General features: G+C 66.0%; 49 protein-coding genes and 1 pseudogene (1 of these 50 running past the window's edge). 24 read left to right on the forward strand and 26 right to left on the reverse strand.

Translation table 11 applies throughout. The features are described from left to right. Window positions 1-151 precede the first annotated feature (151 nt). The 7 genes from HWX00_RS10615 (at window position 152) to HWX00_RS10645 (ending at window position 8,515) form a co-directional block, all read left to right on the forward strand. Window positions 152-1,033, forward strand: a complete 882-nt coding sequence (locus HWX00_RS10615) for a branched-chain amino acid ABC transporter permease (protein WP_034190398.1) — start codon at window positions 152-154, stop codon at window positions 1,031-1,033. Window positions 1,034-1,043: 10 nt separating this feature from the next. Beyond that, a complete protein-coding gene (locus HWX00_RS10620) occupies window positions 1,044-2,084 on the forward strand; it encodes a branched-chain amino acid ABC transporter permease (RefSeq protein WP_124609935.1) in 1,041 nt (346 codons plus the stop codon). 53 nt (window positions 2,085-2,137) lie between these two features. Then, entirely contained in the window at window positions 2,138-3,502 is a 1,365-nt protein-coding gene (locus HWX00_RS10625; protein ID WP_080287912.1) for an ABC transporter substrate-binding protein, read from the forward strand. Window positions 3,503-3,504: 2 nt separating this feature from the next. Next, a complete protein-coding gene (locus tag HWX00_RS10630; protein WP_034190401.1) occupies window positions 3,505-4,302 on the forward strand; it encodes an ABC transporter ATP-binding protein in 798 nt (265 codons plus the stop codon). A 181-nt stretch (window positions 4,303-4,483) separates the two neighbouring features. Then, window positions 4,484-5,605 (forward strand): FMNH2-dependent alkanesulfonate monooxygenase, encoded by a 1,122-nt coding sequence (gene ssuD / locus HWX00_RS10635; protein ID WP_175027792.1) that lies wholly within the window; start codon window positions 4,484-4,486, stop codon window positions 5,603-5,605. A 214-nt stretch (window positions 5,606-5,819) separates the two neighbouring features. After that, window positions 5,820-7,187, forward strand: coding sequence for an MmgE/PrpD family protein (locus HWX00_RS10640; RefSeq protein WP_175027791.1), 1,368 nt, complete (start codon window positions 5,820-5,822; stop codon window positions 7,185-7,187). Further along, window positions 7,184-8,515: an LLM class flavin-dependent oxidoreductase gene (locus tag HWX00_RS10645; RefSeq protein ID WP_175027790.1), complete on the forward strand. Its 1,332-nt coding sequence runs from the start codon at window positions 7,184-7,186 to the stop codon at window positions 8,513-8,515. The genes HWX00_RS10640 and HWX00_RS10645 overlap by 4 nt, the downstream gene beginning before the upstream one ends. Before the next feature lies 1 nt (window position 8,516). On the opposite strand, the gene HWX00_RS10650 is transcribed toward HWX00_RS10645, so the two are convergent. From HWX00_RS10650 to HWX00_RS10675, 6 genes and pseudogenes are all read right to left on the reverse strand, one after another. Further along, window positions 8,517-9,356: an amino acid ABC transporter ATP-binding protein gene (locus tag HWX00_RS10650; RefSeq protein WP_175027789.1), complete on the reverse strand. Its 840-nt coding sequence runs from the start codon at window positions 9,354-9,356 to the stop codon at window positions 8,517-8,519. Next, window positions 9,343-10,128: an amino acid ABC transporter permease gene (locus HWX00_RS10655; protein ID WP_175027788.1), complete on the reverse strand. Its 786-nt coding sequence runs from the start codon at window positions 10,126-10,128 to the stop codon at window positions 9,343-9,345. The genes HWX00_RS10650 and HWX00_RS10655 overlap by 14 nt, the downstream gene beginning before the upstream one ends. Next, a complete protein-coding gene (locus HWX00_RS10660; protein WP_049036067.1) occupies window positions 10,118-10,852 on the reverse strand; it encodes an amino acid ABC transporter permease in 735 nt (244 codons plus the stop codon). The genes HWX00_RS10655 and HWX00_RS10660 overlap by 11 nt, the downstream gene beginning before the upstream one ends. Continuing rightward, the gene (locus HWX00_RS10665; RefSeq protein ID WP_049036066.1) at window positions 10,849-11,691 is read right to left on the reverse strand and encodes a transporter substrate-binding domain-containing protein; all 843 of its coding nucleotides are present in this window, start codon (window positions 11,689-11,691) and stop codon (window positions 10,849-10,851) included. Before HWX00_RS10665 ends, HWX00_RS10660 begins: the two co-directional genes overlap by 4 nt. Before the next feature lie 370 nt (window positions 11,692-12,061). Further along, window positions 12,062-12,307: pseudogene (locus HWX00_RS10670) on the reverse strand (NADP oxidoreductase coenzyme); the annotation flags it as partial. A 54-nt stretch (window positions 12,308-12,361) separates the two neighbouring features. Continuing rightward, window positions 12,362-13,417 (reverse strand): SDR family oxidoreductase, encoded by a 1,056-nt coding sequence (locus HWX00_RS10675; protein ID WP_175027786.1) that lies wholly within the window; start codon window positions 13,415-13,417, stop codon window positions 12,362-12,364. A 58-nt stretch (window positions 13,418-13,475) separates the two neighbouring features. Between HWX00_RS10675 and HWX00_RS10680 the strand changes: the two genes are divergently transcribed. Further along, window positions 13,476-14,477, forward strand: a complete 1,002-nt coding sequence (locus HWX00_RS10680) for an AraC family transcriptional regulator (protein WP_175027785.1) — start codon at window positions 13,476-13,478, stop codon at window positions 14,475-14,477. A gap of 60 nt (window positions 14,478-14,537) precedes the next feature. Here the strand turns inward: HWX00_RS10680 and HWX00_RS10685 are convergent, their stop codons facing one another. From HWX00_RS10685 to HWX00_RS10710, 6 genes are all read right to left on the reverse strand, one after another. Further along, the gene (locus tag HWX00_RS10685; RefSeq protein WP_175027784.1) at window positions 14,538-16,214 is read right to left on the reverse strand and encodes a dipeptide ABC transporter ATP-binding protein; all 1,677 of its coding nucleotides are present in this window, start codon (window positions 16,212-16,214) and stop codon (window positions 14,538-14,540) included. Continuing rightward, entirely contained in the window at window positions 16,211-17,080 is an 870-nt protein-coding gene (locus tag HWX00_RS10690; protein WP_175027783.1) for an ABC transporter permease, read from the reverse strand. Before HWX00_RS10690 ends, HWX00_RS10685 begins: the two co-directional genes overlap by 4 nt. A 13-nt stretch (window positions 17,081-17,093) precedes the next feature. Further along, entirely contained in the window at window positions 17,094-18,104 is a 1,011-nt protein-coding gene (locus tag HWX00_RS10695; protein ID WP_049030001.1) for an ABC transporter permease, read from the reverse strand. A gap of 59 nt (window positions 18,105-18,163) precedes the next feature. Then, a complete protein-coding gene (locus HWX00_RS10700; protein ID WP_175027782.1) occupies window positions 18,164-19,804 on the reverse strand; it encodes an ABC transporter substrate-binding protein in 1,641 nt (546 codons plus the stop codon). Window positions 19,805-19,869: 65 nt separating this feature from the next. Further along, window positions 19,870-20,445: a GNAT family N-acetyltransferase gene (locus tag HWX00_RS10705; RefSeq protein WP_049029999.1), complete on the reverse strand. Its 576-nt coding sequence runs from the start codon at window positions 20,443-20,445 to the stop codon at window positions 19,870-19,872. Continuing rightward, complete coding sequence (locus HWX00_RS10710; protein ID WP_175027781.1) at window positions 20,442-21,542, reverse strand: MsnO8 family LLM class oxidoreductase; 1,101 nt, start codon at window positions 21,540-21,542, stop codon at window positions 20,442-20,444. Before HWX00_RS10710 ends, HWX00_RS10705 begins: the two co-directional genes overlap by 4 nt. Before the next feature lie 339 nt (window positions 21,543-21,881). Here HWX00_RS10710 and HWX00_RS10715 point away from each other — a divergent pair, with 339 nt between their 5' ends. The 10 genes from HWX00_RS10715 to HWX00_RS10760 all read left to right on the forward strand — a co-directional run bounded on the left by HWX00_RS10715 (window position 21,882) and on the right by HWX00_RS10760 (window position 32,680). Further along, window positions 21,882-23,189 carry an NtaA/DmoA family FMN-dependent monooxygenase gene (locus HWX00_RS10715; protein WP_034190417.1) on the forward strand — a complete coding sequence of 436 codons (1,308 nt, stop codon included), beginning with the start codon at window positions 21,882-21,884 and terminating at the stop codon, window positions 23,187-23,189. Window positions 23,190-23,364: 175 nt separating this feature from the next. Then, window positions 23,365-24,168, forward strand: a complete 804-nt coding sequence (locus tag HWX00_RS10720; protein ID WP_049036649.1) for a transporter substrate-binding domain-containing protein — start codon at window positions 23,365-23,367, stop codon at window positions 24,166-24,168. A 4-nt stretch (window positions 24,169-24,172) separates the two neighbouring features. Then, window positions 24,173-24,907, forward strand: a complete 735-nt coding sequence (locus HWX00_RS10725) for an ABC transporter permease (RefSeq protein WP_059562182.1) — start codon at window positions 24,173-24,175, stop codon at window positions 24,905-24,907. Beyond that, entirely contained in the window at window positions 24,904-25,671 is a 768-nt protein-coding gene (locus tag HWX00_RS10730) for an ABC transporter permease subunit (RefSeq protein WP_124609947.1), read from the forward strand. The genes HWX00_RS10725 and HWX00_RS10730 overlap by 4 nt, the downstream gene beginning before the upstream one ends. A gap of 26 nt (window positions 25,672-25,697) precedes the next feature. Beyond that, on the forward strand, window positions 25,698-27,080 hold the full coding sequence (locus HWX00_RS10735; protein WP_059562179.1) for an LLM class flavin-dependent oxidoreductase: 1,383 nt from the start codon (window positions 25,698-25,700) through the stop codon (window positions 27,078-27,080). 102 nt (window positions 27,081-27,182) lie between these two features. Continuing rightward, window positions 27,183-28,733, forward strand: coding sequence for a sugar ABC transporter ATP-binding protein (locus tag HWX00_RS10740; protein WP_124609948.1), 1,551 nt, complete (start codon window positions 27,183-27,185; stop codon window positions 28,731-28,733). Beyond that, the gene (locus tag HWX00_RS10745; protein WP_124609949.1) at window positions 28,733-29,788 is read left to right on the forward strand and encodes an ABC transporter permease; all 1,056 of its coding nucleotides are present in this window, start codon (window positions 28,733-28,735) and stop codon (window positions 29,786-29,788) included. Before HWX00_RS10740 ends, HWX00_RS10745 begins: the two co-directional genes overlap by 1 nt. 166 nt (window positions 29,789-29,954) lie before the next feature. Further along, a complete protein-coding gene (locus tag HWX00_RS10750) occupies window positions 29,955-31,025 on the forward strand; it encodes a substrate-binding domain-containing protein (protein WP_034190422.1) in 1,071 nt (356 codons plus the stop codon). A 50-nt stretch (window positions 31,026-31,075) separates the two neighbouring features. After that, entirely contained in the window at window positions 31,076-31,606 is a 531-nt protein-coding gene (locus HWX00_RS10755; protein WP_049036658.1) for an OsmC family protein, read from the forward strand. 342 nt (window positions 31,607-31,948) lie between these two features. Then, window positions 31,949-32,680: a transporter substrate-binding domain-containing protein gene (locus HWX00_RS10760; protein WP_124609950.1), complete on the forward strand. Its 732-nt coding sequence runs from the start codon at window positions 31,949-31,951 to the stop codon at window positions 32,678-32,680. Between the two features lie 354 nt (window positions 32,681-33,034). Here the strand turns inward: HWX00_RS10760 and HWX00_RS10765 are convergent, their stop codons facing one another. The 6 genes from HWX00_RS10765 to HWX00_RS10790 all read right to left on the reverse strand — a co-directional run bounded on the left by HWX00_RS10765 (window position 33,035) and on the right by HWX00_RS10790 (window position 40,747). Then, entirely contained in the window at window positions 33,035-33,466 is a 432-nt protein-coding gene (locus HWX00_RS10765; protein WP_034190424.1) for a GNAT family N-acetyltransferase, read from the reverse strand. Window positions 33,467-33,683: 217 nt separating this feature from the next. Next, entirely contained in the window at window positions 33,684-33,917 is a 234-nt protein-coding gene (locus HWX00_RS10770; protein ID WP_011549124.1) for a hypothetical protein, read from the reverse strand. 231 nt (window positions 33,918-34,148) lie between these two features. Then, entirely contained in the window at window positions 34,149-34,553 is a 405-nt protein-coding gene (locus HWX00_RS10775) for a hypothetical protein (RefSeq protein ID WP_049036671.1), read from the reverse strand. A 315-nt stretch (window positions 34,554-34,868) separates the two neighbouring features. Continuing rightward, window positions 34,869-36,296 carry an efflux transporter outer membrane subunit gene (locus tag HWX00_RS10780; protein ID WP_059562142.1) on the reverse strand — a complete coding sequence of 476 codons (1,428 nt, stop codon included), beginning with the start codon at window positions 36,294-36,296 and terminating at the stop codon, window positions 34,869-34,871. Next, window positions 36,293-39,490, reverse strand: coding sequence for an efflux RND transporter permease subunit (locus HWX00_RS10785; protein WP_124609951.1), 3,198 nt, complete (start codon window positions 39,488-39,490; stop codon window positions 36,293-36,295). The genes HWX00_RS10780 and HWX00_RS10785 overlap by 4 nt, the downstream gene beginning before the upstream one ends. Window positions 39,491-39,502: 12 nt before the next feature. Then, complete coding sequence (locus HWX00_RS10790) at window positions 39,503-40,747, reverse strand: efflux RND transporter periplasmic adaptor subunit (RefSeq protein ID WP_175027780.1); 1,245 nt, start codon at window positions 40,745-40,747, stop codon at window positions 39,503-39,505. A 313-nt stretch (window positions 40,748-41,060) separates the two neighbouring features. On the opposite strand from HWX00_RS10790, the gene HWX00_RS10795 reads away from it, so the two are divergent. The 3 genes from HWX00_RS10795 to HWX00_RS10805 all read left to right on the forward strand — a co-directional run bounded on the left by HWX00_RS10795 (window position 41,061) and on the right by HWX00_RS10805 (window position 44,057). Beyond that, the gene (locus HWX00_RS10795) at window positions 41,061-41,810 is read left to right on the forward strand and encodes a response regulator (RefSeq protein ID WP_175027779.1); all 750 of its coding nucleotides are present in this window, start codon (window positions 41,061-41,063) and stop codon (window positions 41,808-41,810) included. Continuing rightward, a complete protein-coding gene (locus HWX00_RS10800) occupies window positions 41,794-43,071 on the forward strand; it encodes an ATP-binding protein (RefSeq protein WP_124609953.1) in 1,278 nt (425 codons plus the stop codon). The genes HWX00_RS10795 and HWX00_RS10800 overlap by 17 nt, the downstream gene beginning before the upstream one ends. A 635-nt stretch (window positions 43,072-43,706) precedes the next feature. Then, window positions 43,707-44,057, forward strand: a complete 351-nt coding sequence (locus HWX00_RS10805; RefSeq protein ID WP_049036377.1) for a VOC family protein — start codon at window positions 43,707-43,709, stop codon at window positions 44,055-44,057. 374 nt (window positions 44,058-44,431) lie between these two features. On the opposite strand, the gene HWX00_RS10810 is transcribed toward HWX00_RS10805, so the two are convergent. From HWX00_RS10810 to HWX00_RS10845, 8 genes are all read right to left on the reverse strand, one after another. After that, window positions 44,432-45,355, reverse strand: coding sequence for an MBL fold metallo-hydrolase (locus HWX00_RS10810; RefSeq protein WP_034190441.1), 924 nt, complete (start codon window positions 45,353-45,355; stop codon window positions 44,432-44,434). 38 nt (window positions 45,356-45,393) lie between these two features. Further along, on the reverse strand, window positions 45,394-45,930 hold the full coding sequence (locus HWX00_RS10815; protein ID WP_175027778.1) for a DUF3331 domain-containing protein: 537 nt from the start codon (window positions 45,928-45,930) through the stop codon (window positions 45,394-45,396). Between the two features lie 116 nt (window positions 45,931-46,046). Then, window positions 46,047-46,868 (reverse strand): alpha/beta fold hydrolase, encoded by an 822-nt coding sequence (locus HWX00_RS10820; protein WP_124609955.1) that lies wholly within the window; start codon window positions 46,866-46,868, stop codon window positions 46,047-46,049. A gap of 316 nt (window positions 46,869-47,184) precedes the next feature. Beyond that, on the reverse strand, window positions 47,185-47,931 hold the full coding sequence (locus tag HWX00_RS10825) for a glucose 1-dehydrogenase (protein WP_034190443.1): 747 nt from the start codon (window positions 47,929-47,931) through the stop codon (window positions 47,185-47,187). 159 nt (window positions 47,932-48,090) lie between these two features. Further along, window positions 48,091-48,732, reverse strand: a complete 642-nt coding sequence (locus HWX00_RS10830; RefSeq protein ID WP_034190444.1) for an HD domain-containing protein — start codon at window positions 48,730-48,732, stop codon at window positions 48,091-48,093. 66 nt (window positions 48,733-48,798) lie between these two features. Then, complete coding sequence (locus tag HWX00_RS10835; protein WP_124609956.1) at window positions 48,799-50,268, reverse strand: catalase; 1,470 nt, start codon at window positions 50,266-50,268, stop codon at window positions 48,799-48,801. Between the two features lie 376 nt (window positions 50,269-50,644). Beyond that, a complete protein-coding gene (locus tag HWX00_RS10840; RefSeq protein WP_124609957.1) occupies window positions 50,645-51,577 on the reverse strand; it encodes a helix-turn-helix domain-containing protein in 933 nt (310 codons plus the stop codon). A 236-nt stretch (window positions 51,578-51,813) separates the two neighbouring features. Beyond that, a complete protein-coding gene (locus HWX00_RS10845) occupies window positions 51,814-53,280 on the reverse strand; it encodes an efflux transporter outer membrane subunit (protein ID WP_175027777.1) in 1,467 nt (488 codons plus the stop codon). A gap of 97 nt (window positions 53,281-53,377) precedes the next feature. Between HWX00_RS10845 and HWX00_RS10850 the strand changes: the two genes are divergently transcribed. From HWX00_RS10850 to HWX00_RS10860, 3 genes are all read left to right on the forward strand, one after another. Then, window positions 53,378-53,995, forward strand: coding sequence for a TetR/AcrR family transcriptional regulator (locus HWX00_RS10850; RefSeq protein ID WP_049035844.1), 618 nt, complete (start codon window positions 53,378-53,380; stop codon window positions 53,993-53,995). 76 nt (window positions 53,996-54,071) lie between these two features. After that, window positions 54,072-55,193: an efflux RND transporter periplasmic adaptor subunit gene (locus HWX00_RS10855; protein ID WP_059562115.1), complete on the forward strand. Its 1,122-nt coding sequence runs from the start codon at window positions 54,072-54,074 to the stop codon at window positions 55,191-55,193. Beyond that, window positions 55,190-57,671 carry the 5' portion of an efflux RND transporter permease subunit gene (locus HWX00_RS10860; protein ID WP_175027776.1) on the forward strand. The gene runs 623 nt beyond the window's last position, so only the first 2,482 of its 3,105 coding nucleotides appear in the window; it begins with the start codon at window positions 55,190-55,192; the stop codon falls past the right edge of the window. Before HWX00_RS10855 ends, HWX00_RS10860 begins: the two co-directional genes overlap by 4 nt.

The raw sequence follows: 57,671 nt of genomic DNA on the forward strand, positions 1-57,671 counted from the left end.
CCCGGCCAAACCCCTATCAGCGATCACCAGCCACCCACCAGGCCCGGTGACAACACCCCCCGGATCATGACTGCGACTGGGGGCGAGAATCATGCCGGGCCTGGCTGGCCAAAGCCCCGACAATCGGGGCGTGAAGATAGTAACGGGGGTAATGGAGTTCTTCATCGAGGTGCTGACCGGCGGGTTGCTTGCGGGCGTGATGTACTCGCTTGTCGCGATCGGTTTCGTGCTGATTTACAAGGCGTCCGGCATTTTCAACTTTGCGCAGGGCGCGCTCGTGCTGTTCGGCGCGCTGACCTACGTGAGCCTTGTCGAGCGCGGCTGGAGCGGATGGCTCGCGTTTGTCGCCACGCTCGGCGCGCTGGTCGTGATTGCGATCCTGACGGGGAGGTTGGTGTTGCGTCCGCTCGTGAACCGGCCGCCCATCGTGCTGTTCATGGCGACGCTTGGCCTGAGCCTAGTGCTCGAGGGCGGGGCGCAACTGCTCTGGGGCGCGCAGGTGCACGGTCTCGAACTCGGCATCGACGACAAGCCGCTGCATCTGGCCGGCGTCATGGTCAGCCAGTTCGATCTGTTCGCGGCTGCGACGGCGGGCGCGCTGGTGCTTGGACTGTCGCTGTTCGCGCGAGGAACCCGCCTTGGCCTGTCGCTGCGTGCGGTGGCCGACGATCCGCTTGCCGCACTGGCGGTTGGCGTGCGTCTGCCGCGCGTATGGGCGGTCGTCTGGGCGCTGGCGGGGTTCACGAGTCTCGTCGCCGGGCTATTGTGGGGCGCTCGGCTCGGCGTGCAGTTTTCGCTTTCGCTGGTCGTGCTCAAGGCGCTGCCGGTGCTGATCATCGGCGGCTTTTCGTCGATCGGCGGCGCGATCGCGGGAGGGCTGCTGGTCGGTGCCACCGAGAAGCTGGCCGAGGTTTACGCGGGTGGGCTGATCGGCGACGGCATCGAGAACTGGTTCCCCTATCTGATGGCGATGCTGTTCCTGCTGGCGCGGCCGTACGGCCTGTTCGGCGAGCCGCCCGTCGAGCGTGTCTGAGGGAAGTCACATGGAATTGACGAATACCGCTTCGGTCCCCGTATCGCGTCGCGTGAACCCGCGCCGGTGGATCGCGCCGGGTGTGCTTGCGCTCGTCGCGTTCGTTGGCGTGCCGCTGTGGGCGAACGATTACTGGCTCAATGCGATTCTGGTGCCGTTTCTGATCCTGTCGATCGCGGGACTCGGCCTCAACCTCTTGACCGGCTATGCGGGGCAGCTTTCGCTGGGTTCGGCGGCATTCATGTCGATCGGGGCCTACGCGAGCTACAACCTGCTCGTGCGCGTGCCGGCGCTGCCGTTGCCGGCGAGTCTGCTGCTTGGCGGGGGCGTGAGTGCCGCGGTCGGCGTGCTATTCGGGTTGCCCAGCCTGCGCATCAAGGGTTTCTATCTGATCGTCTCCACGTTGGCCGCGCAATTTTTCGTGGTCTGGCTGTTTACCCGCGTGAGCTGGTTTTCGAACAACGATACGTCGGGTGTGCTGAGCGCGCCGCTGCTTGAGATCGGTCGCTGGCACATCGACAAGCCGGCGTCGCGCTATCTGTTGGTGCTCGGCGTCGCGACGGTGCTATTCGCACTGGGAGCGAGCGTCGTGAAAAGCGAGCTGGGGCGGCGCTGGATGGCGGTGCGCGACATGGATACGGCGGCGCGCGTGATCGGCATTCCGATCGGCCGGACCAAACTGCTCGCGTTTGCGCTGAGTTCCTTCGTGCTGGGGATTGCCGGCGCACTCTGGGCCTTCGCTTACCTCGGCACGATTGAACCGGACGGCTTCAGCCTCAACCTGTCGTTCCAGATCCTGTTCATCATCATCATCGGCGGCATGGGCAGCATCGGCGGAAACTTCCTCGGCGCCGCCTTCATCGTGCTGCTCCCGATCCTGCTGTCGAACGCGGGCGGCGAGCTCGCGCGAGTCGGAATCGGCGGCGAACAGTTGCAGAACCTGCAGAAGATCGTATTCGGCAGCCTCGTCATCGTGTTCCTGATCAAGGAACCGGACGGGCTCGTACGATTGGTCCAGGTGGCGTGGGAGCGATTCCTGCACAGGAAATGAAGCCGTGTCGACGGGGAATTTTTTTAGTCATATCAACAAGGAATGCTAAGCATATGAGAAATATTCGAAAACGATTTTCAGGGTTGGCGTGGAGAAAATGGGTTGGCGCCTTTGCCGCCGTGCTTGCGCTCTCTCCGGCGGTCGTGCCGCAGGCGCGCGCGGCGGGCGCGGAATACTTCCCGCTGCAAAGTTACCGCGTCGGTCCGTACGCGGCGGGCGGCAGCGGCTTCTTCGGCGGCTTTATCGACTACCTGCAGCTGATCAATGCGCGCGACGGCGGCGTCAATGGTGTCAAGCTGGTGTGGAAGGAGTGCGAGACCGAATACGTCGTGGAAAAGGGTGTCGAGTGCTACGAACGCCTGAAGAACAGCGGCCCCGACGGCGCGCCGGCCGCGGCCACCAATCCGCTGTCGGTCGGTATCGCGTATGCGACGCTTGACCGTTCGACGGCCGACAGGATCCCGCTCATTACGATCAACCACGGACGTACCGACTCCACGGACGGATCCGTGTTCCCGTACGTGTTTCCGCTGCAGCTGAATCCGTACAGCGAGGTGTCGGCGATCGTCAACTACGTCGGGCAGCGCTCGGGCGGACTGGCGAGCCTGAAGGGGAAGAAGATCGTCGTGCTCTATCACGGCTCGCCGTATGGCCGCGAGACGATTCCCGTGGTCGATCTGCTGGCGAAGAAATACGGCTTCATCGTGACCCAGATCGAGGTTCCGCACCCGGGTAACGAGCAGGGTTCGCAGTGGCTGAAGATTCACCAGATCAATCCCGACTGGGTGATCCTGCGCGGCTGGGGCGTGATGAACCCGGTGGCGATCAAGACCGCACAGAAGGTCGGGTATCCGGTCGACCACATCATCGGCAACATCTGGAGCAATTCGGAGGAGGACGTGCGCCCGGCCGGCGATGCGGCCAAGGGCTTCATCTCGATCACCACGCACCCGTCGGGAACGGATTACCCGGTGCTGCAGGCGATCAACCAGTTCGTGATCAAACCGGGTAACGGCAACCTCAAGGATCCCGCGCGCTTCGGCACCGTGTACTACAACCTCGGCGTGGTGAACGGCATCCTGAATGTCGAGGCGGTGCGCGTCGCGCAGCGCAAGTACGGCAACAAGCCGCTGACGGGCGAGCAGGTGCGCTGGGGCTTCGAGCATCTGAATCTCGACGACGCCCGGCTCAAGCAGCTCGGCGCGCTCGGTCTCGTGCAGCCGCTCAAGCTGTCCTGCGCGGACCACGAAGGGGGTGGCGCGGTGCGTTTTCAGCAATGGGATGGTGCCAAGTGGCACGTGATCAGCGATTGGGTGCAGGCCGATCGCGCGCTGCTGCGCCCGATCATCGAGAAGTCGGCGCTCGCCTATGCGAAGGAAAAGGGCATCACGCCGCGCGATTGCAGCAAGGAGCCGTGAGCATGAGCGCCCCGATCCTGCAGGTCGACGAGATTGCCGTAACCTACAGCCAGATCATTCCCGCGTTGCGCGGGGTGTCGCTGACGGTCCCCGAGGGCGCGATCGTTGCGCTGCTCGGCGGCAACGGGGCGGGCAAGACCACGACGCTCAAGGCACTGTCGAGCCTGGTGCATGCCGAGCGCGGCGAATTGACGAGCGGCCGCGTCGTCTATCGCGGCGAGGACGTCACGCGTGTCGAGCCGTGGACGCTGGTCGAGCGTGGTCTGGTCCAGGTACTCGAAGGGCGTCGCTGTTTCGGACACCTGTCGGTCGAGGAGAACCTGCGGATCGGTTCTTTCGCGCGGCGCTCGAAGCGGATCGGGATCGACACGGATCTGGAGCGGATCTACACGATCTTTCCACGCCTGAAGTTGAAGCGGAAAGCCTTGGCCGGCTATACGTCGGGCGGTGAACAGCAGATGCTCGCGATTGGCCGGGCGCTGATGGCGCACCCGTCACTCGTGTTGCTGGACGAGCCGTCGATGGGACTTGCGCCGCTGGTTGTCGAGGAGATTTTCGAGGTCGTCGCGACGCTCAACCGTGACGAGGGCGTGAGTTTCCTGCTCGCCGAGCAGAACGCGTCGATTGCGTTGCGCTTTGCCGGTTATGGCTACGTGCTGGAAAGCGGTCGAGTCGTCGCGCATGGCACGTCGGCGGAACTCAGGGAGCTCGATGCTTTACGGGATGCCTATCTTGGCGGTACGCCGGTCGAATATGCGGCCAGACGGGCACAACGGACGTTGGTGACGACTTCGGCATGACGGGGCCGCCGGTCGGAAGTCGGACAGGATGCGCAATCGACAGCATCGGGCCGAGCGATGTCCCGAGCTCGCCGTCGTCGCTCCTGCTTGCCGCGTTTCGACAGCCGTGGCGCCGATCGTGCGAGAACCCGGCATTGCATCGACCCGCGCGCGCTGCGGATGATGATTTCACGAATACATGATGAGTCTCGATATTTTCTGGTTTCTGCCCACTTCGGGCGATACGCGCTATCTCGGCAGATCGGATTTCGGCCGTCAGGCAACGAACGCTTACCTGCGCAGGATTGCGGTCACGGCCGACGAACTCGGTTACGACGGTCTGCTGATTCCGACGGGCGCTTCCTGTCTCGATCCGTGGGTGACGGCGGCCAGCCTCATTCCGGTCACGCAGCGTATCAAGCTGCTGGTGGCGCTGCGGACATCACTTGGCAATCCGACGGCATCCGCACGCCAGGCGGCCTCGCTGGACCAGGCCCTCGGCGCGGGGCGGCTGTTGCTGAATGTCGTGCCGGGCGGCGACGCAACCGAGCTTGCTGCCGATGGCGTGTTTTACAGCCACGACGAGCGATACGAGGCCAGCGACGAATTTCTCACGATCTGGCGTCGTCTGTTGCTGGGCGAGAAAGTCGATTTCGACGGCAAGCACCTGAAGGTGCAGGGCGCGCAGAACTTCTTCCCACCGGCAAGCCAGCCTTATCCGCCGCTGTATTTCGGCGGCTCCTCGCCAGCGGCGCACGAGTTGGCCGCGAAGCATGTCGATGCCTATTTGACCTGGGGTGAACCGCCCGATGCCGTGGCGGAGAAGATCGCCGACGTGCGTCGGCGCGCCCGGCAGTATGGTCGCGAGATTCGTTTTGGCGTGCGGCTGCATGTCATCGTGCGCGAAACCAGCGAGGAGGCATGGGCGGACGCAGATCGACTGATCAGTCACCTGACCGACGAGGAAATCGCGGCGGCACAGCGCAACTATGCGAGCATGGATTCAGTCGGGCAGAAACGGATGGCGGCGTTGCACGGCGGCAGCCGTGAAACACTGGTGGTCGGTCCCAATTTGTGGGCGGGCGTCGGCCTCGTGCGCGGAGGGGCGGGCACGGCGCTGGTCGGAAGCGCGGAAGAGGTGGTCGCGCGACTCAACGAGTATGCGGACCTCGGTGTGGACAGTTTCGTGTTGTCCGGCTATCCGCATCTGGAAGAGGCGATTCGTTTCGCGGAATTGGTGTTTCCGCTGCTGCCCGGCAAAACACCGGTCACGTTGCGCGATCGGACGCTCACCGGTGGCGCGTTCGATATCCGGGCCAACTGACCCGCTTGGGGAAGCCCGGACGGATGCGATCGCGCGTTTTGCGACAGCCTGCCTCCGTCCAGGCAACGCTGATTACGCGATATAGAAAGCTCGAATACTTGGTTGGGCGCGCACGGATGCTTCGCTAGTATCCAACGCTCCCATTCGAGCGGGAACCGGACGGTTCCCGGTTGCGCCGCCCGTTGCGGCGATTCGCGACTTTCCAACTGCCGACATGTCTTCCCACTTGATTCCCGACGGCACGGCCGGCGACATCACGCGCCGGCTGGCCGAGGCGATCGCGTGCGCCGAACCCGCGCGTGATCCGTCCGCGATCGCTGCCGCGCGGCGCGGCCTGCTCGACTTTCTTGCCGCCGCGTTCGCCGGCGCTCGCGACAACGGTTACCGCAAGCTGCTGGCGGTGTGCGCTCGAGAATCGACCGGCGCGGCAGCGGTGATCGGCAGTGCGATTCCGGCATCGTCGCAACATGCCGCGCTGCTCAACGGTTATGCAGGCCACGCGCTCGACTACGACGACGTGCACAGCAGCGTGCGCGGCCATCCAGGCACCGTGCTGCTGCCGGCGCTGCTCGCGCTCGCGCAGGTGCGCGCCCGCAGCGCGCTCGAACTGCTCGATGCATACGTCGTCGGCGTCGAGACGATGGCGCGAATCGGTCTCGCGCTCGGCAGCCGCCACTACGAACTCGGCTTCCACAACACCGCGACGCTCGGCACGCTCGGCGCGGCGGCGGCCGCCGCACGTCTGCTCGGGCTCGATGCGGCGGCCACCGAAAACGCGCTCGGCATCGCCGCGACGCAATCGGCCGGGCTGCGGCTGCAGTTCGGTAGCGAGGTCAAGCCGTTGCACGCGGGCCTGGCGGCACGCGCGGGGCTGCTCGCCGCGGAACTCGCCGAGGCCGGCCTGGCCGGCGCACCGGGCGCACTCGACGGCCCGGAGGGATTCTTCGCCGTGTTCGGCGGCGGTGCGTCGCAACCGGCGCGCGTGCTGGCCGACTGGGGCGCGCCGTGGCAGATCGTGGCGCCGGGGCTGTACTTCAAGCCGTGGCCGTGCTGCACGGCAACTCATTACGCCGTGCAGGCCGCGCTCGATTTGCGCGCCCGCCATCGCATCGTGCCGGCGGACATCGACGGCATCGCGGTCACGTTCCCGCCCGGCGGCGATACGCCGCTGTCGAACCGACTACCGGCCACCGGCCTCGAAGCGCGCTTCAGCGTGGAATACGCGGTGGCCGCCGCACTGACGGACGGGCCGCCGGGTGTCGCGACGTTCGCCGACGTGCCCGTGCGCGGCGACCTGACCGCGCTCGCCGCACGCGTGACGCGGCGCCACGATGCCGCGGCGCCGCGCGCGTCGACCGATCCCGCGACGCGTTTCTCGGTCGTCGAGATTGCGCTGCGCAACGGCGACACGCTGCGGCAACGCACCGAACGCCTCGTCGGTGCCGACGACCTTGCCGCGAAGTTCGCGGACGCGACCGCTCACGATCCCGCACTCGCGTTCGTCCCGGCACTGATCGACACGATGCGAAGCACGGCCGATCTCGCCCGGCTTTTCCACACCTTTACGCCGCTTCAATCATGAGCACCGATCGCAGCACACTTTCCCGCCGCCAGATGCGTCTCGGGTTGTTCCTCCAGGGCGCTGGACACCACGTCGCCGGTTGGCGCCACCCCGATGCCGAATCCGGCAGCGAGAACTTCGATCTCATGCGCCGCGTCGTGCAGACCGCCGAGCGCGCGAAGTTCGACATGGTCTTCCTGGCCGACGGCCTGACGAGCGGCCCCGACGCGCATCCGTCGATGGCCATGCGCTTCGAGCCGCTGAGCCTGCTGTCGGCGCTCGCGATGCATACGCGGCGCATCGGCCTGGCGGCGACCGCGTCGACGACGTACAGCGAGCCTTACCATATCGCGCGCGTGTTCGCCTCGCTCGACCACCTGAGCGGCGGGCGCGCGGCATGGAACGTCGTGACGACTTCATACGACCGCACCGCCGCGAATTTCACGCGCGGCAATCATCCGGATCACGCGCAGCGCTACGAGATGGCCGGCGAATTCGTCGATGTCGTGAAGGGGCTGTGGGACAGCTGGGACGATGACGCGGTCGTCAGGGACAAGGTGCGCGGTGTGTATTTCGACCCGGCGAAGGTGCACACGCTCGATCACGCCGGACACTTCTTCAACGTGAAGGGGCCGCTCAACGCGTCGCGTCCGCCACAGGGCCATCCGGTCGTGATCCAGGCCGGCTCGTCGGGCCCCGGCCAGGAGCTAGCCGCGCGCACCGCGGAAGTCGTGTTCACCGCGCAGCAGACGCTCGAGGAAGCGCAGGCTTTCTATCGCGACCTGAAGGGGCGGCTCGCGGCATACGGCCGCGCCCGGGACGCAATTGCCGTGATGCCGGGCGTATTCCCGGTGATCGGCCGCACCGAGCAGGAAGCCAAGGACAAATATGCGCAGCTCCAGCAATGGACCGATACGTCGGGTGCGCTGACGCTGCTGTCGGACCGTCTCGGCCACGACGTGTCGAAGTATCCGCTCGACGGCCCGCTGCCCGACCTGCCCGAATCCGACCAGTTGAAGAGCCGCGCGAAGCTGCTGACCGATCTCGCCCGCCGCGAGAACCTCACGCTGCGCGAACTCTATTATCTCGTCGCCGGCGCACGCGGGCATCGGATCGTGTGGGGCACGCCGACGCAGGTCGCGGACGCGCTCGAGGAGTGGTTCGATGGCGGCGCCGCAGACGGCTTCAACATCATGCCGCCCTATTTCCCGGGCGGACTCGACGATTTCGTCGAGCAGGTCGTGCCGGAACTGCAACGGCGCGGCCTGTTCCGCACCGAATACGAGGGCACGACGCTGCGCGACCATCTCGGGCTCGCGCGCCCGCCGAGCCGCTACGCCGCGCGTTGAGTCAGACCGCGAAGCGCGTCAGGTCCAGGGCGATCGGCGCGTCGTCGCGGCTTGCGTGGGCGCGGCCGGCCGGGCCGAGCGCATGGGCGAGGAAGGCCCGCGTGCGCGGGCTTTGCGGCGCGCGGAACAGTTGCGCGGCCGGCCCGTGCTCGACGATCACGCCCGCCTCGGTGAAGTAGACGACGTCGCTGATTTCCTCGGCGAACCGCATCTCGTGCGTGACGAGCACGCAGGTCATGCCGTCGCGCACGAGATCGCGAATCACCGCCAGCACGTCGCCGACGGTTTCCGGATCGAGCGCGGACGTCACCTCGTCGAACAGGATCAGGTCGGGCTGCGTCGCGAGTGCGCGGGCGATCGCGACGCGCTGCTGCTGGCCGCCCGACAGCTCGCCGGGGTAGGCATGCGCCTTGTCCGCGAGACGCACGCGTTCGAGCAGTGCGTGTGCGGTGCGCACCGCGTCGGTGCGATCGCGGCCGAGAATCCGTACCGGCGCGACGACGAGATTGTCGATCACGCTCAGGTGCGGAAACAGGTTGTATTGCTGGAACACGAAACCGACCCGCTTGCGCAGCGCGATTTCGTCGCGCTCCGATGCGAGCCGGTCGACGCGCGTGCCGTCGACGTCGATCAGGCCGCGCTGCGGCCGCAACAGCCCGGTGATGCAGCGCAGGATCGTGGATTTGCCGGAGCCGGACGGACCGATGATGGACACGGCCTGACCGCGGTGCACGTCGAGATCGATGCCGCGCAGCACGGGCGTCGTACCGTAGGACAGATGCACGTCGCGCAGGCGGACGAGCGGCTCGTCCGCGCCGCGCGGAGTTTCAGTGGAATGCATGACGTCGTTCGAGAAGGCGGGTGAAACGGGCGATCGGGTAGCAGTACGCGAAAAACAGGCCGAGTACCGTGAAATAGACGACGACGGTGAAGTCGGCACGCGCGACGGTGTTGCTCGCGACCTGCGCGGTGTCGAGGAGGTCGTGCACGCCGACCAGCGACGCGAGCGCGGTCGCCATCGCAATGCTCGCATACAGGTTCATCCACGGCGGCAGCATGCGGCGTACGCATTGCGGCAGGATGATCCAGCGGAACACCTGCACGCGGCTGAACGCGAGCGAGCGGGCGGCGTCCCACTGCGCATGCGGAATCGACTGGATCGCGCCGCGGAAGATTTCCGCGAAGTTCGCGCTCGCGGGCAGCGCGAGGCCGAGCGTCACCTTGAACCAGTCCGGAAACGGCAGCGCCGCATGGCCGAACCTGATCTCGAACGGGAATACGTAGGTCGAAAAATAGATCAGCACGAGAAGCGGCGCGTTGCGGAACACCTGCACGTACGCGCGCGCCATGACGCGTGCGATGCCGAGCCGCGACAGCGTCAGCGGGCCGAGCACGAGGCCGGCGAGCGTGCCGATCGCGATCGCGATCGCGCTGATGCCGATGTTGACCAGCATCGCCTTGCCGAGCGCCGGCAGCCACGTGGCGAGCGCGACGAGGGTCGGGTGATGGCGGGCCGCGACGGCCAGCGCGACGACGGCCAGTGCGGCCAGTGTCGCCGCGACGGCGGGCCATCGCACGACGCGCACGGGCTGTGCGCGCAAGTCAATGGCCATAGCCGGGTATCCTCAGGCGGTGTTCCAGCCAGCGTCCCGCGAGGTTGACCGCGAACGTGAGCGCGCCGAAGAAGAGCAGGATCAGAATCATCAGCTCGAGCACGTTGTCGCGCTGCGTCCAGATCATGATCGACGCATAGGTGACGTCGCCGACGGCGATCGCCGAGGCGACCGTCGTCATCTTCACGAGGTCGACCAGGTTGTTGACGAGCGCGGGCAGCGCGAAGCGCACCGCGAGCGGCAGTTGCACGTGCCAGAGCCGCTGGCGGCGGCTGTAGCCGAGCGATTGCGCTGCCTCGAGCGTTGCGCGCGGGACCGCGTCGAGGCCGGCGCGCAGCGCTTCAGCATGGAACGCGCCCTTGTGCAGCGAGATCACGATGACGCTCCAGAGGAACGGCGTCAGCGGATTGCCGCCCAGATCGCGCAGTGCGGCGCTGATCAGCATGTTGACGACGAGGAATGCGCAGAACAATTGCACGAGCGTCGGTGTGTTGCGGGTGACCTCGACGAAGGCACGCGCAGGGCGCGCGAGCGCCGCGCTCGGCGACACCAGCAGCGCGGCGAGCACGATGCCGCAGGCGAGGCTGCCGAACGCGGTCGCGATCGACAGTTCGAGCGTCACGCCCATCCCGTGCACGAACGACGCGCGTTCGTCCGGGGCGAGCACGAAGCTGTAATCGAGGCCGAACGTGCGGAGTGCATCGACGGCGGCGGCCACCGTCATGTGCGCTGCGCCTTGAGCTTCGCGTGCAGGTCGAGCACGGCTTGCGACGGCGTCATTCCGTTCTTCCGCTCGACGTCGAGCAGCCAGCCGCTGCGGTGCCAGTCCTGGACGATCCGGTCGAGCGCGTTTTGGGTATCGGTCTCGCCCTTGCGGACCCAAATCACGGCCGGCGACGGAATCAGGTCGCTCGACAGCGGGGTCGTATAGTCCTTCCAGTCGGGGTTGCGCGCGACGAGCATGCGCAACGTCGGTGCGACGTGCACGGCGGCCACGCAGTTGTTGCCGCGCAGTGCGAGCAGCGATTCCGGCTGACCGCGGAAGGCCTTCACCTGCGCGCCGTATTCCGTCGCGAGCGGCTTCGTGTAGTTGCTGCCTTGCGACACGCAGACCGGCTTGCCGCGCAAGTCGGCCCAGGACTTGATACCGCTGTCCTTGCGCGCGATCAGCGCGCCGCCGATGGATTCGAACGGCGTCGGCGCATACGACAGTATCTCCGCGCGCTCCGTCGTCAGCTCCATGTTGGCGATCAGCGCGTCGACCTTGCCCTGCTGCAGGAACTGCACGCGGTTCGACGGCTGCACCGGTGTCAGTTCGGCGTCGACACCGAGCCGCTTCGCGACGTCGTTCGCCAGATCGACGTTGAAGCCGACCGGTTTTTGCGTCGCGGGATCGAGCGAGCCGAACGGCGGGCCCGACAGGATCACGCCGATCGAGATCTTGTGACGTTGATGGATGCGATCGAGCGTGCTGTCCGCGCGAGCGACACCGGAAAAAGCGGAAAGAAGGGCGGCGAGGAAAAGCGCGTGGCCCGACGTAGTGCGAAACGATCTGCTGAACATGGGAAAGAGGAGCGTTGTTGGAGCGACGCGGGGCGGAGCGTCGCGCGCCCGGTTGTCGGGAGCCTGTATTTTCGGGATGTGGAACGCATCCAAGAACCAACAAATTCTCATACCGTTATCTGATCCTCAGATTTACGCAGAGGAACACGACGTTTGCGCGGCCAAAATGGCGGTGTAGCGGAGGGCTCGCGCGAGCGATCACGCACGCGCATGCTGCCCTGAGGCTCGGGGGCGATGCCTGCCGGAAGACGACTTGCGGGCGTGGCGGACAACCGCTTGAGCTCACGGTGGTTTCAATTCACTCGGTCGACGACGACCGGCGAAGCGCCGTCTTCGACCCGGAATCGGTGGAACGGTTGATTGTTGACCGTCAGTCAAACGTGATCAAGTCCTTGAAGATCAGTTTTCCCCAGTTGTTTCCGCGCGCGTGAACCAGCAGTCCACCGTTCGAAAGCCCGCCCAGTTGTATCGGCGCGAAACCCAGTCTTTCCGCGAGCGCGCCGATCTCCGCCGCGGCGCCGTCATCGTCGCTCGCGAGGAACACGACTCTCCTGCCGCCCTGTATGGCCGGGTCCTGGGCGAGAATGGCCGCCGCCAGATGATTGAGGCCTTTCACCGTCGCACCGGGCGGCAAGAGGGAAGTCGACGTGACCTGCGGTCGCCGCTGTCGCTATCGGTGGCCGGCATCGCGCAGCAGTCCGAGGCGCACGAGGCTTTCGGCGGTAGCAACAAGGGCGTCCTCGCGCGGGCGGGGCGACCAGCCGAGCAAGCCGATGGCCTTCTGGCTGGTGGCGTTCAGGTTGCGGCCGAGCAGCGGCAGCGATCCTCGCAGCGCCGGATCCCTGAGCGCGCCGATGCGCACCAGCCAGTCGGGCAGCACCCGGGTGGACACATGGCGCGCGGCATCCCCCATGCGCGTCTTGAGCACCTGCGCGACTTCGGCGAGCCACATGCTTTCGCCGGCAATGGCAATGAAGCGCTCTCCGTTCGCGGCGTCGTGGGTCATCGCCCGCACATGCAGGTCGGCGACGTCGCGCGCGTCGACGAAACCGGAATTGATGCGCGGATTGCCGGGCTGGCCGTTCAGCATGCCCCTGATCAGGCGGATGGAGTGCGAATAGTCGTCGCCGAGCACGGGCCCGACAACCGTCACCGGGTTGATCGCGGACAGTTGCATGCCGTGCCCTTCTCGCGCGATGAAGTCCCATGCCGCGCGTTCCGACAACGTCTTCGACTTCTGATAAGGCCAGACATCGGCGGCCGTCAGGTTGCTCCAGTCGGTTTCGTCGAAGGGGCGGTTCATTGGCCCGTGTCCGGCGCAAATCGCACCGAAAGCGGAGGTCAGCACGACGCGCCGGACACCCGCGTCCCGCGCCGCACGCAGCACGCGCAGCGTGCCTGCCACGGCGGGCTTGACCCAATCGTCTTCACTCGTCTGCGTGCCGGTGGGCGTGGGCGACGCGCCATGCACGACGTAGGCGCAGCCGGCGGTTGCCCGTTGCCAGCCGTCGTCGGCGAGGAGATCCGCCTCGACGAATGACAGACGATCTCCGGGTTCCGCGCCGCCTCTTTCGAGCTGGGCGCGCACCTGCGTTTCGCGCGCGAGCGAGCGGACGGTGGTTCGTACCTGATAGCCGCGATGCAGCAGCGCCAGGATGCAGTGTTGTGCAATGAAGCCGGTGCCGCCCGTTACGAGAACCGATTCGAGGCTGGTATTGCTGTTCATGTCGTTGAATGTCAGGGACGAAGAACCGGAAGGTTAAGGGCCGGTCTGCCGCTTGTTAATGCTTTATAGTGCGATTTACTTGCGCGACAGTACGATGATGAGCGACGATCCCTTCTCCGACATCCTGAGACTCACTAACGCCGAATCGCTGGCAACGGGAGGTTTCTCGGCCGGCGGCGCCTGGGCCATTCGCTTTCCGGCACCCGACAAGATCAAATTCTTTGCGGTGGTGAAGGGCACGTGCTGGGTTTGCATCGACGAAGAGGAAACGCCGATCCGCTTTGGAAGCGGTGATGTCGGTCTGCTGACGGCAAAACGATCCTTTGTCCTCGCCAGTGATCCCGGCGTTCCACCCGTCGATGCGATGGCGTTGTTCTCGGGCGCCGGCAAGTCGTCGGCGAAACTGGGCAACGGCGATGATTTCGCCCACATCGGAGGACACGTCCTGCTCGATCCGGTAACCGGTAACTTGCTGTCGGACGTACTGCCGCCCTGGATTCACGTACCGGCCGCATCGCCGCAGGCAGTGAGGGTGCGCTGGCTTCTCGAGCAACTCGTGGAAGAGCGTGCGGCCGATCTGCCCGGCGCGCAGCTCGTATCGGCCCAGCTCTCGCAACTGCTTTTCATTCAGATACTGCGCGCCCATCTGAACGCGTCCGCGCCGTTGGCGGGATGGTTGCGTGCGTTGAGCAACCCACGCATCGCACCGGCACTGCGACTGATGCACGGTGATCCCGCACGCGCGTGGCATCTGGACGAGCTTGCCGCCGCGTGCGCGATGTCACGAACCACGTTCGCTGCGCACTTCAGGGCGAGCGCCGGCGTCGCGCCGCTGACCTATCTCGGCCAGTGGCGCATGCGGGTTGCGGAACGCCGTTTGCGCGACGAGAGCATTCCGGTCGCCCTGCTTGCGCAGTCGCTCGGCTATTCGTCCGAAAGCGCATTCAGTAACGCGTTCAAGCGCATGTCCGGACATGCGCCGACGGCCTATCGTCATATCGCGCGAACGGCTACCGAAAACATCGGCAGTGAACGCGGCGGCGTTCGCGGGGAAAGCTGACGCTGCCGGTTCGGCACTGCCGCCGTCTCATGGCGGCGGTTCGATGAGAACGGTCGAGGTTCATGCCGGCACGGCGGGCGGCGCCGCGGCATGCACGCCAGGCAGCGCCGGCAGCGCATCGAGCAGCGACGCGGTGTACGGGTGCGACGGCGCGCCGAACACGCGCTCGACCGGCCCGCTTTCGACCACGCGGCCACCGCGCATCACGAGGATCCGGTCGGCGACGTGATGCACGACGCCGAGATCGTGCGAGATGAACAGCATCGCGGTGCCGTGCTCGGCCTGCAGATCGGCAAGCAGGTCCAGCACCTGCGCCTGGATCGACACGTCGAGCGCGCTGACGGGCTCGTCCGCGACGAGCAGCGCAGGGTTCGACGCGAACGCGCGCGCGATCGCGACGCGCTGCCGCTGGCCGCCGGACAATTCACGCGGGTAGCGGTCGATGCAACCGGCGCCGAGTTGCACTTCGTCGAGCAGTTGCAGCACGCGGCGGCGGCGCGCATCGCCGCGGATCCCGGCAGCGTCGAGGCTTTCGCCGACGATCTGCCCGACTGAGTAGCGCGGGTCGAACGAGCTGTACGGGTCTTGCGCGATCAGTTGCAGCCGCACGCGCCGCGCGCGCCGTGCGGCTTCCGGCACACCGCTCCACGGCTGGCCGTCGAGCGCGACGGTGCCGCTGTCCGGCGCGACGAGCCCGAGCACGATCCGTGCGACTGTGGACTTGCCGGAGCCGGATTCGCCGACGATGCCGAGCGTCTCGCCGCGTGCGAGCGTGAACGACACGCCGTCGACCGCAGCCGGGGCGGCGCGGTCGCCGTAGCGCTTCGTCAGCGCGTCGACGGCCAGTACCGGCGCATGCGTATCGATGCGCTTCGGCGGCAGCGGAACGCGCGCGGCAGTCGCGAGGCGGAACCCGCGCGACGCGGCGGTGGGAATTGCCGCGAGCAACTCGCGCGTGTACGGGTGCGTCGGCGCGCTCAGCACGTCGCGCGCCGGCCCCTGTTCGACGACCTGGCCGGCGCGCATCACGAGCACGCGATCGGCGAGCTCGGCGACGACCGCGAGATCGTGGCTGATCAGCAGTACCGCGTCGCCGGCATCGCGGCGCGCGCGCAGCAGCGACAGGATCTGGCGCTGCACGGTCATGTCGAGCGCGGTGGTCGGCTCGTCGGCGATCAGCAGCGAGGCGCCGCCCGCGATCGCGGTGCCGATCAGCACGCGCTGCCGCAAGCCGCCGGACAACTGGTGCGGATACTGCGGCAACCGCCGCTCGGGGTCGTCGATGCCGACCGCTCGCAGCAGGTCGGCGCTGCGCGCCGCGACGTCGCGCCCGCGCGTGTCGCGCAGCGCCTCGGCCACGAGGTCGCGCACGCGCCACAGCGGATCGAGCGACACCAGCGCGTCTTGCAGCACGTAACCGATCCGGCGGCCGCGTATCGCGCGCCAGTCGCGTTCCCGATGGCCGCGCGCGTCGGCACCGGCGATCTCGAGGCGTTCGGCGTCGATCACCGCATGCGGTCCGTTCAGCCCGACGAGGCTGCGTGCGGTAACCGACTTGCCGGAACCCGATTCGCCGACGAGCGCGACGCATTCGCCGGCATGCACGGCAAGGTCGAGCGGCCCGACGACGGGTTGCGTACCGCACGCGCCGCGAAAGCCGATCGTCAGGCGCTCGATGCGGACGAGCGGTACGGCGCGGGCAGGTGTTGCCGGCGCCCCGGATGCGATCGTGCTCATGCTGCCTCCCTGCGCTCGAAGCGCGCCTGCCAGTAGCCGCCGAGCGCGTTCACGGCGATCACGGCCGCGGTGATCGCGACGCCGGGCCACACCGCGATCCACCACGCGTTGTACAGATAGTTGCGGCCCTCGGCGAGCATCAGCCCCCATTCGGCGGCAGGGGGCCGCGGCCCCATGCCGAGAAAACTCAGCCCCGATGTGCCGATGATCGCGGTGCCGAGCCCGATCGTCGCGAGCACCGGCACCTGCGCGATCGCGTGCGGCAGCACATGCCGCCAGACCAGCACCACGGGCGCGAGGCCGAGCGTGCGCGCGTGCTCGACGTAGCCGGACGTCGCGACGACGAAGGTCTGCGCCCGCACCACGCGCGCGAAGCGGGGCACCGACGCGACGCCGAGCGCGAACACCAGGTTCACCGCGCCGGGGCCGGTGAACGAGATCAGCATCAGCGCGAGCAGCAGGTCGGGGAACGCGGACACGACGTCGAGCACGCGCGTGATCAGCTCGTCGAGCCAGCCGCGCGCGAGGCCCGCGCACAGTCCGAGCGCGGTGCCGAACAGGGTCGCGACGCCGATGGCCGCCGCGCTGATCGACAACGAATAGCGGGCGCCGTACACGACGCGCGAGAAGATGTCGCGGCCGAGCTGGTCGGTGCCGAGCCAGTGCGCGGCGCTGCTGCCGAGCTGCGCGGCCAGCGGATCGGCGGCCAGCGGGTCGTCGTGCGCGAGCCAGCCCGGTGCGACGACCGCGATCACGTTCAGCAGCAGATAGACGGCGGCCAGCGCGAGGCCGGGATGGCGGCGCAACCAGCCGGCGGTGCCGGATGTCGTCGCTGCGCGCAACGTGAGATCGACGGGAGTGGACATCGAAGCCTCCGGTTCAACGCGGTGCGCGGCGATCGCGCAGCCGGGGATCGATCAGCAGGTACAGCAGGTCGACGGCGGTGCTGAGCGTGACATAGATCGCCGCGGACAGGATCGCGATCGCGAGGATCACCGGCATGTCCTTCGACAGCACCGCGTCGACCGTCACCTTGCCGAGGCCGGGCCGGCCGAATACCTGTTCGGTGATCACGGCGCCGCTGAGCAGGCCGCCCACCAGCCAGCCGGCAAGCGTGACGGCCGGCAGCGCCGCGTGGCGCAGCGCATGGCGCACGCGCAGCGCGAGCCCGCCGACGCCCCACGAGCGCACCGTCAGCGCATACGGCTCGTCGAGCGCGCGTTCGATACCTTGCCGCAGCACGCGGCTGATGACGGCGCCCTGTGCGAGCCCGAGCGACAGCGCGGGCAGCACGAGCGACGCGAAGCCGCGGTCGCCGGCCACCGGGAACAGCTTCAACGTGAAGCTGAACACGAACAGCAGCATGATGCCGAGCCAGAACGAAGGCGTCGACGCGAGCAGCAGCTCGACGCCGGACGCGGCGCGGCCGGCCCAGCGGCGGCCGGCGGTCAGCACCGCGAGGCCGACCGAGAACACGATCGTCACGACGAGCGCTGCGCCCGTCAGCTTCAGCGTCGGCCACAGCTGGCCGAGCACGAGGGGCGCGACGTCGGTATTCAGGATGTACGAGCGGCCGAACTCGCCGTGCAGCACGCGCCACAGATAGTGCACGTATTGCAGCGGGAGCGGCTCGTCGAGTCCCCATTCCTGGCGGATCGCGGCTTCGATCTCCGGTGTGCTCAGCTGCTCGCCGATCAGGATGCCGACGATGTCGCCCGGTGCGAGATGCACGGCCGCGAACGACAGCGTGACCGCGGCCCAGAGCACGAGCACGCCGGTCGCGAGCCGCGTCGCGATCGGCGATCGCGGCCAGCCGCGCCACGCGGCCCGCGATGGGGCGGCCGGCTGCGCATCCGGGACGTTGACGGGAGCGGAAGGCGAAGGGTTCATGTGCGAAATCTCCTGTCGGTTCGGTGCGGCGTGCGCGGCAACGCGCTCGACGTGCCGGCTTACTTCTTCACCCACACGTCGTACGGGTTCTCGGGCATCTGCGCGAACGAGCGGAAGCGCAGCCCCTGGACCGCCTTCGCGGCGGCGATCTGGTCCTCGGGCTCGTACAGCGGCACCGCGTACGCCTGCTCGTTGATCGCGAAGTGCTGCAGCTCGCCGTACAGCTTCTTGCGTTCCGCGACGTTCTGCGTGCGGGCGGCGGCCTGCAGCCAGCGCGTCAGCTCGGGCGCTGCCGCACGGCTGTAGTTCAACGCGCCGCCGCGATCAACGGGCAGGTAGTGGCCTTCGATGTCGATGCCGTCCGGCGGCGTGTTCGAGTTTGCGATCGAGCCGAACTTGCCGCTCTTGCGCGCTTCGACGTACGTGCCGTCGTCGACGTACTGGATCTTCAGGTCGACGCCGAGTCGCTGCCGCGCCTGCGCCTGCAGCGCCTGCAGCAGCACGTCGCGCTGGTCGCGCACCGTCGCCTGCGCCTGGATCACCGCGATCGTCAGTCGTTCGCCGTTCTTCGTGCGGTAACTGCCGCTGTCGCGGACGTTCCAGCCGGCTTCGTCCAGCAGCTGGTTCGCGAGCTTCGGATTGTTTCCGTAGGTTTTCTCGATCGACGCGTCGTAGAACGGATCGATCGGCGACGTGATGCCCCACGCGCGCGTGCGCTCGCCGCGATAGATCGACTGCACGATGCCGGTCGTGTCGAGCCCTTCCAGCAGCGCGCGGCGCACTTTCACGTCCTGGGTGGGACCGTACGCGACGTTCAGGAACAGCGAATAGGGCGTGCCGGTGTTCAGCGCGCGGCGGTAGGTGAAATCGGCGTTCTTGCGGATCAGCGCCGCGTCGTTGCCCGACACGCCTTCGATCACGTCGACCTGGCCCGACAGCAGGGCGCCGGTGCGTACCGACGATTCGGGCAGGAACCGGTAGACGACCCGGTCGAGATACGCGGGGCCCTGATGGCCTGCCGTCGGCGGTGCCCAGCGGTAGTCGGGGTTCTTCGCGAACTCGATTTCCTGCCCTTTCACGTAGCGGCGCAGGATGAACGGGCCGGTGCCCGCGATATCGGTGCCGCCCGACTTCAGGCTCGGCCGCTCGAACGCATTCGGCGACAGCAGCGGCAGCCGGCCGGCGAACGTCAGGAACGGCGCATAGGGCGCGTCGAGCGTGATCACGACCATGCGCTCGTCGGGCGTCTTCACGTCCGCGACGTGCGAGATCAGCCGGGCGAGCTGGCTGCCTGCCGAGTACGACAGTTCGCGCGCATTCAGGAAGTTGCGGGCAACCGCCTTCGCGTCGAATGGCGCGCCGTCGGTGAACTTCACGCCGTCGCGCAGCGTGAACGTGTACGTCTTGCCGTCGGCGGAAACCTTGTAGCCGGTCGCGAGCCAGGGCACGTAGCTGCCGTCCGGCTTCTGCGCGAGCAGGCTTTCGTACGCGTTGCGCAGCAGCAGCTCGACCTTGTCCTGGCCGTTCAGTTGCGGGTTCAACGTACGCGGCTCCGTTTCGACGCCCCAGGTCAGCGTGCCTCCGGAGACGGGCGTGCCCTGTGCGAAGGCCGCGTACGGCAACGCGAGCGCGAGCAGCAGTGCGGCCGGGACGGTACGGCGCGAGGCGCGGAGAGCGGAATCCGGAAATGCGAATGTCATGCGTGGAAGCCTTTCACGAGGGAGATGGCAGGGGAGGCGGCGCGCGAAACCCGGCGGACGGAGCGTCAAGCGGTTGCGTGGAGCGGCACGTCGTGCGTGGCGGTATCGTCCGTCGCCGGATCCGGACAGAGATCCGGAATCAGCACTTTTTGCAGCCAGACGAGCGGCGTGCCGAGCGGGTTCGTCGAGCGGTCGAACGGCACGTAGCCGTTGCGTTCGTAGTACGCCTGCAGCCACGGGTGGTTCGTCGCGGTCGCGAGGTAGGTGGCGGGCGCCTTGAGCTGCGCCGTCAGGAACTGCGTCTCGACGTGCGCGAGCAGCGCGTGTCCGAGCCCCTGCCGATTGAACGCGGGTGCGACCGCGAACCAGTGCAGAAAGGGGTACGGCATGCGATGGCGTTCGCCGGATACCCACGGAAATCGTACGGTCAACGTGGCCGCGAGGGCCGGATGGCCTTCCGGTGTCGCACGTTCGAGCAGGAACGTGGTTTCGCGCGCGACCGTCCGCGCGACGCGTTCGATCGGCGAGCGCGTGATCGTGAAATGTACGCCTTGCGGCACGAGCGGTGCGTACGCATCCTGCAGCAGCGCATAAAGGGCCGGCACGTCGTCGGCGCCGGCGAGGCGGATCGTATCGGTCATCGCGCGACGCCCTCGATGTCCGGTTGCCGCGACGACGCGGAGCCGTGCTCGTCGGCCGCTGCGCCGGCCAGCAGCCGCAGCGACGCGATGCGCGGTGCGGCATCGGCGAGCGGCGTATCGATGACGAATTCGTCAATCCCGTGGCGGCGATGCAATGTGTGCAGTTCGTGCAGTACGTCGTCGCGCGTGCCGTGCACGATCCGTGTTTCGCGTGGCGCGATCCGGTGCGGGCCGCCGCCGGCCTGGCGGATATAGGCATGCGCCTGCTCGAGGCTGCCGACGTTGACGGCGGGCGTGTCGCCCACCTGCACGCGAAAGCCCTGATGTCCGCTCGCGAGCTGCGTGGCCGCATCGCGGGTTGCCGCGACGATCGCGGAGACCGCGAGCAGCGGCGTGCGGCCGCCGGAGGCTTTGCGGTATGCGTCGAACGTGCGTTCCAGATCGGCGGGCGATGCGTTCAGATGCGATGCGTAGACGAACGCCCAGCCGAGCCGCGCCGCGAGCGCGGCGCTTTCCGCACTGGCGCCGAGCAGGAACGGTTGCGCAGGCTCGGGCGGGCGCGGCGTCGCATGCAGCGCGGCGTCATCCTGCCCGGTCGCATCGGCAGCCGCGGCTGCGTCCTGAAGATGACGATTCAGTTCGTCGGCCAGATCGGCGAACGACGCGCGCCGCGCGGGATCGTAGCCAGCCTGCAGCGCGCGCGTCGACAGCGGCAGGCCGCCCGGCGCCTTGCCGACACCGAGATCGACGCGGCCCGGCGCCAGCGAGGCGAGCAGGTTGAAGTTCTCCGCGATCTTGTACGGACTGTAGTGCTGCAGCATCACGCCACCCGAGCCGACGCGAATGCGCCGCGTATGCGCGAGCACGTGTGCGATCAGGATCTCCGGCGACGGGCACGCGAGCGCGGCGCTGTTGTGATGCTCGGCGAGCCAGTAGCGGCGATAGCCGGCGGCGTCGGCGAAGCGCGCGAGCGAAACGCTGCGCGCCAGCGCGTCGGCGGGCGTGTCCCCCGATGCTACCGGGCTCTTGTCGAGCACGCTCAAGCGGAACGGCAGCGCAGACAAATCGGAGTGGGAGCGGATGGCGTCGAACGTCATGATGAGGCGATCGGCGCGGGTCGAAGCGGCCTGATCAACGGGTTTGGCATGCCGAATTATTTTGCGGCGCCGTTCGCACGGTCAAACAATCAAGAAGAATATCGAAAGCCGAAAATATTCGTTCCTGCCGCCCCGGGCGCTTGCGTTATGGTCAGTGGCTGCGCCCCCCGCGGCGCGTTCCCGGCGCATGCAGGACGGCCCGGCGCGAGCGTGCTCGCCGTCGCGATGCCGGCATGCCGCCACCGATCGAACGGAATCACGAGGAATGCAGATGAACGATCCACGCGAACGATACGCGACGCGCAGCGCACGCCGTCGCGCGACGAACGGAGCCGCGTCATGAGCGGCGCGCGCAGACGACTGAAGACGCTCGTCGGTGCGGCGAGCGTGCTGTACGCGCCCGGCGACCCGGACGTCGTGCACGGTGTGCGCCGCGCGGCGTCGCTCGCACGCAAGGCGGAAGCTGAGAAGATCACCGGCCTCTTTACCGCCGACCTGCTGCAGGCCGACGCGGCTGGCCTGGCCGGCACGACGGGCAGCCAGGAGCCGATCGTCGCGCTGGCGGCATTGAGCCAGGCGACCTCGTCGATCGGGCTCGTCGCGACGGTGTCGACCACGTATCACCATCCGTACAACCTCGCGCGGTTGATCGGCACGCTCGATCACGTCAGCGGCGGGCGGGCCGCGTGGAATGCGGTCACGTCGTCGGTCGGCGAGGAGAATTTCGGCGACGCGGCGTTGCCTGACCCCGAACGGCGTTACGCCCGTGCGGCCGAATTCGTCGAAGTCGTCAACGCGCTGTTCGATGCGAACGATCCGCGTGCGACGCGGCGCGCGCAGGGCGGCGGCCTCTCGGTCGACCCGCGCAAGCTCGGTGCGATCGACTACCACGGCGAGCACTTCCAGGTGCGGGGGCCGCTGAACGTGCCGCCGTCGCCGCAGCGCCGGCCGGTGCTGTTTCAGGCCGGGCAGTCGGCCAGCGGCGTATCGCTCGGCGCGAGGTACGCGGAGGTCGTCTACACGTCTCAGCCGACGCACGACGATGCGCGCGCGTTCGTCGCCGAGCTGCGCCGGCAGGCCGCCGCCTTCGGTCGCGGCGACCGGCCGCCGCTCGTGATGAACTCGTTTCATTCGGTGATCGGCGAGTCCGATGCCGACGTCGCGCGACGATTGCGCGACAAGCATGAGCGCATCGATTACGAACAAGGCAGGCTGAAGCTCGCCGACATGCTCGGCGGCAGTGTCGACTTGCGCGACCTGCCGCTCGATCAGCCGCTGCCGGCGGCGTTGCTGCCTGCTATCGACAGCGTCCATCGCCGGCGAGGGCGTGTCGCCATCTTCGTCGCCTATGCGCGCCAGCGGCTGACGCTGCGCGAACTGATCATCCGCGCACAGGAGACCGGCCACTGGTTCGTCGCCGGTACGCCCGAGCAGCTCGCCGATGCGATCGAGGCGCGCTATCGCGAGGGGCTCGTCGACGTGCTGTCGCTGCACGGGCTCGGCCAGCCGGACCAGGAAGACCTGCTGCTCAACGGCCTGCTGCCCGAATTGCGGCGTCGCGGCCTGCTCGATACCGACTACGTGGGCGGCGATTTCCGCGCGAATCTGGAGCTGCCGGCGCTGCGGCGCGAAACAGCGGAGGCGTGAGCGGGCGAACGATGCACCGTGCGTCGCGTTCGACGGTGCGCCGTTCCGCCATATCGCGCGATCAGATATTCATCGAAAAAATAACCATTTGGTACACGCTTCGGCACGCATTACAGTCTCGCCTCCTGCCGGCTGCGACGCCGGTCGTTCCGACGTTATTTCAGAAATTCGCCACATGAATCGTTTGATGCGTTCCAGGGTCCGCCGTGCCGCGGCCGCGCTGTTCGTGCTCGGCCTCGTGCCGGCTTCCCATGCGGCCCAGCCGACGTTGCGCGTCGGCATCGACGCCGAGTCGTATCCGCCGTTCTTTTCGAAGGACGCGGGCGGCAAGTGGAAGGGCTGGGAAATCGACGTGCTCGATGCCGCGTGCGGCAAACTGAACGTGCGGTGCGAGCTCACCGACATTGCGTGGGACGGCCTGATTCCGGCACTGCAGAACCGCAAGATCGACGTGATCTGGTCGTCGATGACGATCACCGGCGAGCGGCAGAAAGCGATCGATTTCAGCCGTGCCTATTACGAATCGCCGACGGTGTTCGTCGGCGCGAAAAGCGACCGGCGCCGCGTCGACTGCGCGGTGCCCGCGAGCGTCAAGGGCAGCGTGATCGGTGTCGAGGCCGGCACGAACTTCTCGGCGTTCCTCGATGCCCGCTTCAAGCAGGACGCGCAGATCAAGGCATTCGACAAGTTCGACAACGCGCTCGCGGATCTGGTGTCCGGCCGTGTCGACTACGTGCAGGAAGGCAAGGGGCTGTTCACGGCCTTCCTCGCGTCGCGCGACGGCAAGGACTTCGAGGTCAAGGCGACCTGCGCGGACAATCCGCTGCTGGGCCTTGGGGTCGGCGCGGGCGTGCGCCGCGGCGATGCGCTGCGCGGCAAGCTGTCGACCGCGATCGCGCAGCTGCAGCAGGACGGTACGTGGGATGCGATCACCGCCCGCTATCCGAACCTGAAGGGCACGATCGAGAAGGGCCGCTGACCCGATGGCCGCGGACGACTCGCTGCTCGCGCTGCTTGCATTCGACGACGGTGGATATGGCCACGTGTTCGCGGGCGCGTTCGCGCTGACGTTCGGCGTCGCGGCGGCGTCGTTCTGCACCGGCGTGCTGCTCGGCATCGCCGGCGCGCTCGGCAAGCTGTCGCGCCACGCGCCGCTCGCATGGCTCGCGCGGCTCTACACGACGCTGGTGCGTGCGCTGCCCGAGCTGTTGTGCCTGCTGCTCGCGTTCTACGCGCTCGCGCCTGCCGTCGAGGTCGCGCTGCACCGCGGCGGCCTGGTGCCCGACGGCTTCGCGTTCCCGCCGTTCCTCGTTGCTGCGCTGTCGCTCGGTTTCATCCAGGGCGCGTATCTGACCGACATTTTCCGCGCGGCGCTCGTCAACGTGCCGATCGGGGAGATCGAAGCCGCGCATGCATACGGGATGACGCCATGGCAGACGTTCACGCGCATCCGGCTGCCGGCCGCCGCGCGGCTCGCATTGCCGGGCGTCGGCAACGTGTGGCTGAACGCGACCAAGGACGCGTCGTTCATCAGCGTGCTCGGCTCGTTCACGGACTTGCTGAAGGCGAGCCAGCTCGCGGCCGGCGCGACCCGTCACTACGTATTCTTCTATCTCGTCACGGCCGCGTTGTTCCTGCTGCTGAGCATCGCGTCGACGGGCATCTTCGCGGTGCTCGAGCGGCACGCGAACCGTGGCACGAGGCGCGCGACCGCATGATCTTTTCGCTGCCGTTCCTGTTCGATACGGTGATGCCGAAGCTGCTCGCCGCGGTGCCGACGACGCTCGCGCTGACGCTGCTGTCGGGCACGGCCAGCGTGCTGCTCGGCGTGCCGCTCGCGCTCGCCGCTGGTGCGCGCCATGCGCCGCTGCGCTGGTCCGCGCGCGGCTGGATCATGCTCGTTCGCGGCACGCCGCTGCTCGTTCAGCTGTATTTGCTGTACTACGGATTCGGGCAGATCGTCCCGCGCGAATGGATGCGCGACAGCTGGGCATCGCCGCTGCTGCGCAACGCGTTCTGGTACGCAATCGTCGCGTTGAGCGTGAACGAGAGCGCGTATGTCGCGACGATTCTGCGCGGCGCGATCGCCGGCGTGCCGGCCGGCGAGATCGAGGCCGGTTACGCATACGGCATGACGCGCGTGCAGGTGCTGCGCCGCATCGTCGGCCCGCGCGCGTGGCGGCTCGCGCTGCCCGCGCTCATCGGCGAGGCGATCCTGCTGCTGAAATCGACCGTCCTCGCGTCGACCGTGACGGTGTTCGACGTGATGGGAACGGCCAATACGCTGCGCTTCGAGACGTTGCGCGTCTACGAGCCGCTGGCCGGCGCGGCCGTCGTCTATGTCGTGCTGGTCGCGCTCCTCACCATTCCGGCCTCTCGTCTCGAGAGGCATGTCAATCGCCATCTGGCGCGCGCCCCCCACGCTCGCGTGCCTGCACGCCGTCGCCGCGCGTCGCCCAACGCGTGGGCGGCACCCAACTGATTCCTGCCCTGGTAACGAACCCCACGATGTCCGATCCTCGCCCCTTGCTGTTTTCCCTGTACGAACAAGCCAGCGTCGGCTGCGGCGGCGCGCCGAGCCTGTGGACCCATCCGGCCGACGAACGGCTGCGCGCGAATACGCTCGCGTTCTGGTCGGATCTCGCACGCACGGCCGAGCAGGCCGATCTCGACATGCTGTTCTTCGCGGACGTGCTCGGCCTGTACGACGTCTATGGCGGGTCGGCCGACGCGGCACTGCGATGGGCGGTCGAGGCGCCCGCGAACGATCCGATGATGCTGATTCCGGCACTTGTCGCGCAGACCGAGCGGCTCGCGTTTGGCGTGACGGCGAGCACGACCTACGAGCATCCGTTCGCGCTCGCGCGCCGCTTCAGCACGCTCGATCATCTGAGCAACGGCCGGATCGGCTGGAACATCGTGACGTCCTACCTGACGAGTGCGGCGCGCAACTTCGGGCTCGACCGGATGGTCGGCCACGACGAACGCTACGCGCGCGCGGAGGAATTTCTCGACGTCGTGTACAAACTGTGGGAAGGGAGCTGGGCGGACGACGCGGTCGTGGCCGACAAGCACGCGCCGCGCTATGCGCGTGGCGACCGCGTGCGGCCGATCGCGCACGAGGGCACGCACTATCGCGTGCAGGGGCCGCACGTCTGTGCGCCGTCGCCGCAGCGCTCGCCCGTGCTGATCCAGGCCGGCTGGTCCGGGCGCGGGCGCGAGTTCGCGGCGAAGCACGCGGAGGTGGTATTCGTCGCGAAGTCGAATCCGCACGAGATCCGCGCCGGCCTCGACGAGATTCGCCGGCTGGCGGTCGAACGCGGCCGGGCGGCGGACGACGTGAAGTCGCTGACCGTGCTGCGGATCGTGACCGCGCGCTCGTCGAGCGACGCGAAGGAGAAATACCACACGCTGCAGCAGCACTACCATCAGCACGCACAACTCGTCAGCTATGCGGGCGACACCGGTATCGACATCGACCGCTACGCGGACGACGAACCGCTGACGACGCGCACGGAAGGGCTCACGTCCTACGTCGTGCGGCCCGACGGCGGCGGCAAGCCGCTCACGGCCGGCGACGTGCGGCGCAAGTTCGCGAGCGTCACGCGCGGCACCGACCTGATCCTCGTCGGCGCGCCGGACGAAGTCGCGGATCAGCTCGCCGAGCATGCACGGCAGTCGACCACGAGCGGCTACATGCTCAATCCGCTGATCAGCCCGGGCACGCTGGACGATTTCGCCGAACTGATCGTGCCCGAACTGAAAAAGCGCGGCCTGTACCGGACGACTTCGCCGGCCGGTACCTTCCGCTCGCGGCTGAGCGGCCGCGACCGTCTGCCGGACACCGCGCATGGCGCGTCGTTCCGGCAATCCGCATCCGACGAACGGTGACGAGCCGGGCGATACCGAGCTGCTACCAGGGGAGGTACGTGACGTGAATCACGACGTGCTGTTCCGGTTTCAACCACGCCGTGCCCGACAGGGGTATCCGGCATGAATGCGACGGCGAACGGGATTGCCGGTGCGACGCGCGAAAGTCGATCACATCGATCGGCATCGCCACCGGTCCTGCGCGCGGCTGGCATCGCGAAGCGTTTCGACGCGACCGTCGCGCTGTCGGCGTTGAATCTGTCGATCGACGCGGGCGAAGTCGTCGCGCTGATGGGCGCGAACGGCGCGGGCAAGTCGACCTTCGTCAAGATCCTGAGCGGCGCGCTGCGCCCGGACGGCGGCACGCTGACACTACGCGGCGAACCGTATCGACCGGCGTCGCCGCACGCCGCCAAGCGGCTCAGTGTCGCGACCGTCCACCAGTCGGTCGTCGACGCGGTCGTGCCGACGCTGTCGATCGCCGACAACCTGCTGCTCGACCGGCTGTGCGATCGGGCGTCACCGTGGCGTGCGACGCCGGCCGCACGGCGTGCCGCGGCGCGACCGCTCGCCGAGCGGGTCGGGCTCGACGTCGACCTGGCCGCGCCGCTGGCGTCGCTGTCGCTGGCGGACCAGCAGCGCGTGACGCTGGCGCGCGCGCTTGGCGGACAGCCGTCGCTGCTGATACTCGACGAGCCGACCGCCAGCTTGTCCGCACCGGAGGCCGAGCGGCTCTTCGCGCTGCTGGACGCGTTGCGCCGCGATGGCGTGGCGATCCTGCTGGTGTCGCATCGGCTCGGCGATTTGCGCCGCATGGCCGACCGCGTGGCGATCGTCCGCGATGGCCGGATCGTCGCGGATCTGCCCGCGCCCGTCGATTTCGATGCGGCGGTGGAAACGATGATCGGACGGCCGTTGCCGAAAACGCGTGAGCCGGCACCGGCCCGCGCCGCGGCGCGCGAGTCGGACGCCGCGTTCAGCATGCGGCGTATTCGGCTGACGCCGGCCAGCACGCCGTTCGACCTCGATGTCCGGCACGGCGAGATCGTCGCGATCGCGGGCCCGGTCGGCGGCGGCAAGTCGCGTCTTGCCAATACGATCTTCGGCGCCGCGCGGGCGGTGTCCGGCGACATGACGCTCGACGGCCGCCCGTGGCGCCCGCGTTCGCCGGCCGATGCGATTCGCGCCGGCGTCTTCCTGGCCGGCGAGGACCGTTGGCGCACGTCGCTGTTTCCCGACAGCGTGCCGTTCGCGTCGATCGCGGGCACGATCGGTTTTCCGTTTCTGGCGCGCTGGTTCGCGCGCGGCCCGGTCGGCAGGGCGCGTGAACGCGCGGCCGCCGCGGAGGCGATCGCACGGTTCGGCATCCGCTGCACCGGCCCGGACGATCGCGTGGTCCGCCTGTCGGGCGGCAATCAGCAGAAGGTCGTGCTCGCACGCTGGCATGCCGAACCCGCGCGGCTGTTGCTGCTCGACGAGCCGTTTCAGGGCATCGATGCCGGCGCGCGGGCCGATATCGTCGATACGCTGCGGCGTCACGCGCATGCCCGTGCGACGATCGTGTTCGTCAGCGATGTGGAAGAAGCTGCCGAGATCGCCGACCGTATCGTGCGGTTCGATCGCGCGACGCTCGATGACCTGCCTCCGACATCCTCCACCCTGAGCGCCCCCTGATGAAAACCGTGACTTCTTCCACCGAGCACGATGCCGCACCCGTCGAACGGCCGCGCGCCGCGCCGGCCCGCATCCGCGACGCTCTCGAGCGCACCGGCATCCTGCTCGTGCTGGTCCTGCTGGTGATCGGCTTCGCGCTCAGGGAACCCGCGTTCCTGAACGTCGACAATCTGTTCAGTATCCTGCAGTCGGTGTCGATCGTCGCGTTGCTCGGCGTCGGCGTGACGATCACGCTCGCGGCCGGCGGTTTCGACCTGTCGGTCGGCAGCGTGGCCGCGACCGCGCAGATGGCCGCCAGCTATGTGCTGGTCGTGTGGCACGGCAGCACGCTGGCGGCGGTCATCGCCTGCGTGACGCTCGGCATGGCCGCCGGGTGGTTCAACGGCGTGTTGATCACGCGCCTGCGCGTGCCCGACCAGCTCGCGACGCTCGGCACCTTGTTCCTGATGGCCGGCCTGCAATTGATTCCGACCGGTGGCCGTTCGCTCGCGACCGGCTCGGTGCTGCCCGACGGTACGGATGCGACCGGCGTGTTCCCCGACGCGTTTCTCGCGCTCGGCCGGTTGCGCGTGTTCGACGTGGTGCCGTTGCCGGTGCTGCTGCTCGCCGCTATCACGGCAGTCGCATGTGTCGCGATGGAGGCGACCCGATGGGGCCGCGTGATCTATGCGATCGGCGGCAACGAAACGGCCGCGCGGCTTGCCGGTGCGCCCGCCGCGCGCTACCGCGTGGCCGCGTATGTCGTATCGGGTGCGATCGCGTCGCTGGGCGGCGTATTGATCGCCGCGCGGGTCGGTCGAGGCGACGTGAGCGCCGGCCACTCGCTGCTGCTCGATGCGGTGGCCGCCGCGCTGATCGGCTACGCGGTATGGGGCGCGAAGCGGCCCAACGTGTTCGGGACCGTCGTCGGCGCGGTATTCGTCGGTGTGCTGCTCAACGGGCTGACGATGCTGAACGCCCCGTACTACATGCAGGATTTCATCAAGGGGGCGCTGCTCGTGCTCGCGCTGGCGTTTACGTTCGGCATCGGGCGTCGGACGGATGCGCGCGCGTGACGCACGTGCCGTCATGCGTCGCAGCGGCTCGCATGGATCGGCCGGCTCGCGGAACGGTAACGGTTTGCCATCCGAAGTGATATCCATTTTCGAATCGCTCGGTTTGAGTTTGCATGCGGCGCTGATAGATTGAGCCGATATTGTCCAATGTGGAGACAGGCTCGCCATGCGCTCGTTGCTTCGCCGGAAATCGCGCGTCGATCTGAAGATCGGTGCGCTCGTGCTGTGTTTCGCGACTGCGCTGGGCGTACCCGCCGTGCAGGCCGGTCCGCTCAAGGGGGCGCCCGCGCCGTTCGACAAGGGCGGCGTGAAGATCGCGCTGGTCAACTATCTGTCCACCGGCGACTTCTTCCAGGCGTACGAGGCCGGCGCGCAGAAGCAGGCGCGTGCGCTCGGCATCGACCTGCGCATCTACGAGGGCCGGCAGGATGCGGCCGAGCAGCGCGAGCAGATCCAGCAGGCGATCAGCGTCGGGGTATCCGCGATCATCGTCAATCACGGCCTGCCGGAGTCGCTGAAGGACGTCGTGCAGCGTGCGCTGGACAAGGGCATCAAGGTCGTCGCGTTCGACGTCGATCTCGGCAACCCGAAGGTGCCGCAGATCGAGCAGAACGATCGCGACCTCGCGAACCTGCTGCTCGGGCAGGCCGTCAAGGACAACGGCGACGCGTTTTCGGCCGGGTACGTCTACGTTGCCGGTTTTGCGCCGCTCGACCGGCGCGACGCCGCGTGGCGCGACTTCAAGCGCGCGCACCCGAAGGTGCAGGAGAAGGCGCGCTGGGGCACCGTCGACACGCCGATCGCGCAATCGGTCGCGAATCAGGCGGCCGCGGCGTACCGAGCGAATCCGGATATCCGCGTCGTCTTTGCGCCTTACGACGAGTTCGCGCGCGGAGCGAAGCTCGCCGCGGACGAAGCGAAGCTGTCGTCGAAGATCCGCATCTACAGTGCCGACATCTCGACGGCCGACATCGAGGCGATTCGTGCGCCCAACAGCGCGTGGGTCGCGACGGCCGCGACCAATCCCGCGGTCGTCGGCGCCGTGTCGGTGCGCGCGGCCGCACTGCTGGTCGCCGGCCAGAACCCGGGCGCGCGCATCGCGGTCAAGCCGACGCTGATCACGCGCGACGATCTCGTGAAAAACGACATCCGCACCGTGGCCGAGCTCGGCGCGAAGTTCCCCGCATTCCGGGCAAGCGACGCGGCGACTGCCGCATGGATTCCGGCGGTCGACTGATCGCGTGCGAATGCAGCGAGCGATCCGCGCAATCTACCCATGATTCGACCATGACGACTCTCAACGACTATCTCGTACAAAAGCGCGATGCGTGGCACGCGAAGCAGCAGGCGGCCCGCAACGATCCCGAATTCAAGGCGACGCCGCTGAAGGCGACCGTGCGCGCGCTCGGTCGCAGCGGCGTGCGCGAGATCCGGATTCGCGACTTCCAGGTGATCAGCGACAGTCCGCCGGACTTCGCGGGCTATAACCTCGGGCCCGCATCGCCGGAGCTGCAGCTTGGCGTGCTCGGCAGTTGCCTCACGCATATCACGTTGATTCAGGCCGCGGAGCGTGGCCTGAAGGTCGACTCGATCGCGGTCGAGGTCACCGGCGACCAGCATCCGCTCGCACAGCAGCCGGGGTTCGAGCATGTTCCGGTATTCCCGCACAACATCCGCTATACGCTAGACATCGTGTCGCCCGAGCCGCCCGAAGCCATTCGCGCGTTGCACCAGGCGGTCGAGGCGGTCTGTCCGATCTTCAACTTGCTGAGGCTGCCGCAAGATATCGGCGGCGAATTGAGGCATACGCAAGGTTGACGCGCCGGACTGACGATTCGTTCATGCAGCTTCGCGGCATCCGCATGCGGGTTTCATTGTGGTTTCGCGTTTCGTCGTGCCGGGCGCGGCAAACATGGTGCGGATCGAGTCGGTGTGTCGGCGTTCGATACGCAACCGTCGAGGCGTGATCCATATACGATTCGGTATGCGAATCGTTAAGGAGAAGCGTCGCAATCCGACCCACCTGGGAGGACTGTCGGGCAGTATTGGCTTGGCTTTTACTGATGGATTCCGCTCAGGAACGAACATCCGTGTGTATGGGTAGAATCATGACCAATCGGCGCCAGATGCGGTGGCCGTCCCATTTCGCGAGACATGGCGATGAAGGTAACGATTGCGTACATTGACGAACCCCCTTTTGGATGGACGGAACCCGGAGGAACTGCTTCGGGTGCCGATATTGAACTGGCCGGTGTCGTTCTTCGGGCGATTGGCGTCACGCGGATCGAGCATCGCCTGACGACATTCAGTGAACTGCTGCCCGGCGTTGCAACTGGACGCTGGGATATGAACGTTCCGCTCTTCATTACGCCTGAACGCGCCAGATCGGTCGCATTCAGCGAACCTGTATGGGGGATCGGCGACGGCTTTCTGGTTCGGGCCGGCAACCCGAAGGGCCTCAACAACTACACGTCACTCGCCAAACGCTCCGACGCCCGCCTTGGCATCATTGCCGGACAGGTTCAGCACGACTCGGCAAAAGAGGCGGGCATAAGCGATGACCAGATAGCCGTCTTCGCGCACCAAGCCGACGCGATTGATGCGGTTCTCTCCGGCACGATCGACGCGTACGCGAGTACGGCGCTGGGAAATCGCATTGTTGCGGATCGGATTGGAGCCTCAGCGCTTGAGGCCGTGCCGCACGAGCCGGAAGCGAATGGCAAGCGACAGAGGCCCCCACTCGGCGCATTCTCGTTCGACCCGCAAAACAGCGAGTTGCGCAATGCGGTAAACCGGCAACTCCGTTCTTATTTGGGTTCGCCGGACCATCGGGCCAGAATGGCGGTATTCGGCTTGTCGTCCAACGAGATCGACCCCGCTCTCGAGCGGTGAGCATGGCGGCTGTCAACCGATAATCCCCAGTCGGGAGAGCTTGATGGATTGCCGTCAATTCTCGGGCGCCCGTCCAACAATCGATCTCGAACTGATCGAATTGAATGGCTGCCCGGGAGGAAACCGCATGGCCGCTTCGGGTTGCGGATTCAATCGGTCATGATGGGCTGCAGCCGGCGCCACAAGCGGCCGTTCGGCACGAGCAGCCAGATTGTTGACAATCGGCGCGTGTTGTTTCGCTGGGGGGCGGGTTTCGAGCGGATCGTTTGCGGAAGTTCGACGACGCGGGACGAACGACGACCGACTGCGGCGGTCGGAGGCCCGGGTTCGACATTCCTGCGTCTCGTCGCTCGACTAGAGCACTTTTTTCATCGACGGTGCGGTGTGAAGCACAAAGTTCTGACGCTCATAGAAGGAAACAGCCTCTGGTCTCGCGTCGAGAAACACGGCACTCATGTCGCGAGCCCGTGCGTCGGCTTCTGCATATGCCATCAACGCGTGACCTGTACCGCTTCCCCGAGCTTTGGCAGTTACGACAAGATCATCGATGTGCAGATGCGCTCCGCGCGCCAGCGTGTGGACCGGCCTCATCCCCATGACGCCGAGAAGCTCGCCGTTCTCGAACGCTCCCACGAGCTCGAAACCAGAATGCGATTGCCGCTGCACTCGCTTCAAGAACTCCGCTTCGTCCAGTGAGCGCAATTGGGAAATGACTGGAAAGGCTTGCGCCCATTCTGCCGGGGTAAGCCGTCGAACGTTGACATTGGTGCGACGACTCTGACTCATGGCGTGTGACCCGGGTTTAAAGGATGTGAATTCTTACACACAAATCCGCCTTATCTCACAGCCCGATATCCGCTAGCGAGAAAGACGAAGGACTGTTGTGGGTCGATCTCCGCCGGTCGCGTATCACAAGGTGTCGGCCGGCCACGTTCGGCCACGAACGGCCGTTCGACACAGTTTTTTAGATCGTCGACAATCGGTGCAGATAAGGGCGTAGCCTTTAGCGGTTACCGTCGATCAGATCGTTCAGCAGCGCATCGAACGCGGCCTGTGCGTCTTCAAGTTCCTGCAGGGCGGCATCGAAGGTTTGCAGCGCGAACGGCGAAGGCTCGCCGCTGCCTTGCGGCGGAAATTGCTTCTGCATCGAGGCGAACGTGCTCTGCACGCGCAGCGTGGCGGCCACCATGCGCTCCATCGCCTGGGTTTCTTCGGCTCGGGCCTGTTCCGGATTCATTCCACTCTCCTTGGATGGTTTTCTTGAAGACCAGATCGTACACGCTGTGTCCGTTCTTGCCGCTCTTGGCAGAACGACTCCGTTGAAGGTTCCAAGGGCACGCTGCGCGAGAAGCGATTTAATCGGGAATGATTCCGCAGTCGCGTACTCATCGAGTGTGGCTACAAAATCCCGCCGCGGGTCAGGTCCATACTCGTTCAAATGCAGACAATTCCCTCTCGGTCGATGGGGTTACATGCTCGCTGCGGCTGCGATTGGCGAGCATTTTCCGTTCGCGATGTAGTATCGCAGTCGCTCCCAAGCGTCCAGGTAGCGATGCCACGGGATGGCGGCCAACTGCTCGTCATGGATGACGAGGATCTGCTCGACGATCGCCAGTTCGTGATCGAGCAGCAGGCAGCGCTCCCCTCGATCCACACGCGTGACGCATGCATTGAGCGCTGCTTCCGCGCGCCGGTACAGATCAAGGTCCGTGCCAGTCGAGGTCGCATCCCGCAGATAGAACGCGAGGTACACCACGCGAACCAGGCAAATGACCTGGTCGAGGTCCCCGCGCCCACCCCGCACGGTGGCCAGGGCGAGGTGGTTCTCCAGTGACAGCGCATGGATCTTTTCCGTTGGCAACGGCAGAAACATTTCTCTCGTTAGGCGCGATCGACCGACTCGTCGCATTGATCGTCTCTTGTTTTCCAATTTGCTCGCTCGTGACTGAATCGTGTCTCTCGTCATGCCAGATCGAGGCGGCCTGATCGCACACTAGGAATCCGTACACCTATCCGTTCGACATGCAGCGATGCCCCGTGAAAATCAACGATGCCCGATCACCCGCTCGGCGGCCGGCTGCCGAGACCGGCCCGGTAAACGGGCCGTGGAATCGAGGCAGGATCAAGGCGTGTGGGCGAATCGGATGGGTCATTGTCGAAGCAAACGACCCATCGACCGTTCGTATGACTATCGTTGCGCCATCGCGCTCGTCTCCGACCAGCCGCCGCCCACCACCTTGTACAGCGTGATGAGGTTCGACTGCTTGGCGAGCATGTCCGTGATCAGTTGCTGTTGCGCAGTGTAGAGCGTGCGCTGCGCGTCGAGCAGGGTCAGGAAGCTGTCGGTGCCGCTGCGGTAGCGTGCCTGCGCGAGGTCGTAGTACTGCTGCGCGGCGTTCACGTAGTCGCGGTCCGCAGCCACCTGCGTGACGTACGTCGTGCGTCCCGCGAGTGCATTCGACACTTCCTTGAACGCCGTCTGGATGGCCTTCTCATAGTTGGCGATGTCGATATCCTTCTCGACTTTCGCTACGTCGAGCGTGGCGCGGTTGTAGCCGAAGTCGAAGATGGGCACCGAAATGGACGGCGCAAATGTCCACGCACCCGTGCCCGCCTTGAAGAGGTTCGAGAGGCTGCTGCTCGTGGTGCCCGCGGAAGCCGTCAGCTCGATCTTCGGAAAGAACGCGGCGCGCGCTGCGCCGATGTTGGCGTTGGCGGCCTTCAGCGTGTGCTCGGCTTCGACGATATCGGGGCGGCGCGTGAGCAGATCCGACGGCACGCCTTCGCCGATGTCCGCGAACATGTTCTCGCTTTCCATCAGCGCACCGCTTTGCGGCAGATCGGTGGGCAGCGGCGCGCCGATTTCGGCCACCAGGTTGTTGCGGTCCTGCGCCACCGCACGCGTGTACGAGGCCAGGCTCGAGCGCGCGCTGGCCAGCGAGTTTTCGGCCTGGCGCACGTCCTGCAGCGACGCGCTGCCGATCTTCATCATGCGCACCGTGAGGTCGTAGGTGTGCTGGTCCGCATCCACGGTGTTCTGCGTGACCTGCAGCGTAGCTTCGTCGGAGAGCAACTGCAGATAGTCGGTAGCGACCGTCGCGATCAGGCTGAGCTGCGTGCTCGTGCGCGCCGCGTCCGTGGCGAGGTATTGCTCCAGCGCCTGGCGCTTGAGGCTGCGCAGGCGGCCGAAGAAGTCGATTTCCCACGACGTGAGCCCCACGTTCGCACTGCTCGAACTGGATGAGCTCGTGGAGCCTTCCACGCGTTCGCGCGTGACCGAGCCGGATGCGCTGATGGCGGGCCCGATGTTGGCGCGCGCGATGCGGTACTGCGCTTCGTACTGCGCCACGTTGAGCGCGGCCACTCGCATGTCGCGGTTGTTCGCGAGTGCGACTTCGATCAGCTTTTGCAGGCGCGGGTCTCTGAAGAAGTCGCGCCAGCCGAGGTCGGCACCCAGCGGTGCCTCAGCGGTGGGCTGTGCCGCTTTCGGTTGCGTCGGCACGGGGACGGTGGACCAGGCACTGTCGACGGGCGCGGCCGGGCGCCGGTACGTCGGGTCGAGCGTGCAGCCTGCCAGTGCGACCGCGCAAAGAAGGGCGATCAGTGTGCGTTTCATGCGTTGCCCTCGTTGATGTCGGCGGAGTCCGTGGCGTGACCGTGTTCCTTGAACAGTCTGCGCACCACGACGAAGAAGACCGGTACGAAGAAGATCGCAAGCACCGTGGCCGCGATCATGCCCCCCGTCACACCCGTGCCGATGGCATGGCGTGCGCCGGCGCCGGCACCCGTGCTGATGACGAGCGGCAGGACGCCGAACACGAACGCGAGCGAAGTCATGAGAATGGGGCGCAGCCGCATGTGGGCGGCTTCGAGTACGGCGTCCACGAGGCGGTGCCCCTGCGCTTGCAGATCCTTCGCGAACTCGACGATCAAAATGGCGTTCTTCGTGGAAAGCCCGATGGTGGCCAGCAGCCCCACCTTGAAGTAGATGTCGTTCGAAAGTCCGCGCCCGTGAGCGGCAAGTAACGCGCCCAGCACACCGAGCGGCACCACGAGCAGCACCGCGAGCGGAATCGACCAGCTTTCGTAGAGTCCCGCGAGGCACAGGAACACGACGACGAGCGAGATCGCATAGAGCGTCGTGGCCTGGGAGCCGGCCTGCTTCTCCTGGTAGGACTGTCCGGTCCATTCCAGAGCGAAGCCGGGCGGCAGTTTGTGCGCGAGCTGCTCGACCGCGTTCATGGCCTCGCCGGTGCTCACGCCGGGCCGCGTGGCAGCCGAAATGCCCGTGGCGAGCTGCCGGTTGTAGCGCTCGATCTGCGGCGGCCCGAACGTCCAGTGACTCTTGGCGAACGACGAGAAGGGCACCATCGTCGAGTCGTAGCCTGTCGTGCTCGTGGCGGTGCTCGAAGACGATAAGGATGACGAACCCGACGAACTGCTGCTTGCCTTCACATACCAGTCGCCAAGGTCGGCAGGCATCATGCGATACGGCGCGTCCGACTGCACGTAGACTTTCTGCACGCGCCCCGTGTCGATGTAGTTGTTCACGTAGGACGAACCGAACGCGGTCTGCAGCGTGTCGTTGACGTCGGAGATGGAAAGCCCCAGCGCGTTGGCTTTTTCGCGGTCGATGTCCACTTGCAACTGCGGCGTGTCTTCGAGGCCGGACGGGCGCACCATGGCGAGCGTCGGTTCCTTCGACGCCATGCCGAGAAACTGGTTGCGCACCGCGAGCAGCTTGTCGTGTCCTGCGCCACCGCGGTCTTCGATCTCGAAGTCGAGGCCGCTTTGCGTACCCAGTTCCTGAATGGCGGGCGGATTCAGCACGAAGATGCGCGCGTCGCGATTGCCGGCGAAATGCTGGTTGGCGCGCGCGATGATGGCCGACGCGCTGTCGCGCGAACCGCGCAGGCTCCAGTCCTTGAGCGTCACGAACGCGATGGCGTTGTTCTGCCCTTGACCGTTGAAGCTGAAGCCATTGATGGCGATGACCTGCTTGACGCCCGGCTCGTCTTTCAGCACGTACTGTTCCACCGTCTCTACCGTCTTCAGCGTGCGCGAGGCCGGCGTGCCCGCGGGCGCGCTGATCGACACGATGAAGTAGCCCTGGTCTTCGTCAGGCAGGAACGAGGAGGGCAGCGTGACGTAGAGCAGCGCCACGACGCCGGCGATCACGCCGTAGAGGAACATGTAACGCGCGGGCCGCGCGACCACGCGTGCGAGCGAGGAACTGTAGCCCGCATTGCTCCTCGCGAACCACCGGTTGAACCAGCCGAAGAAGCCGCGCTTTTCGTGGTGCTCCACGTCGGCGCGCTTGAGCAGCGTGGCGCACAGCGCCGGCGTGAGCGTGAGCGCAAGCATGACCGACAGCAGCATCGCCGAGACGATGGTGATGGAGAACTGCCGGTAGATCGCGCCCGTGGAGCCCGCGAAGAACGCCATTGGAATGAAGACGGCGGTGAGCACGGTGGTCACGCCGACCAGCGCGCCGGTAATCTGCCCCATCGCCTTGTGCGTGGCTTCCTTCGGGTCGAGTTTCTCCTCGCTCATGATGCGCTCGACGTTTTCCACCACCACGATGGCGTCGTCCACGAGCAGGCCGATGGCGAGCACCATCGCGAACATCGAGAGCACGTTGATCGAAAAACCGATCATCGACATCACGCCGAACGTGCCGAGCAGCGCAACGGGCACCACGATGGTTGGAATCAGCGTGGCGCGTACGTTCTGCAGGAACAGGTACATCACGAGGAAAACTAGTACGACTGCTTCGAGCAGCGTCTTCACGACCTCTTCGATCGAGATGCGCACGAACGGCGTGGTGTCGTACGGGTAACTGATCGCTACGTCCTGCGGTAATTGCAGCTGGATTTCGGCGAGCTTCGCGCGCACCGCGTTGGCTGCGTCCAGCGCGTTGGCGCCGGTGGCGAGCTTGATGGCGAGTGCGGATGCCGGTTTGCCGTTCAGACGCGACGAGGTGTCGTAGCTGTCGCCGCCCACCTCCACGCGTGCCACGTCCTTCAGCAGCACGCGCGATCCGTCGCTGTTCACACGCAGCAGGATGTTGGCGAACTGGTCGGCGGTCGTAAGCAGACTCGACGAGCGGATGGTTGCGTTGATGGCCTGCGAGTCCGTTGCCGGCGAGCCGCCTACCTGTCCCGTGGAAAGCTCGACGTTCTGGTTCGTGATAGCCGTGGTCACGTCGGAGGGCGTGAGTCCGAAGCTGTGGAGCTTCACCGGGTTGAGCCAGATGCGCATGGCGTGCTGCGCGCCGAACAGCGTCACGTCGCCCACGCCGTTCAACTGCGCGAGCGGATCTTCGATCCGGGTCGCGATGATGTTGCCGAGATCCACCGAATTCCAGGTGCCGCCCGGCGACGAGAGCGCGACGATCATGAGGAAGCTCGTCGACGCCTTCGCCACCTGCACGCCTTGCTCCTGCACCGTTTCGGGCAAGGTAGGCGTGGCCTGCGTCACCTTGTTCTGAACCTGCACCTGCGCGATGTCGGGATTCGTGCCGGGATTGAACGTCAGCGTGATGGTGGCCTGCCCGGCGGAACTGCTCGTGGACGACATGTACAGCACGTTGTCGATGCCGCTCAACTTCTGCTCGATCACCTGGGTCACGGTTGCGGCGACGGTGTCGGCGGAGGCGCCGGGGTAGGTGGCCGTCACCTGCACCGAGGGCGGCGCGATGGTGGGGTACTGCGCGACGGGAAGACTCGTGACCGCCGCCGCACCCACCAGCATGATGACGATGGCCATCACCCACGCGAGAATGGGACGCTTGATGAAGAACTCTGCCATGCCGTTCTCCGCCTAGCGTTGTGCCGACACGGACGAGGCCGTGTCTGTCGCGGGTGCCGCGTTCGCCTGTGTCTGCGGCGTATCGGCCGCCACCTTGACCGGCGCGCCCGCATGCACGCTCTGCAGGCCGCTCACGATCACGCGGTCGCCGGTGTGCAGACCCGACGTCACGATCCATTGGTCGCGGAATGCGTTGTCGGCCACCACCTGCACCTGCTGCGCGTTGCCGGTCGCGTCCGCCACGTAGACGCTCGCCTTGCCGTCCGATGTGCGCGTCACGGCCATCTGCGGCACGAGTATCGCGTTGTCGTTTTCGCCTTCTTCCAGACGGGCGCGGACGAACATGCCGGGCAGCAATTCGCGTTCGGGGTTCGGGAACGTGCTGCGCAGCGTGACCGAGCCCGTCGTGGCGTCCACGGTCACGCCGGAGAACTGCAGCGCGCCGGGGTGGGCGTACTCGGTGCCGTCTTCCATTACGAGCGTGACGGCGGCGCTGTCGCTGCCCGTTTTCTTCAGGCGCCCCGAAGCGAAGGCCTTGCGCAGCTTCAGCCATTCCGTGCTGGGGCGCGTGACGTCGAGGTACATCTGGTCGAACGCCTGGATGGTGGCAAGCGCAGTGGTCTGGTCGGAGGTGACGAGCGCACCCTCGGTCACGCTCGATGCACCGATGCGCCCGGAAATTGGGGCGCGCACACGCGTGTATTCGAGGTTGACGCGCGCAGATTCGAGCGACGCCTCGTCGGCCGTGACGTCGGCTGCGTCTTCGCGAACGGCGGCGACGGCATCGTCGTAATCCTGCTTGCTCACGGCGTTGATCTTCACGAGTTCCGTGTAGCGATCCGCTTTCGTTTTCGCCGAGGCCAGCGTGGCGCGCGCTTTTTCGAGCGTGCCGCGGGCCTGGTCGTAGGTCGCCTGGTAGGTGGCCGGGTCGATCTGGTAGAGCACCTGGCCCGCCTTCACGTCGCTGCCTTCCACGAACAGCCGCTTCAAGACGATACCGCCCACCTGCGGGCGGACGTCGGAAACCTTCAGCGAGGAAAGGCGGCCGGAGAGTTCGGTGGTTTCGACGATGCGCTGCGGCGCGAGCGTGAGTACGCCGACCGCGGCGGTTTGTGCGGCAAAGCCGGAGGGCGCGCCTGTCGGCTTGTTGCAGCCCGCGGTGCCGAGTATGGCGAATATCGAGAGCGCGGAAAATAAGCGCTGCGGCCTGCACATCGTGCGGTGGTGCGCGTGGTTAGAGAGGATTGACGTCTTCATCTTTGACCTGTTTGGACATCGCGATGCGGGAACGGGATGGCACCGAGCGCTTCAATGGCAGCTCAGCGGAACCGGTGCTGGGCAAGGCGTAACGCTACCGACGTCGCCTATTTCCGTGCTTACGGAAACTTACTGTCCGGTGACCCGAGAAGACAGACGAAAGAGACGGGGATGCTTGCTGCGTACGAAACGAAACACCAGGCGGTGCGGCACATACATCTGGCGAGCGCCAATACTCAGTAATATTTCGAAAGCCGGTCGAGCCTTCTCCGGGCTACCATCAATCCGTTCTCATCCCACCCGAATACCCGAAGTGCACGCACCCCCCTTTCCCGATTCCACGCTGCAGGTCCTGCTCGTTGATGACGACGCCGAGCTGCGCGACCTGCTGCGCAAGTTCTTCCAGCAACGCGGCAGCGCGTTCTCCGTCTTGCACGACGCCACCAATCTGGCGCGGCGGCTCGAACGCGAGCGGCCGTCCATCATCGTGATGGACCTCATGATGCCGGGCGTGGATGGCCTCACCGCGCTCAAGCAATTGCGCGCGCGCGGCGACACGATTCCCGTCATCATGCTGACCGCGCGCGCCGAAGGCGTGGAGCGCGTGCTGGGGCTCGAACTGGGTGCGGACGACTATCTGGGCAAGCCGTTCATGCCGCAGGAACTGCTCGCACGCATCCACGCGGTGCTGCGCCGCCAAGGCCAGCCGCCAACCACGGTAATGCAGGAGAAGCGCGCCCCGTGCCGGTTCGGCCGTTTCGAACTGGATTTCTCGACGCGCACGCTGCTGAGGGAAGGCACACCCGTGAAGCTCACGGGCGGCGAGTACGCGCTGCTCGAGGTGCTGGCCTCGCACCCCATGGAGACGCTTTCGCGTGCGCGGCTCATCGAGCTGCTCCACGGTCCGGATGCCGAGGTGACGGAGCGCGGCATCGACGTGCCGGTATGGCGCCTGCGTCGCCTGATCGAGGACGATCCGTCCAATCCCCGGCGGTTGCAAACCATGCGCGGCGTCGGCTACATGTTCATTCCCGACATCCCGGCCGATGAAGAATCCATTTGATTCGATGTTCGGCCGGCTCGTCATCACGACGGTGGGCCTGCTCGTGCTGGTTCACCTCACGTCGCTGCTGCTGATCGACCGAACCCGCGCGAGCCTCACCGCTTTCCATATTTCGCGCGTCATGGAGGCAGCCGCCCGCATGGGCGAGCACGATGGCGGCAGCGAACGGTCTGTGGCGAACATTCTCGGTATTTCGTTCGTGGACCTGAAGCAACTGTCGGCCGCCGAAGCGCAGCGCTTTCGCATCGACACGCTCGGGCCCATCGAACGGCAACTGCGGCACGTGCTGCCGCCGGGCATCCACGTGGCGATGGATAGCGACGGCACGCTGCGCGTGCTCCCCGCAGGCAGCACGCGTGGCATCGTGCTCCCGCGGGCCGAGGTGCCACTGAGTCGTTTCACCGGGGTGCTGGCGTTGACGCTGGTGTTCGCTATCGTGGTTGCCGTCGTGCTTGCGTGGCACCTGAACCGCCCCATCCGCGATCTTGCCGCAGCCGCGCGTGAGCATCGCACTGGCCATCATCTGAACCGCGTGCGCACACGCGGGCCGCGCGAACTGCGCGAGCTGATTGGCGACTTCAACGACATGACGCGCGAGCTGGCCGAGGCAGAGCGCGAGCGCGCCGTGATGCTCGCGAGTATCGCGCACGACCTGCGGACACCGATCACACGCATGCAGGTGCGGGCAGACCTGCTGACCGACCGTAGCGATCGCGAGGGCTTTCTGCGCGATACCGAATCCATGTCGCGTGTCATCACGCAGTTTCTCGACTTTGCGCACGAGAGCCCCGAAGGGTCGCCGCAAATCAGCGTGGACACGCATTGCCGTCGCGATTACACCGACGCACCGAGTCCGGGCGGCGAAGCGCATACCGATGCGCTTGTCACGCTCGATCTGCACGCGGGGCTCGACTTCATGCTGCCCATGGTCGATATCGACCGCATTCTCTCCAACCTTGTCGAGAATGCGCTGACCTACGGCGAGCCGCCCGTGGAGATCGCCACGCGAGCGCATGACGAGCACTACGAACTCGTGGTGCGAGATCACGGGGCCGGCGTGTCCGAGCCTGACCTGGACCGCGTGCTGCGTCCGTTTGTCCGGCTCGATCCCGCGCGCGGCGGCACCGCGCACAGCGGATTGGGCCTCGCCATCGTCCGCCGCCTCGTTCGCCATCACGGCGGCACGCTGCAGATTTCCAACGCGGCCGACGGCGGCCTTGTCATAGCGATGAGGTTTCCGAAGCACAGCGTCGCGCGATGAAGCGCCGCATGCGCTGTCGCCGCTCGTCCGGGTGGCAGCGGTGTCCAGTCGAGCTTCCCTGCGCCCACCGCTTCGGCAAGCGTGCGGGCGCCTTCGTTGAGGTCCTCGGTGGTGTGTTCACCAGGTGTTGGCGGAAGGGAGGAACGGCAACCCGACATCGATGACTCCGTTCACGATATGTTTCCCCTTCATCATCGCTTCCAGTGTTCGATACCGATGACTGTGCGGATCGTGCAGCGTGAGTGCACGTCGAAGTGATCGAGACCCTTTTCGACGTGGCAGGATACGGGCGCTTCATGGCTTTTCAGCAGGGCGGCCAGACGGCGATTCGACCGGACGACGCGAGTCGAATCGAATTCCCCATAGCTCGGCGCGAATGACACAACTCGTCTACGTCCGCATTAAATTTGTCCACTCACGCAGTGGACCAAGCGTTCCGGCAGTACCCCCTGATTTCTAGACCGATTCCCGGCGTACCGGGCGGCCGGCCGGGCGAAGCACCGAGTTCAGACAGTACGCTTTCGACCTCAAGCTCAGTCAAGCTTCAATCACTGCATGAATCTGGCCGATGCTGTTGAAAGCCGATTATTTTGGCATCTGATACATTCGGTTGGCATCCATTTCGGGGGCACGTCATGAAACTTCGGACCGTGTATTTGAAGGTGAGTGATATGGAGACGTCCACTTCTTTCTGGGAGCGACTTCTCGGATATGAACCGCTGAAACGGTCCGGCAAGTGGACTGAATTCTTGATCGGCACAAACAGACTGGGCCTTTTGTTAAACGATTTTGGAGACGAGATAAAAGGTAGCAGCTCCGTCCCGGTCTTTGAGTTCGAAGAAGGTGCACTTCACGAATTCGTGAAACGGGCTACAGAAAACGGCGCCGCCATCGTGATGGACGGATTGAAGATCGCGTCCATGAAAAGCATTGTATTGAGCAGCCCCGACGGACACGAGTTCGAGCTTTGCATGTGCCGCAACTAACCACGGGCTTTGCAGTTCGTCGTATGTCCTGCGAACGACCGCTTGGCGGCGACGAAGGGCCGTTGCAGGAGCCGCGACGAATGTCGCCCGGGTCGCAAAGCATCCTTCGCGCGACCACACAACGGCCGCTCGACATCATGTGCCGCTGATTGTCGATGCCGCATAACGGAAGGATAACGAAGTAATGCCGCTTATTTTCAGGCGTATCGATTCGAACTTCAATCACGGCATCACCCGCATGCCGTGCATGCCAGGCTCAGCTCGCATACACGGTCAGGGTCCAGTCCAGCCGTGGCTCAAGATCCAGTGAACCCGCGCTCCGAGAGAGCCCAGGAGCACCGACCCGCCGAACGCCAGGTTCACCGCCGATTGCATCAGATCGTGTTCAACGGAATTCTCAGATAGCGCTTGCCGTTGTTTTCCAAAGGCGGAAGGGCGCCGGCCCGCATGTTCACCTGCATCGCTTGAAGAATCAGCTTCGGCAAGGTCAGCGTCGCGTCTCGTGCGGTACGTGCCGCGACGAACGCGTCTTCAGTAATCCCGTCACGAACGTGTACGTTCGTGGTGCGTTCGGCCCCGATTGTCGTTTCCCACGCGTAGGCGTCCCGTCCGGGCGCCTTGTAGTCGTGACTCAGGAACAGTCTTGCTTCGTCGGGAAGGCAAAGCAGTCGCCGAATGGAGCGGAAAAGCCGCCTGGCGTCTCCGCCCGGCAAGTCGGCTCTCGCCGTCCCGTAGTCCGGCATGAACATCGTGTTGCCGCAGAACACCGAATCGCCGATGACGTAGGCGACACTGTCGGGCGTATGTCCGGGAACGTCGAGAACCCTGCACTCGATCGCCCCGATGTTGAATCGCTCTCCGTCATCGAACAGGTGATCGAATTGCGAGCCGTCGCGCAGGAACTCCGGTCCGGCGTTAAACAAGCTGCCGAAGCGTCGCTGTACCGCGGTGATCGCGCGTCCGATTGCGAGCGCACCGCCGACACGCGCCTGCAGAAAGGACGCGGCGCTCAGGTGGTCCGCATGGACATGGGTTTCGAGCAGCCATGCGATCGAGAGGCCTTCCGATTCGATATAAGCGACGATAGCGCGGGCCGATGTCTCCGAACATCGGCACGTCGGTGCGTCGAAGTCGAGGACCGGGTCGATGATTGCTGCGGCAAGCGAGATCGGATCGTGAACGACATAACTCGCGGTAGATGTCGCCTCGTCAAAAAAGGAATGGACAACCGGCACCGGATGTTTTCCGGCACGCGTCCGAACGATGCCCGCGATGGCGCGTTCGAGCGATTGATCCACGCGATGTCTCCTTTTTCTTGCCCCCGTCCGTCTCCGATTCAAGTCTCGGAGACGAGTTGGGCAAAGTGCGGTTCGAGTTCGGGAAAAGCATCCGCGTGCCGATCGCCAGGCCGGTTCGGCGTCGAGGCCCTGGATTCAGAGACCGACCCGACTGATGTCTGACCGCGCCGGCAAGGCGGCGAATCGATGGCCGACGCCTTGATCATTGCCGTCGCGTTGCTGCACATCGCGTTTCGCGCGCGCTTTGGACGAAAGACCGCGTCCCCTCGAGCAATCGAGTCGCCGCTCAGAATGCAAACGCCGTCCTTCCGGGCAATCACTCTCTGCCAGGTCTCCTCGCCGTATCGACACGTCGTTGAACTGCTCCACGAGACGAGCACGGTGTCGGCGGACGGGCGCTCGAGAATCACGATGCGGACCGCCCCGAGGTTCGAATCGGTCCTGCACGCACGCTCGTCCGCTCCCGGTGAAAGCGGTGCAGCCGGAGGCGATCGCAGGGCATCGAGGATCCTGTCCCAACGATTCCGGTCGCTGATGTCGTTTGCGACATCGTCGATACCTGGAGTGTTTTCCATAGCTTCAATATCGCCGTTGGATGCTGGATGCAGCGTGAGAAACGGTGCTGCCAGGCGGGCGGTTTTTGCGCGGGGCCTGTGCAAAGCGCTGCACAGGCACATCGCAGACAGACGATTCAGCTTTGCAGGAAATCGAGTAGATCGAGGTTGACTGCGCTCGCGTTGATCGTCGCCATGCCGTGCGAGCCGCCGGGATAGATCTTGAGCCGTGCATTCGGGGCGATTTCAACCGACCGTCGTGCCGATGCGTCGATCGGCACGATCTGGTCGTCGTCGCCGTGCAGAATGAGGAGGGGAACGTCGATTTTTTTCAGGTCTTCGGTGTAGTCGACCTCGGAGAATTCACGAATGCAATCAAATTGCCCCTTGATCGAACCCATCAGGCCTTGCACCTGGAAGGCGTCGATCGTGCCTTGTGACACGTCGGCACCCGGGCGGTTGAAGTTGTAAAACGGTACGGCGAGCTCCTTGTAGAGCTGCGAACGATTGTTCACCACGCCGGCGCGCAGTCCATCGAATACGTCGATCGGCAGACCGCCCGGGTTATCGGTGGTCTTGAGCATGATCGGCGGAACCGCGCCGATCAGCACCGCCTTTGCGACGCGTCCGGTTCCGTGGCGGCCGATGTAGCGTGCGACCTCGCCACCACCGGTCGAATGCCCGACCAGCACCGCGCCGCGCAGATCGAGATGGTTCAGGAGTGCCGCGAGATCGTCGGCATACTGATCCATGTGGTTCCCGTCCCACGTTTGGCCGGAACGGCCGTGGCCGCGGCGATCGTGTGCAATGACACGATAGCCTCGGGTGCCGAGGAACAGCATTTGTGCATCCCAGGCGTCGGCACAGAGCGGCCACCCATGGGAGAAGACGACCGGCGTGCCTGTCCCCCAGTCCTTGTAGAAAATCTCGGTACCGTCCGTGGAGTTGAAATAGCTCATGGCACGTTCCTGATCAGGTTGATTTGAAGGAAGTCTCGGGCAGGGCAATACGGAGCATCGTGTCGAGTTGGCGATCGCGAACGGCGCGTCGCACCGGCGCCCGCTGGTTTCCGGCGTGGCGGTGAGCAGCGACCCGCGCATGCGGGCCGCACTCACGAAGTGCGGGCATCGTCGTTTCGTTTCAGTGACTGCAGTCGTCACGCTCCGAATCGACGTGGCAACCCGCTGAACCGTGGGAAATCCGGAGCGATCGTCATATGCATCGCGTCGATGGCGGGGCCGACGGTACGCGCGCGGTATCGCGAGCGAACCTGCGTCAGCGCATGCCGCCGCTGGCGATGATGTGTTCGCCCGTCAGCCACTTTGCGTCGCCGGAAGCGAGGAAAACCGCAATCGATGCAACATCGTCCGGCCGGCCCACGCGCCCGAGCGGCGTCTGGCTGACCGCTGAACTCTCGAACTCCGATCCGATCACGCCGGCGCTTTGCGCGCCTTCGGTCACGATCACGCCGGGATTGATCGTATTCACGCGAATGCCGCGCGGCCCGAGTTCGCGTGCGAGCGCGCCGGTGATGGAATCCACCGCGCCTTTCGTGCCGCTGTAGACGGCGGTCGTCGCCGGTGTGAGCGTCGAGACGACCGAGCTGACATTGATGATGCTGGCGCCTTCACCCAGGTGCTGGACGGCGGCCTGTGTCGTGAGCAGGACCCCGAGCACGTTGATGTCGAATTGCCTGCGGTATTGCGCTTCCGTGAACGCCTCGATCGGCGCGAACTCGTAGACGCCCGAGTTGTTGACGAGAATGTCGAGGCGCCCATACGTTTCGATCGCCGCGTCGACGATGCCTTTCGCGTCGGCGGCCTTCGACACGTCGCCGCCCACGGCAACCGCTTTCCCCCCGGCCGTGGTGATGGCGGACACGACGTCGTCCGCGCCGGCCTTGCTGCTGGCGTAGTTCACGACGACCGACGCACCCTCAGCCGCGAGCGCCTTGGCGATGGCGGCGCCGATACCCTTCGACGCACCGGTTACAACGGCCACTTTCCCTGCAAGCTTGCCCATGATGTTCACCTCAGTGTGAATGATTCCGTTGATGGACACCGGCCTGCCGTCTCGCACGATGCGATCGCCGGTGTTTTCTGCCAATGCGGACCTGCATGCGGTCGCGATCGCCTGGCGCGGCGCGACTGGCCGGCCGTCGATGCGCGGGACATGGCATCTTCAACCCGGCCATGCCGAATTGCGGATGACGGAACAGAAATTCCCCCGATGGAAATGAGGCTCCTTGTCGGCGATCACGTCGGCTTTCACGTTGCCGAACGTGGTCTCCGGTTTATGCTTGATGCCGTTGTAGAACGCCTGAATGATCTCTTCCTTGAAGTGCGGCGGGCGCGGATGCGCATGCGTGACGGCTTCGCGTTCCTCGTGCGAGAACGCGTGGTACGAAAGGCCGAGCACATCCATCTCGACCCCGGCGGTCACCAGCGCAACGACCGGGTGCATATGGCGCGGAATGCCGGGCGTGGTATGCAGCGCAATGGCCGTCCAGACGAGGTCGATGTCGGCCGCGGTGATGCCACGGCCCGAGAGAAAGTCGCGGGCCGCATTGGCCCCGTCGACTTCGAAGCGCTCGGTGGCGCTGCTGTACGCGCCGGTGAGGCCGATGTCATGGAACATGGCGCCCGCGTACAACAGTTCCGGATCGAATTTCAGGCCGCGACGCACGCCTTCCAGGGCGCCGAACAAATAGACGCGGCTCGAATGATGAAAGAGCAGCGGGGTGGACGTGTCGCGCACGAACTCGGTAATTTCCCGTGCAAGCTGACTGTCGGGCACGGCGACATCCTGAATGACCTGCGACATGACGGTTCTCCATCGAAATGTGAGCGGATGCCGGCGTCCTGGCGGACGCCGCACGCGAACGGCCGGTTACTTCGCCGCAGCCGTCGCCCCGATTCTCGCGAGGGCCTCGCGAACGCCCGCGCCGTACTCGGGGTCCGCCTTCGCGCAATGGAGGATGTGGCGTTCCTGGATAGGCGCGTGGACGGAGGCCAGCTGCCGGGCGGTGTTGTCGAACAGCACCTGTCGCTGCGCCTGACTCATCAGGCGAAACAGATTCCCGGGCTGCGCGAAGTGATCGACGTCCACACGGTGGTCCCAATGTGCGGCGTCGCCCTCGATTCGCAGCGGCGGCTCGTGAAGATCGGGCTGCACTTCCCACTCGCCGGCACTGTTCGGGTAGTAGGACGGCGTGCCGCCGAGGTTGTCGTCGGTGCGCATGGCGCCATCGCGGTGGTAGCTGTGGAAGGGGCACTTCGGCGCATTGACGGGAATGTGATTGAAGTTCACGCCCAGCCGATAACGTTGCGTGTCGCCATAAGAGAAGAGCCGCGCCTGCAGCATCTTGTCCGGCGAAAAGCCGATGCCGGGCACGACGTTCGCGGGCGAGAACGCGGCCTGCTCGACCTCGGCGAAGTAGTTGCCCGGGTTGCGGTTCAATTCGAGCACGCCGACCTCGATCAGCGGGAAATCGCTTTTCGGCCAGACCTTGGTCAGGTCGAACGGGTTGAACGGCAGCGCCCTGGCCTCGTCGTCGTTCATCACCTGAATGAAGAGGGTCCAGCGCGGGAACTCGCCGCGTTCGATGCTTTCGTAAAGGTCGCGGCCATGCGTTTCCCGGTCCTTGCCCACGAGCTGTTCGGCTTCGCCGTCGGTCAGATTCTCGATGCCTTGCTGCGTACGGAAGTGGAATTTCACCCACGTCCGCTGGTTGTCGGCATCGACGAGGCTGAACGTATGGCTGCCGAATCCATGCATGTGACGATAGCTGCGCGGGATGCCCCTGTCGCTCATGACGATCGTGACCTGATGAAGCGCCTCCGGCAGCAGCGTCCAGAAGTCCCAGTTGCTGTTTGCGCTGCGCAGTCCGGTGCGCGGGTCGCGCTTGATCGCGTGATTGAGATCGGGAAAACGCAGCGGATCACGGAAAAAGAACACGGGCGTGTTGTTGCCCACGATGTCCCAGTTTCCTTCTTCCGTATAGAACTTCACCGCGAAGCCCCGGATATCGCGTTCGGCATCGGCGGCGCCGCGCTCGCCGGCGACTGTCGAAAAGCGCATGAATACCGGCGTTGCCTTGCCGATTTCCGAAAAGAGTTTCGCCTTGGTGTAGCGCGTGATGTCGTGCGTGACCGTGAATACGCCATGCGCGCCCGATCCTTTGGCGTGCATGCGTCGTTCGGGAATGACCTCGCGGTCGAAGTGCGCGAGTTTCTCGATCAGCCAGATATCCTGCAGCAGCGCGGGACCGCGCGGGCCGGCCGTTTCGATGTTCAGATTGTCGGCGACGGGCGCACCGGTTGCGTGATCGAGACGCGTAGACGTATCGCGATTTTTCATGCGTCGACTCCAGGAGGGGTGGGCGGACCGGCGCAGCGCCATGCCGTTTCGGGGCGGGCGGCCGCGCGAGGCTTTACGGGAAAATCAACGTGCAATTTCGGCAGGTGCGCCGACATGAAACGGCCGGACCGCGATGGCCACCCGTTCGACGAGTGACGCGCCACGGAGGCATCGACGAGTCGATGTGAGAGAAGCGTACCCGCGGGGTGCCCGCGCGATCTTGTATAAAACACCGGTTCGTTGGACGATTCGCGGACGACCGTCGAATACCGGGGGCAGGGGCTGAATCCGGATCAGGAGGCGGCGGTGCGGGGTGCGTCGGCGCATGTCGAGCGGACACACATGCGCCGCCCGTGACGTTTGCACCGGTGCGGTGCTATCGGTTGCGCTGCGCCCAGTCTTTCGGCCCGCACCCCTCGAGACGCGAGAACACGCGCGAGAAATGACTCTGGTCGAAAAATCCGCAGTCCGACGCGATGCTGGCCAGGCTCGCATCGGTGTCCCGCAACAGCGATTTCGCACGCTCGATTCGGCGCTTGAGCAGCCACTGATGGGGCGTGCTGCCGGTGGTCTGCTTGAAGGCTTCGCCGAAGTAGCTGGTGGAGAGATTGCACTCGCGCGCGAGATCGGCGATCGACGGATTGTCGTGCAGGTGGGACGCGAAATAATCCTCGATGCGCCGCATCTGCCAAGGAGCGAGTCCGGAGCGGCGCGGCCGGAGCGCCGGATCGGCTCGGCCATAGCGTGTGACGACGTGTTCGCAGAACGCCAGCGCGAGGTAATCGATGAACAGCGCACTCGTCAGGTTGGGCTGCTGCAGGACCGTCTGCAGCGTATGCGACAGACTGAGCAGCACCGGGTCGCTGGCGCCGAGATGCGGCTGCACGAGTCCTCCTATGCGCCGGCGCCGCTTTTGATCGGTGAATTCCTCGATCGCGTCCTGGGCCAGATAGAGCCGCATGGTATCGAACGGCATGTCGAGACGGCGCGTCGGGCTCGAGCGCAGGTCGAGCAGAAAGCAACTGCCGGGACTGCACGACGCGGACGCGTCGAGATTGCCGCTTGAATAACGGAGGCCGGGATCGGGGCCGAGTATCAGCGGCATCTGGAAGACGAAGGCTTCCTCCGGTTGCGGCGTGAGCGAGCGCCCCGGCTGGGGCCGCGGGTTGATCAACCGGGTGAACGAAATCGGTTGCCCGTGGGAGAAAACGCCGGCCCGCACGGTCGGTGCGTCTCGCAGGAGAAACCGTCTGGCGAGCGTGTCGTCTGCAACCGGTTGACCGAAATCGACAGGATCCTTGTCGTTCATTCATCGCGCCCTGGAGTGCGCCCGGTCGGGCTTGGCGTGCCTTTGCCCGACGGCGGGTTCAAATGAAATCAGGCCCAATTTATCGCAATTCGATGACGGCCGCGCGATGCGTGCAGTCACGCGCGTGACGCTGTCCGATCGCGGGTGCGACGCGCACGGCAATGGTGCGATTCGCACTCGCGCGGAACCGGACGGTGCGCGGGCGTCGTTGCGCGCGCCAACGCAGGGCGGCTTCGTCAGCGTGAACTCAACGACGTCTGACCGACGTGCGATGCCGGGTCCCAGCCGCCGCCGAGCGCCTTGAACGTCGAGATCGCGGCCCGCGCGGATTCCGTCTGTGCTTGCGCGCGCGCGTCGGCGGCCTGCAGCAGCGTCTCGTTCGCGTGCAATACGTCGATGAAGCTCGCCGCACCGCTGCGGTACGCGGCCATCGACGCATCCTTGGCGCGGGAAAACGACGACTCGGCATGCGACAGCGTGGCCGCCTGCGCCTGTCGATTCACCAATGACGAGAGCGAGTTCTCGACGTCCTCGGACGCGCGGAGGACGGCCTGCCGATAGGCCGCGAGTGCCTGCGCGTCGGCGCCTTTCGCCGCTTCGACATCGGCGCCGATGCGCGCGAAATCGAACAGGCGCCAGCGCAGCCCGACGAGGCCGGCCGCCTGGTTGGCGCCGCTCGAGAACAAGGTACCGGTGGCGGCGGCGGTCGCGCTGCCGAGGAAGGCGTTCAGCGAGACCGTCGGGTAGTACTCGCCGATCGCGGCGCCAATGCGCGCATTGGCCGCGGCGAGGTGACGTTCGGCGGCGATCAGGTCGGGACGTCTTTGCAGCAGATCGGCCGGCGTGCCCATTTCCGCGAGCGACGGCGCAACGGGGATCATGGCGGGCGGGCTCAGCTCCGCGCGGTGCGTGCCGGGAGGCGTGCCGAGCATCACGTCGAGGGCGTTCGACGCCGCGTCGAGCGCCGCGAGCAGGACGGGCACGCCGGCCTGAACCTGATCGAGCGCGCCTTGCGCCTGCTGAACCTGATAGTCGGCCGCCGCACCTTTCGAATACAGGAGTTTCACGTCCGCGAGCAGTGTCTGCTGCGTCTGCACCTGCCGGGTCGCGATGTCCAGACGGGCCTGGAGCCCCCGGATCGTGACGTAGAGGTCCGCGGTCTGGGCCGCGACGGCAAGGCGGGTGGCGACCGCCGCCGCCTGCGTCGCCGAGTAATCGGCGAGCGCGGCTTCACGCTGGCGGCGCAGACCGCCAAAGATGTCGATCTCCCAACCGGCCTCCAGGTTGGTTTCGTACTCGGTGCCCCAGCGCGCGTAACCCGGCGTGGCATTGAGCAATTGCCCCAACGGCGTGTCGACGGACTGATAGGCGCGTGCCGCCGACGCGGAAACCGAGGCCGACGGGAGGAGCGCCGCGTTGGCCGCGCCGAGGCGCGCGCGTGCCTGAGTGATTAGCGCGACGGCCTGAGCCAGGTCCAGGTTCTGCGCCAGCGCCAGCGAAACGTAACGCGTGAGCAGCGGGTCGTTGAAGCTTTCCCACCAGGCGGAGAGATCGGCAACCGGAGCCTGTGCCGTGCCGGCGGACGGCTGGGTCAGGTAGTGCTGCGCCAGCGGCGCATCCGGGCGGTGGTAGTCGGGACCCACGGCGCACGCCGAAAGGGCGGCGACGCTGGCCAGGAGAACAAGTGGACGGTGCAGGGGCATGATCATCTCGGGAGCGCAACGGGAGAGCGGATAGTGTGACCAATATACAATATGGTCACACGTTGTCAACTCGCGAGTGAGCGGCTAAGCTTGAGACATGAACAAACCGACTCCCTCCGCCTCCCCGTCCCGCGGCCCCTCGGACCACGAAGTTCGCGCGCAGATCGTCGACGCCGCAACGGAATACTTCAGCCGCTACGGCTACGAAAAGACCACCGTTTCCGACCTCGCGAAGGAAATCGGGTTTTCAAAAGCCTATATCTACAAATTCTTCGATTCCAAGCAGGCGATCGGTCAAGTCATCTGCGCGAATCGCCTCGCCGCGATGATCACCGCCGTCAAGGAAAATATCGACGGCGCGCACAGCGCGACGGAAAAATTTCGCTGTATGTTCAAGACCTTGCTTTCATCCGGAAGCGAGCTCTTCTTCCAGGATCGCAAGCTTTACGACATCGCCGCCGTGTCGGCCGCATCGCCCTGGCCATCGGTCCAGGGTTATGAGGACCAGATCCGGCAACTCGTCGCCGAGATCCTGCGGCTCGGGCGCGAAACCGGCGAATTCGAACGCAAGACGCCGCAAGACGAGGCGGTGAACGGGATCTTTCTGGTGATGAAGCCCTATTTCAATCCGCTGCTGCTCCAGTACAACCTCGAGGGTGCGGAAGAGGCGACGACCCAACTTGCGAACCTGGTACTCAGAAGTCTCGCGCCATGAATCTTTTTGTGACTGTTGACTGAATTGGTCACTGGTATCAGAATGAGGGCTCCTGTTCTTTGCGAGAGGGGACCTCATGTTCCGGCGCCATCATTTTGTCTACACATTGGGCGTGGCTTCGCTTGCGCTCGCGGCATGCGGCGAGCATCCGGCCGCCGATCCGCGCACCGAGGCGCCACTTGTGCGTACGAGCGCCGTTCACGGCGCGGCGGGGGCGAGCCGGTCGTTTTCGGGTGTCGTGGGCGCCCGCGTTCAGAGCGATCTCGGTTTCCGGGTTCAGGGCAAGGTCATCGAGCGGCTGGTCGACGCGGGCCAGACGGTCAAGCGCGGCCAGCCGCTGATGCGCATCGATCCGATCGACCTGGGGCTGCAGGCCCGTGCGCAGCAGAAGCTCGTGGATGCCGCCCAGGCGCGCGCGACGCAGACGGCCGCCGACGAGGCGCGCTATCGGGATCTCGTCGCGGCCGGCGCGGTTTCGGCATCGACCTATGACCAGCTCAAGGCGGCGGCCGACTCCGCCAAGGCCCAGCTCGTCGCGGCGCAGGCGCAGGCGGTGCTCGCCAACAACGCGTCCGGCTACGCCGTCGTCATGGCGGACGCCGACGGCGTGGTGGTCGAGACGCTGGCGGAGCCCGGCCAGGTCGTCGCGCCGGGACAAATCGTCGTGCGGCTCGCGCATGCCGGCCCCCGCGAGGCCGTCGTCCAGCTTCCCGAGACGCTGCGTCCCGCATCCGGCTCGATCGCCGAGGCGACGCTGTACGGCGCGGCCCAGAAGCCCGTTCCCGCCGTCCTGCGCCAGCTCTCCGACTCCGCCGATCGGCTGACACGGACCTACGAGGCGCGGTACGTTCTCCAGGGCGCGCTGTCGAATGCGCCGCTCGGCGCGACCGTGACGCTCGATCTCGCCGGCGACGCCGGCCAGGCACCCGCCGGCATGGTGGTACCGGTCGGCGCGGTGTTCGATCCAGGCACGGGCACCGGGGTCTGGACGGTCGATCGGGCCCAGTCGCGCGTGACCTGGCGCAAGGTGCGCGTCACCGCATTGAGCGACGACAGTGCGACGGTGACGGGCGACCTTCGCGACGGCGACCAGGTCGTCGCGCTCGGTGCCCAGTTGTTGCACGACGGAGAGCAGGTGCGTCTCGCCAATGACAAGATGATCGCGGCATCCGTCTCCGCGCAAGGAGCGGCGCGATGAGCGGCTTCAACTTGTCGGCGCTCGCGGTGCGGGAGCGCTCGGTCACGCTGTTTCTGATCATCCTGATCTCGATCGCCGGCGTGGTGGCCTTCCTGAAACTGGGGCGGGCCGAAGATCCGCCCTTTACCGTCAAGTCGATGACGGTCATCACGGCGTGGCCCGGCGCGACCGCGCAGGAAATGCAGGACCAGGTGGCCGAGCCGCTCGAAAAGCGCATGCAGGAACTGCGCTGGTACGACCGGACCGAGACCTATACGCGTCCGGGGCTGGCCTTCACCACCGTGACCTTGCTCGACAGTACGCCGCCCGCGGACGTGCCCGAGGAGTTCTATCAGGCGCGCAAGAAGCTGCATGACGAAGCGGGCAACCTGCCGCCCGGCGTGATCGGCCCGCTCGTCAACGATGAGTACTCCGACGTGACGTTCGCGCTGTTCGCGCTGAAGGCGAAAGGCGAGCCGCAACGAGTGCTGGTGCGCGACGCCGAGGGATTGCGCCAGCGGCTTCTTCATGTGCCGGGCGTCAAGAAGGTGAACATCATCGGCGAGCAGGCGGAACGGATCTACGTCTCGTTTTCGCACGACCGGCTCGCGACGCTCGGCGTGACGCCGCAGGAGATCTTCGCCGCGTTGAACAACCAGAACGTTCTGACGCCGGCCGGTTCGATCGATACGGCGGGCGCGCAGGTCTTCATTCGCGTCGAAGGCGCGTTCGACAAGCTGCAGACCATTCGTGACACGCCGATCGTCGTTCAGGGCCGCACGCTGAAGCTTTCCGATGTGGCGACCGTCGAACGCGGTTACGAAGACCCGGCCACGTTCCAGATTCGCAACAACGGCGAACCGGCGTTGCTGCTCGGCGTCGTGATGCGGGACGGCTGGAACGGGCTCAACCTCGGCAAGGCGCTCGACGCGGAGGTCGCATCGATCAACGGCGGGATGCCGCTCGGCATGAGCCTCACGAAGGTGACCGACCAGGCCGTCAATATCCATTCGGCCGTCGACGAATTCATGGTCAAGTTCTTCGTCGCGCTGCTCGTGGTGATGGTCGTGAGCTTCGCGAGCATGGGATGGCGCGTCGGCATCGTCGTGTCGGCGGCGGTGCCGCTGACGCTCGCGGGGGTCTTCGTCGTGATGGCCGTCACGGACAAGAGCTTCGACCGCATCACGCTCGGTTCGCTGATTCTCGCGCTGGGCCTGCTCGTCGACGACGCGATCATCGCCATCGAAATGATGGTCGTGAAAATGGAGGAGGGCTACAACCGCGTCCAGGCGTCGGCTTATGCGTGGAGCCACACGGCCGCGCCGATGCTGTCGGGCACGCTGGTCACGGCGGTCGGCTTCATGCCGAACGGCTTCGCGCGCTCGACGGCGGGCGAATACACGAGCAACATGTTCTGGATCGTCGGCATCGCGTTGATCACGTCGTGGGTCGTGGCCGTCGTCTTCACGCCGTACCTCGGCGTCAAGCTGTTGCCCGACATCGCCGTGATCGAAGGCGGCCACGAGGCGATCTACAACACGCGGAACTACCAGCGCTTTCGCCGTTTCCTCGGGCGCGTGATCGGCCGCAAGTGGATGGTCGCCGGGATCGTGGTGGCATCGTTCGTGATCGCCGTGATGGGCATGGGACTGGTGAAGAAGCAGTTCTTCCCGACGTCCGATCGCCCGGAAGTGCTCGTCGAAGTGCAGATGCCCTACGGGACTTCGATCGAGCAGACCGCGTCGGCAACGGAAAAGGTCGAGGCGTGGCTCGCGAAGCAGCCGGAAGCGCAGATCGTGACCTCGTACATCGGGCAGGGCGCGCCGCGCTTCTATCTGGCGATGTCTCCGGAGCTGCCGGATTCGTCCTTCTCGAAGATCGTGATCCGCACGAACGACGAGCGTCAACGTGAAGCGCTCAAATTCCGTCTGCGCAAGGTCGTCGCCGCAGGCCTGGTGCCCGGGGCGCAGGTTCGCGTCACGCAGCTGGTGTTCGGCCCTTACTCGCCTTACCCCGTCGCGTTCAGGGTCATGGGCCCGGACGCGGGGACGTTGCGCACGATCGCCGCACAGGTCGAACGGACGATGAACGCCAGCCCGATGATGCGAACGGTGAACGCCGACTGGGGGCCGCGCGTACCCACCGTGCACTTCACGCTCGATCAGACTCGTCTCGGGTCGTTCGGGCTGACGTCCAGCTCGGTCGCGCAGCAACTGCAATTCCTGCTGACCGGGATTCCCGTCACGCACGTGCGCGAGGACATTCGTTCGGTGGAACTGGTCGCGCGTTCGGCGGGAGACACCCGGCTCGACCCGCAACGGATCGAAGGATTCACGTTGGTCGGTACCGCGGGGCAGCGGGTGCCGCTCTCGCAGGTCGGCAAGGTCGACATCCGCATGGAGGATCCGATCCTGCGCCGTCGCGATCGAACGCCGACGATCACCGTGCGCGGCGATATCGCCGAAGGATTGCAACCGCCCGATGTGTCGACCGCGATGC

Source organism: Burkholderia seminalis DSM 23518, from assembly GCF_902832885.1.
Classification (GTDB): domain Bacteria; phylum Pseudomonadota; class Gammaproteobacteria; order Burkholderiales; family Burkholderiaceae; genus Burkholderia; species Burkholderia seminalis.

Bases quoted from the DNA above. Each gene is read 5' to 3' on its own strand.
- HWX00_RS10840 (WP_124609957.1), bottom strand. From the start codon at position 51,577: ATGAACGACAAGGATCCTGTCGATTTCGGTCAACCGGTTGCAGACGAC.
- HWX00_RS10805 (WP_049036377.1), top strand. From the start codon at position 43,707: ATGAAACTTCGGACCGTGTATTTGAAGGTGAGTGATATGGAGACGTCC.
- HWX00_RS10660 (WP_049036067.1), bottom strand. From the start codon at position 10,852: ATGACGGTGGCCGCCGCCGTCGATGCACTCCGCACGTTCGGCCTCGAT.
- HWX00_RS10755 (WP_049036658.1), top strand. From the start codon at position 31,076: ATGACGACTCTCAACGACTATCTCGTACAAAAGCGCGATGCGTGGCAC.
- HWX00_RS10835 (WP_124609956.1), bottom strand. From the start codon at position 50,268: ATGAAAAATCGCGATACGTCTACGCGTCTCGATCACGCAACCGGTGCG.
- HWX00_RS10745 (WP_124609949.1), top strand. From the start codon at position 28,733: ATGAAAACCGTGACTTCTTCCACCGAGCACGATGCCGCACCCGTCGAA.
- HWX00_RS10785 (WP_124609951.1), bottom strand. From the start codon at position 39,490: ATGGCAGAGTTCTTCATCAAGCGTCCCATTCTCGCGTGGGTGATGGCC.
- HWX00_RS10800 (WP_124609953.1), top strand. From the start codon at position 41,794: ATGAAGAATCCATTTGATTCGATGTTCGGCCGGCTCGTCATCACGACG.
- HWX00_RS10740 (WP_124609948.1), top strand. From the start codon at position 27,183: ATGAATGCGACGGCGAACGGGATTGCCGGTGCGACGCGCGAAAGTCGA.
- HWX00_RS10640 (WP_175027791.1), top strand. From the start codon at position 5,820: ATGTCTTCCCACTTGATTCCCGACGGCACGGCCGGCGACATCACGCGC.
- HWX00_RS10830 (WP_034190444.1), bottom strand. From the start codon at position 48,732: ATGTCGCAGGTCATTCAGGATGTCGCCGTGCCCGACAGTCAGCTTGCA.
- ssuD (WP_175027792.1), top strand. From the start codon at position 4,484: ATGAGTCTCGATATTTTCTGGTTTCTGCCCACTTCGGGCGATACGCGC.
- HWX00_RS10845 (WP_175027777.1), bottom strand. From the start codon at position 53,280: ATGCCCCTGCACCGTCCACTTGTTCTCCTGGCCAGCGTCGCCGCCCTT.
- HWX00_RS10725 (WP_059562182.1), top strand. From the start codon at position 24,173: ATGGCCGCGGACGACTCGCTGCTCGCGCTGCTTGCATTCGACGACGGT.
- HWX00_RS10720 (WP_049036649.1), top strand. From the start codon at position 23,365: ATGAATCGTTTGATGCGTTCCAGGGTCCGCCGTGCCGCGGCCGCGCTG.
- HWX00_RS10665 (WP_049036066.1), bottom strand. From the start codon at position 11,691: ATGTTCAGCAGATCGTTTCGCACTACGTCGGGCCACGCGCTTTTCCTC.
- HWX00_RS10695 (WP_049030001.1), bottom strand. From the start codon at position 18,104: ATGAACCCTTCGCCTTCCGCTCCCGTCAACGTCCCGGATGCGCAGCCG.
- HWX00_RS10645 (WP_175027790.1), top strand. From the start codon at position 7,184: ATGAGCACCGATCGCAGCACACTTTCCCGCCGCCAGATGCGTCTCGGG.
- HWX00_RS10775 (WP_049036671.1), bottom strand. From the start codon at position 34,553: ATGTTTCTGCCGTTGCCAACGGAAAAGATCCATGCGCTGTCACTGGAG.
- HWX00_RS10770 (WP_011549124.1), bottom strand. From the start codon at position 33,917: ATGAATCCGGAACAGGCCCGAGCCGAAGAAACCCAGGCGATGGAGCGC.
- HWX00_RS10760 (WP_124609950.1), top strand. From the start codon at position 31,949: ATGAAGGTAACGATTGCGTACATTGACGAACCCCCTTTTGGATGGACG.
- HWX00_RS10680 (WP_175027785.1), top strand. From the start codon at position 13,476: ATGCTTTATAGTGCGATTTACTTGCGCGACAGTACGATGATGAGCGAC.
- HWX00_RS10620 (WP_124609935.1), top strand. From the start codon at position 1,044: ATGGAATTGACGAATACCGCTTCGGTCCCCGTATCGCGTCGCGTGAAC.
- HWX00_RS10685 (WP_175027784.1), bottom strand. From the start codon at position 16,214: ATGAGCACGATCGCATCCGGGGCGCCGGCAACACCTGCCCGCGCCGTA.
- HWX00_RS10815 (WP_175027778.1), bottom strand. From the start codon at position 45,930: ATGGAAAACACTCCAGGTATCGACGATGTCGCAAACGACATCAGCGAC.
- HWX00_RS10650 (WP_175027789.1), bottom strand. From the start codon at position 9,356: ATGCATTCCACTGAAACTCCGCGCGGCGCGGACGAGCCGCTCGTCCGC.
- HWX00_RS10655 (WP_175027788.1), bottom strand. From the start codon at position 10,128: ATGGCCATTGACTTGCGCGCACAGCCCGTGCGCGTCGTGCGATGGCCC.
- HWX00_RS10715 (WP_034190417.1), top strand. From the start codon at position 21,882: ATGAGCGGCGCGCGCAGACGACTGAAGACGCTCGTCGGTGCGGCGAGC.
- HWX00_RS10855 (WP_059562115.1), top strand. From the start codon at position 54,072: ATGTTCCGGCGCCATCATTTTGTCTACACATTGGGCGTGGCTTCGCTT.
- HWX00_RS10820 (WP_124609955.1), bottom strand. From the start codon at position 46,868: ATGAGCTATTTCAACTCCACGGACGGTACCGAGATTTTCTACAAGGAC.
- HWX00_RS10790 (WP_175027780.1), bottom strand. From the start codon at position 40,747: ATGAAGACGTCAATCCTCTCTAACCACGCGCACCACCGCACGATGTGC.
- HWX00_RS10825 (WP_034190443.1), bottom strand. From the start codon at position 47,931: ATGGGCAAGCTTGCAGGGAAAGTGGCCGTTGTAACCGGTGCGTCGAAG.
- HWX00_RS10625 (WP_080287912.1), top strand. From the start codon at position 2,138: ATGAGAAATATTCGAAAACGATTTTCAGGGTTGGCGTGGAGAAAATGG.
- HWX00_RS10690 (WP_175027783.1), bottom strand. From the start codon at position 17,080: ATGTCCACTCCCGTCGATCTCACGTTGCGCGCAGCGACGACATCCGGC.
- HWX00_RS10850 (WP_049035844.1), top strand. From the start codon at position 53,378: ATGAACAAACCGACTCCCTCCGCCTCCCCGTCCCGCGGCCCCTCGGAC.
- HWX00_RS10730 (WP_124609947.1), top strand. From the start codon at position 24,904: ATGATCTTTTCGCTGCCGTTCCTGTTCGATACGGTGATGCCGAAGCTG.
- HWX00_RS10750 (WP_034190422.1), top strand. From the start codon at position 29,955: ATGCGCTCGTTGCTTCGCCGGAAATCGCGCGTCGATCTGAAGATCGGT.
- HWX00_RS10700 (WP_175027782.1), bottom strand. From the start codon at position 19,804: ATGACATTCGCATTTCCGGATTCCGCTCTCCGCGCCTCGCGCCGTACC.
- HWX00_RS10735 (WP_059562179.1), top strand. From the start codon at position 25,698: ATGTCCGATCCTCGCCCCTTGCTGTTTTCCCTGTACGAACAAGCCAGC.
- HWX00_RS10675 (WP_175027786.1), bottom strand. From the start codon at position 13,417: ATGAACAGCAATACCAGCCTCGAATCGGTTCTCGTAACGGGCGGCACC.
- HWX00_RS10765 (WP_034190424.1), bottom strand. From the start codon at position 33,466: ATGAGTCAGAGTCGTCGCACCAATGTCAACGTTCGACGGCTTACCCCG.
- HWX00_RS10780 (WP_059562142.1), bottom strand. From the start codon at position 36,296: ATGAAACGCACACTGATCGCCCTTCTTTGCGCGGTCGCACTGGCAGGC.
- HWX00_RS10705 (WP_049029999.1), bottom strand. From the start codon at position 20,445: ATGACCGATACGATCCGCCTCGCCGGCGCCGACGACGTGCCGGCCCTT.
- HWX00_RS10615 (WP_034190398.1), top strand. From the start codon at position 152: ATGGAGTTCTTCATCGAGGTGCTGACCGGCGGGTTGCTTGCGGGCGTG.
- HWX00_RS10630 (WP_034190401.1), top strand. From the start codon at position 3,505: ATGAGCGCCCCGATCCTGCAGGTCGACGAGATTGCCGTAACCTACAGC.
- HWX00_RS10710 (WP_175027781.1), bottom strand. From the start codon at position 21,542: ATGACGTTCGACGCCATCCGCTCCCACTCCGATTTGTCTGCGCTGCCG.